At 61.0% G+C, this 51,302-nt stretch carries 32 protein-coding genes and 3 pseudogenes (1 of these 35 only partly in view); 19 read left to right on the top strand and 16 right to left on the bottom strand.

The genetic code is table 11. The features are described from left to right. Positions 1–66 precede the first annotated feature (66 nt). Positions 67–1,093, top strand: a pseudogene (locus ASG67_RS09885) (IS110 family transposase). A gap of 339 nt (positions 1,094–1,432) precedes the next feature. Here ASG67_RS09885 and ASG67_RS09880 read toward each other — a convergent pair. Next, a pseudogene (locus tag ASG67_RS09880) lies at positions 1,433–1,794 on the bottom strand (transposase); the annotation flags it as partial. Between the two features lie 1,064 nt (positions 1,795–2,858). On the opposite strand from ASG67_RS09880, the gene ASG67_RS09875 reads away from it, so the two are divergent. The 7 genes from ASG67_RS09875 to ASG67_RS09850 all read left to right on the top strand — a co-directional run bounded on the left by ASG67_RS09875 (position 2,859) and on the right by ASG67_RS09850 (position 13,597). Beyond that, entirely contained in the window at positions 2,859–3,314 is a 456-nt protein-coding gene (locus ASG67_RS09875; RefSeq protein ID WP_056529275.1) for a MarR family winged helix-turn-helix transcriptional regulator, read from the top strand. Then, a complete protein-coding gene (locus ASG67_RS09870) occupies positions 3,311–4,714 on the top strand; it encodes an efflux transporter outer membrane subunit (RefSeq protein WP_056528972.1) in 1,404 nt (467 codons plus the stop codon). The genes ASG67_RS09875 and ASG67_RS09870 overlap by 4 nt, the downstream gene beginning before the upstream one ends. Continuing rightward, on the top strand, positions 4,711–5,901 hold the full coding sequence (locus tag ASG67_RS09865) for an efflux RND transporter periplasmic adaptor subunit (RefSeq protein ID WP_056528969.1): 1,191 nt from the start codon (positions 4,711–4,713) through the stop codon (positions 5,899–5,901). Before ASG67_RS09870 ends, ASG67_RS09865 begins: the two co-directional genes overlap by 4 nt. After that, the gene (locus ASG67_RS09860; RefSeq protein ID WP_056528965.1) at positions 5,901–7,448 is read left to right on the top strand and encodes a DHA2 family efflux MFS transporter permease subunit; all 1,548 of its coding nucleotides are present in this window, start codon (positions 5,901–5,903) and stop codon (positions 7,446–7,448) included. The genes ASG67_RS09865 and ASG67_RS09860 overlap by 1 nt, the downstream gene beginning before the upstream one ends. Before the next feature lie 130 nt (positions 7,449–7,578). Further along, positions 7,579–8,268, top strand: a complete 690-nt coding sequence (locus ASG67_RS18300) for an alpha/beta hydrolase family esterase (RefSeq protein WP_235535140.1) — start codon at positions 7,579–7,581, stop codon at positions 8,266–8,268. A 499-nt stretch (positions 8,269–8,767) separates the two neighbouring features. Continuing rightward, positions 8,768–11,647 carry a TonB-dependent receptor gene (locus ASG67_RS09855; RefSeq protein ID WP_056528962.1) on the top strand — a complete coding sequence of 960 codons (2,880 nt, stop codon included), beginning with the start codon at positions 8,768–8,770 and terminating at the stop codon, positions 11,645–11,647. A gap of 339 nt (positions 11,648–11,986) precedes the next feature. Next, complete coding sequence (locus ASG67_RS09850; RefSeq protein ID WP_162244340.1) at positions 11,987–13,597, top strand: glycoside hydrolase family 36 protein; 1,611 nt, start codon at positions 11,987–11,989, stop codon at positions 13,595–13,597. A gap of 635 nt (positions 13,598–14,232) precedes the next feature. On the opposite strand, the gene ASG67_RS09845 is transcribed toward ASG67_RS09850, so the two are convergent. From ASG67_RS09845 to ASG67_RS09835, 3 genes are all read right to left on the bottom strand, one after another. Then, the gene (locus ASG67_RS09845; RefSeq protein ID WP_156460726.1) at positions 14,233–14,577 is read right to left on the bottom strand and encodes a hypothetical protein; all 345 of its coding nucleotides are present in this window, start codon (positions 14,575–14,577) and stop codon (positions 14,233–14,235) included. Positions 14,578–14,956: 379 nt separating this feature from the next. Further along, the gene (locus ASG67_RS09840; protein WP_235535139.1) at positions 14,957–17,962 is read right to left on the bottom strand and encodes a TonB-dependent receptor; all 3,006 of its coding nucleotides are present in this window, start codon (positions 17,960–17,962) and stop codon (positions 14,957–14,959) included. Between the two features lie 424 nt (positions 17,963–18,386). Next, positions 18,387–21,089, bottom strand: coding sequence for a TonB-dependent receptor (locus ASG67_RS09835; protein ID WP_162244339.1), 2,703 nt, complete (start codon positions 21,087–21,089; stop codon positions 18,387–18,389). A gap of 113 nt (positions 21,090–21,202) precedes the next feature. Here ASG67_RS09835 and ASG67_RS09830 point away from each other — a divergent pair, with 113 nt between their 5' ends. Genes ASG67_RS09830 through ASG67_RS09820 form a run of 3 tightly spaced genes read left to right on the top strand, consistent with a single transcriptional unit; the run spans position 21,203 to position 24,482 of the window. Beyond that, complete coding sequence (locus tag ASG67_RS09830) at positions 21,203–22,105, top strand: DUF6528 family protein (protein ID WP_056528950.1); 903 nt, start codon at positions 21,203–21,205, stop codon at positions 22,103–22,105. A gap of 23 nt (positions 22,106–22,128) precedes the next feature. After that, positions 22,129–23,286 (top strand): hypothetical protein, encoded by a 1,158-nt coding sequence (locus ASG67_RS09825; RefSeq protein WP_156460725.1) that lies wholly within the window; start codon positions 22,129–22,131, stop codon positions 23,284–23,286. Beyond that, entirely contained in the window at positions 23,283–24,482 is a 1,200-nt protein-coding gene (locus ASG67_RS09820; RefSeq protein WP_056528944.1) for an ROK family transcriptional regulator, read from the top strand. Before ASG67_RS09825 ends, ASG67_RS09820 begins: the two co-directional genes overlap by 4 nt. A 195-nt stretch (positions 24,483–24,677) precedes the next feature. Here ASG67_RS09820 and ASG67_RS09815 read toward each other — a convergent pair whose 3' ends face one another. The 4 genes from ASG67_RS09815 to ASG67_RS18845 form a co-directional block, all read right to left on the bottom strand. Further along, positions 24,678–25,568 carry an exonuclease domain-containing protein gene (locus ASG67_RS09815; RefSeq protein WP_235535138.1) on the bottom strand — a complete coding sequence of 297 codons (891 nt, stop codon included), beginning with the start codon at positions 25,566–25,568 and terminating at the stop codon, positions 24,678–24,680. A 72-nt stretch (positions 25,569–25,640) separates the two neighbouring features. Continuing rightward, positions 25,641–26,597: an alpha/beta hydrolase gene (locus ASG67_RS09810; RefSeq protein ID WP_235535137.1), complete on the bottom strand. Its 957-nt coding sequence runs from the start codon at positions 26,595–26,597 to the stop codon at positions 25,641–25,643. 139 nt (positions 26,598–26,736) lie between these two features. Then, the gene (locus ASG67_RS09805) at positions 26,737–27,786 is read right to left on the bottom strand and encodes a DMT family transporter (protein ID WP_200940756.1); all 1,050 of its coding nucleotides are present in this window, start codon (positions 27,784–27,786) and stop codon (positions 26,737–26,739) included. Between the two features lie 432 nt (positions 27,787–28,218). After that, positions 28,219–28,452, bottom strand: coding sequence for a hypothetical protein (locus tag ASG67_RS18845; protein ID WP_156460724.1), 234 nt, complete (start codon positions 28,450–28,452; stop codon positions 28,219–28,221). A 238-nt stretch (positions 28,453–28,690) separates the two neighbouring features. Between ASG67_RS18845 and ASG67_RS09800 the strand changes: the two genes are divergently transcribed. Next, positions 28,691–31,153, top strand: a complete 2,463-nt coding sequence (locus tag ASG67_RS09800) for a TonB-dependent receptor (RefSeq protein WP_056528941.1) — start codon at positions 28,691–28,693, stop codon at positions 31,151–31,153. A gap of 1 nt (position 31,154) precedes the next feature. Next, the gene (locus ASG67_RS09795; RefSeq protein WP_056528939.1) at positions 31,155–32,267 is read left to right on the top strand and encodes a glycerophosphodiester phosphodiesterase; all 1,113 of its coding nucleotides are present in this window, start codon (positions 31,155–31,157) and stop codon (positions 32,265–32,267) included. Between the two features lie 336 nt (positions 32,268–32,603). Here the strand turns inward: ASG67_RS09795 and rpsU are convergent, their stop codons facing one another. After that, the gene (gene rpsU, locus ASG67_RS09790; RefSeq protein WP_056528936.1) at positions 32,604–32,804 is read right to left on the bottom strand and encodes a 30S ribosomal protein S21; all 201 of its coding nucleotides are present in this window, start codon (positions 32,802–32,804) and stop codon (positions 32,604–32,606) included. Positions 32,805–33,179: 375 nt separating this feature from the next. Between rpsU and ASG67_RS09785 the strand changes: the two genes are divergently transcribed. From ASG67_RS09785 to ASG67_RS09775, 3 genes are all read left to right on the top strand, one after another. Continuing rightward, positions 33,180–34,151 (top strand): cation diffusion facilitator family transporter, encoded by a 972-nt coding sequence (locus ASG67_RS09785; protein ID WP_056528932.1) that lies wholly within the window; start codon positions 33,180–33,182, stop codon positions 34,149–34,151. Positions 34,152–34,228: 77 nt separating this feature from the next. Continuing rightward, positions 34,229–35,182, top strand: coding sequence for a 2-hydroxyacid dehydrogenase (locus ASG67_RS09780; protein ID WP_056528929.1), 954 nt, complete (start codon positions 34,229–34,231; stop codon positions 35,180–35,182). A 44-nt stretch (positions 35,183–35,226) separates the two neighbouring features. Then, a complete protein-coding gene (locus ASG67_RS09775; protein ID WP_082543429.1) occupies positions 35,227–36,264 on the top strand; it encodes an alpha/beta fold hydrolase in 1,038 nt (345 codons plus the stop codon). Here the strand turns inward: ASG67_RS09775 and ASG67_RS09770 are convergent. Both ASG67_RS09770 and ASG67_RS09765 read right to left on the bottom strand, forming a co-directional pair. After that, positions 36,263–37,291: pseudogene (locus tag ASG67_RS09770) on the bottom strand (family 43 glycosylhydrolase); the annotation flags it as partial. The gene ASG67_RS09775 and the pseudogene ASG67_RS09770 overlap by 2 nt on opposite strands. A gap of 56 nt (positions 37,292–37,347) precedes the next feature. After that, the gene (locus ASG67_RS09765; protein WP_200940755.1) at positions 37,348–38,763 is read right to left on the bottom strand and encodes a PAS domain S-box protein; all 1,416 of its coding nucleotides are present in this window, start codon (positions 38,761–38,763) and stop codon (positions 37,348–37,350) included. Positions 38,764–38,995: 232 nt separating this feature from the next. Between ASG67_RS09765 and ASG67_RS09760 the strand changes: the two genes are divergently transcribed. Next, positions 38,996–39,265, top strand: coding sequence for a GlsB/YeaQ/YmgE family stress response membrane protein (locus ASG67_RS09760; protein ID WP_056528920.1), 270 nt, complete (start codon positions 38,996–38,998; stop codon positions 39,263–39,265). Between the two features lie 44 nt (positions 39,266–39,309). Here the strand turns inward: ASG67_RS09760 and ASG67_RS09755 are convergent, their stop codons facing one another. The 3 genes from ASG67_RS09755 to ASG67_RS09745 all read right to left on the bottom strand — a co-directional run bounded on the left by ASG67_RS09755 (position 39,310) and on the right by ASG67_RS09745 (position 45,404). Further along, positions 39,310–41,748 (bottom strand): DUF3772 domain-containing protein, encoded by a 2,439-nt coding sequence (locus tag ASG67_RS09755; RefSeq protein ID WP_235535136.1) that lies wholly within the window; start codon positions 41,746–41,748, stop codon positions 39,310–39,312. A 67-nt stretch (positions 41,749–41,815) separates the two neighbouring features. Then, entirely contained in the window at positions 41,816–43,315 is a 1,500-nt protein-coding gene (locus tag ASG67_RS09750; protein ID WP_056528917.1) for a S10 family peptidase, read from the bottom strand. A gap of 7 nt (positions 43,316–43,322) precedes the next feature. After that, positions 43,323–45,404, bottom strand: a complete 2,082-nt coding sequence (locus ASG67_RS09745; protein ID WP_056528914.1) for an alpha/beta hydrolase family protein — start codon at positions 45,402–45,404, stop codon at positions 43,323–43,325. A 151-nt stretch (positions 45,405–45,555) separates the two neighbouring features. Between ASG67_RS09745 and ASG67_RS09740 the strand changes: the two genes are divergently transcribed. Continuing rightward, entirely contained in the window at positions 45,556–47,226 is a 1,671-nt protein-coding gene (locus tag ASG67_RS09740) for a DUF885 family protein (RefSeq protein WP_082543408.1), read from the top strand. Positions 47,227–47,426: 200 nt separating this feature from the next. After that, positions 47,427–50,321: a TonB-dependent receptor domain-containing protein gene (locus tag ASG67_RS09735; RefSeq protein ID WP_056528909.1), complete on the top strand. Its 2,895-nt coding sequence runs from the start codon at positions 47,427–47,429 to the stop codon at positions 50,319–50,321. Positions 50,322–50,359: 38 nt separating this feature from the next. Here the strand turns inward: ASG67_RS09735 and ASG67_RS09730 are convergent, their stop codons facing one another. Both ASG67_RS09730 and ASG67_RS09725 read right to left on the bottom strand, forming a co-directional pair. Next, positions 50,360–50,845, bottom strand: coding sequence for a cell wall hydrolase (locus ASG67_RS09730; protein WP_056528906.1), 486 nt, complete (start codon positions 50,843–50,845; stop codon positions 50,360–50,362). Between the two features lie 180 nt (positions 50,846–51,025). Next, positions 51,026–51,302, bottom strand: partial view of a methyltransferase domain-containing protein gene (locus ASG67_RS09725; RefSeq protein ID WP_056528902.1) — the final stretch only. 569 nt of this gene lie beyond the right edge of the window; the window shows 277 of its 846 coding nt (coding positions 570–846); its start codon lies beyond the right edge, outside the window — the gene reads right to left on this strand; its stop codon occupies positions 51,026–51,028.

Below are 51,302 nucleotides of genomic sequence, written 5' to 3'. Positions count from 1 at the left end.
GCTCGCCCCTTATCCGAATCGTTGTCATCCTACGACAGCAGGTCGTTTGAGGAAGGAGCGAAGGTCATGGACGTATCGGTTCTGGGAATTGATCTAGGGCAAGAACAGCTGCAGCGTGGTTGGGCTTGATGCAACCGGCAAGGTCGTCGTCCGCCGACGGATGCGCCGCGACACGGTCATCACATACGCCGCAGGCCTGCCGGCTTGCGTTGTGGCGATGGAGGCCTGCTGCGGAGCTCATCACATGGGACGGGCGCTGGCACGACAAGGCCATGCCGTTCGGCTGATGTCGCCGGAATATGTCCGTCCATACGTTAAGGCGCAGAAGAACGACGACCGCGACGCTGAGGCGATCGCGGAAGCGGCAACACGGCCGACCATGCGGTTCGTCGAGTTGAAAACCGAGGAACAACTCGACATGCAAACGCTGCATCGCATCCGTGACCAGCTTGTCGGTGATCGGACCTCGCTAATGAACCAGATCAGGAGTCTCCTTCTGGAGCGCGGCTACATCGTCCCGCAAGGGCGCGCAAAGCTTGCCGTCCGGCTGGGTGAGATGCTCGATGGTGACGAGCCAGTGCTGGGCTCTCGTATCCACCGGCTCGTCAGGGATATGCGTTTGCGCTGGATTGCCCTTGATGACCGGATCGCAGATCTCAATGCCGAGTTTACCGAGGCTGCCCGCTCGGATGAGCGAACGCGGCGCCTCCTGACTATTCCTGGCATCGGCGCGCTGAACGCGACGGCGCTGGTAGCTGCAGTTGGCGATGCTCGAACTTTCGGACGCGGCAGGGATCTTGCCGCCTGGCTTGGGCTCGTGCCCCGTCAAGCGACGACCGGGGGTAAACCGCGGTTGCTCGGCATCACCAAGCGCGGAAGCCGCTATCTGCGGAAAAACCTGATCCAGGGTGCCCGCGCATCACTGCCCACGATGAGCAAGAGCGACACACGACTTGGCGCCTGGCTGCGCGGCCTTTTGTCACGTTCCCATCACAACACCGTCGTGGTGGCGCTGGCAGCCAAGATGGCGCGCATCGTCTGGGCGCTGCTGCGTCATGAGCGCACCTACGATCCAGCCGCACAGGCGGCGTGAATGAGATCAGCCGATGCACCTTGCACCGGCTGGATGATGTCTGCGGGAGGTAAGTGAAAGATGGCCTGACAGTCGACCGGTGACCTGGAACCCTATGGCTTAAAATGGCACTCGATGCCGGCCCCTTTATGAGGACCAGGACGCGCGGATCTCCATCTTGGCCAACGACCTCGCGTCGAAAGGCCGGATACGTTTTCGCAGACTGCTCAGAATATTAGACACAAACCGCTTGCCGACGGGGCGAGCCATACGTTTNTTGGCCAACGACCTCGCGTCGAAAGGCCGGATACGTTTTCGCAGACTGCTCAGAATATTAGACACAAACCGCTTGCCGACGGGGCGAGCCATACGTTTAACCCGCAGGCTCGATGCCGTGCGGTGCGCCTTCAGGTAGAGCCTGCCCCGGCGAAGGCCGGGGTCGCGTCGATCATGACGGTCGTCAGCACGGCATTGCCCGCAGCTAGCCCCTCCATCATGCGCGTGAACACGCCTCGCTCGCYCCAGCGCTTCCACCGGTTATACAGCGTCTTGTGGGGACCATAGACGCTGGGCGCATCTCGCCAGCGCAGCCCGTTGCGGTTGACGAAGACGATGCCGCTCAGCACCCGCCCGTCATCCACCCGAGGCTTGCCATGGCTCTTTGGGAAGAACGGCCGCAGCCGCTCGATCTGCTCGTCCGTCAGCCAAAACAGGTCGCTCATCCCGGTCTCCTCACGGAGCCTGAATCAGATCGCGACGCTCACATCAATGGGTCCTGACCCTANCAGCCGCTCGATCTGCTCGTCCGTCAGCCAAAACAGGTCGCTCATCCCGGTCTCCTCACGGAGCCTGAATCAGATCGCGACGCTCACATCAATGGGTCCTGACCCTAGGATGCAGTGTTGGGTGCTTAGGCTCCTAAGCGTCCTTGAACCAGTCGGCATCACGGCCGTAGTCGCCGTTCAGCCACTGCGTCTTGAGCAGGTCGCCGAGCAATGTTATCGCGAGTGGGTAGTCGCTGAACGGCCCGGCGGTCATGACGAAGTCCAAGAGCAGCTCGCCTACATCACTACGGCGCGTGGCTCGATGTTCACCCCAACTTTCGTGCCAATGATCAGACGGACGAAATCTTCTTTGTAACCCGCAGGCTCTATGCCGCGGTGTGCCTTCGAACAAGTCGCGCTGACTATGGCAGTTCTTGGTTCGGCATCCGCGGATGCCAGCCCCTCCATCATGCGTGGGAAGACACGTCGTTCGCTCCATCGCTTCCGCTTGTCGGACAGCGCCTTGTGCGGACTAAGCACACGGGGCGCCACGCCAACGGAGCCCGTTCCCGTTTACGACAATGATGCCGCTCAGAACCCGTCGGTAGGCAACTTGAGGCTTGCCATGGCTCTTGGGAGAGCACGGTTGCAGACGCGCGGTCTACTCGTCCGGCAGCAAATAGAGGTGGCGCATCCGTCGTATCCTCGCAGAGCCTGAATAAGATTGCGCCCTGCAACTCAACAGGTGCCGAACCCTAGTCAGCACGGCACGCATTCGACGCCCGGGATATGGCAGTGCAAGCCGGACCGGGCACGGGCTAACGAGTGTATCTGCCAGACCCGTAGCACGGTCACTCACCTCGTTCTTACGTCTGGTCTATTTCGCGTGGCTTCGCTTTTCGAAAGCAAGAGCAGCAACGGTCAGAACGAACAGTCGAGGCGAGGGGCTGATCGCGGAGCGAACTAACAGAATGTGCAAAAACCATTTGCCTGCTCAGGCAATGGTTGCCAAGGCAACCACTATGGGATTTTACGACGACTCGGGGTTCTCACCGGATTGCTCGATCGGCTATCTTGTCCGTCGCACTCATCAACTGGGTAGTGCGCAACTTGAGAGCATCTTTGCGAATGAAGGGCTGACGGCGATGCAGTGGCAGGCGTTGGCCGCCATCTGGTACGGTCGCGGCAATACTGCGGCTGAATTGGCCCGAGACCTTGGACACGACAAGGGTGCGATGACGCGTCTGGTGGATGCGATGGAGCTGCAAGGCTGGATCACGCGCGAACGAACGGCGGGGGATCGTCGCTGCGTCAATCTTGCATTGACGTCTACGGGAGAAGCGGTGGCGCTCCGTTGCAAGCAGGAAGTGCTGGCGCGCTGGAACGATTGGCTGGCCGACTGGGACCCGCCGGAGGTGGCGACGATGATCGGGCTCTTGCAGAAATTGCGCGATACGTTGGCCAAGAAGGCCGCATGATGCGCGTCCTTCGCTTCGCTCCGTTCGTCGCGATGTTGCTCGCGGGGTGTGCAATCCCTGCAACGCGCCAGGCGATCACCCCAGTGGAGCCGGCTGCTCTTGGCCTGACCGGTGCGCCAGCACCGCTGATGGCGGCGGACTGGTGGCATGGTTTTGGCGATCCGCAACTCGACCGGCTGGTGGCCGACGCCACCAGCGGCAATCCTTCACTGTCTGCCGCGCTTGCGCGGGTGGCGCAGGCTCAGGCGGTGTTGTCGCAACGCCGCGCGGAAGACGGCCCCGATCTGACGTTCGATGGGCAGGGTCAAGTCAGCCGCCTCAGCGGCGAATACATCATCCCGCCGCCCTATGGCGGATCGGTTCGGTTTGTCGGCACGGCGCTTGCGAACCTGACCTGGAACCTTGACCTCTTCGGAAGGCAACACGCGGCCATCGCTGGCGCGCGGTCATCCGCCCGCGCTGCGGTGCTCGATCTTCAGGCGGCTCGGCTAGCATTGGCTGGATCGGTAGTGCAGACCTATCTCGATCTTGCTCGCGCAGAGGCGCAGGCGCGGATCGCGGTCGATACGATCGCCACTCGCTCGCGCTCGGTGAAATTGATCGACGCTCGTATCCGCAACCGGCTTGCCAGTAATCTGGACGCGCAGGGCGCAGCTACCCTGCTGGCTCAGGCGCGACAGGCGCTGATCAGGGCGCAAGCGGCGCAGGTGCTTGCGCGCAATGCGCTGGCAGCATTGGCGGGTAGGGGCGTTGACTATCCCGCTTCGATCGCACCGACCGGTCTCATGCTCGACGCAGCATTGCCGCTGCCGGTAACAGTGCCAGCCGATCTGCTGTCGCGCCGCGCCGATATTGCAGCCGCGCAGGCCCGGATCGAGGTGGCAGCGGCCGGGCGTCTGGTCGCGCGCCGCGCGTTCTATCCTAATATCAATCTGTCCGCCGCTGCAGGACTTCAGGCGATCGGACTAGGTAACCTCTTTTCGGCGGATGCCGGTAATGCTGCCGTCGGACCGGCGATCCATCTGCCGATCTTCGATAACGGTCGGCTCCGCGCCGATCTGGCCGGCGCCACTGCAGCCGTCGATCTGGCTACCGCTGATTATAACGATCGGGTGATCGGCTCTGTCCGACAAGCGGCGGATGCCATCGCCCGCATCGGTGCGCTGGAACAGGACCGCGTCCGCCAGCGCGAGGTCGTTAGAGGTTTTGCTGAAACCGGGCGGCTTAACGCAATCCGCGTATCCAGCGGTCTCGATAGCCGACTTGGCCTGATCGACAACGATGTCCGCCAACTGGCCGCTGCGCAGGACGACGCCAATCTGGCAGTGGATGCAGCGCAGGCTCGTGTGGCGCTCGTCCTCGCGCTCGGCGGTGGCTTCTCACAGGACACGACCCGATGACTGATACGTCCGCTCCCGCAACCCCGCCCGTTTCGGTGCATGGTCCTGCTGTCTTGCCGACATCGGGGAATCCGCGCGCTCGTCGCCGCGGCCTGATGCTGCTCGGTGTGGCGATCCTGATCGGTGCGATCATATGGTTCGTTTTCCACGTCTTGATGGCTAGTCCTGAAGAGGAAACCGATGACGCATATGTGGCTGGCGACGTGGTTGCTATCACCGCGCGCGACCCGGGAACGGTCCTGTCGATTCATGCAGACAATACGCAGTCGGTGAAGGCCGGGCAGTCGTTGATTGAACTCGACGCCGCTACCGCGGATGTCGGCCTCGCTTCCGCCGAGGCTGATCTGGCACGGGCGGTGCGCGCGACCCGTTCCGAGTTTTCCAAGGTCGATTCCGCCGGCGCCGAGATCGTTCAGGCCCAAACCCAGCTTGCCCGCGCCCGCAGCGATTACGCTCGCCGCCAAGGTGCCGCGGCTGAGGGGGCCGTGTCTGGCGAAGAACTGAGCCACGCCGCCGACGAGGTTCGCGTGGCCGTCGCGAACCTCGACCTAGCTCGTACCCGTCAGCAGCAATCCCGCACGGGAGTTCAAGGCACTACGATCGAAACCAATCCCGCCGTCCTCGCCGCGATCGCCGCCTATCGCCGTGCCGCAATTGTACGCGGGCATATGAATATCACCGCCCCGATCGACGGCGTCGTCGCGCAGCGTACCGTCCAGCTTGGTCAGCAGGTTGCAGCCGGTACGCCGTTGATGGCGGTAGTTCCGCTCGATCGCGTCTGGGTTGATGCTAACTTCCGTGAAACGCAGCTTCGGAACCTGCGCATCGGCCAGCGGGCGACGATCCACGCAGACATGTACGGCGACGATGTGCTGTTCCACGGCCGGGTGGCTGGTCTGGGGGCAGGGAGTGGTAACGCCTTCGCGCTGCTGCCGCCGCAGAATGCCAGCGGCAACTGGATCAAGATCACGCAGCGCGTGCCCGTCCGCATCGTGCTCGATCCGCGCGAACTGAAGGCGAACCCCCTGCGCGTTGGCCTATCGGTCGCCGCGACGGTGGACACCGCTGATACCTCTGGCCCGCGGGTCGGACAGCCGGCCCGCGCCGCCTATGCTGGCCTGAACACTGCCGCAAACGATCCCGCGGTCGAGGCACGCATCCGTCAGATACTCGCGACCAACCGCTGATGGCCGGTCCTCCCGCCGGTGGTGAAGCACCGCCGCTCCAGGGCGGGGCGCTGGCTCTCGTCGCCTTTGCTTTGGCGCTCGGCACCTTCATGCAGGTGCTGGATGGTACGATTGCCAACGTCTCGCTGCCGACGATCGCCGGCAATCTCGGCGTATCGAGCGACAATTCGACATGGATCGTCACCGCGTTCGCCGTCGCGAATGGTGTCGCCGTGCCGTTGACCGGCTGGTTGATGGGCCGGTTCGGCGTGGTGCGGACGTTTTGCACCTCCGTTTTTCTGTTCACGATCGCGTCGCTCCTGTGCGGCATTGCCTGGAATCTGCCGTCACTGATCGGCTTCCGCATTCTTCAGGGCGCCGTGTCCGGACCGATGATCCCCGGCAGCCAGGCATTGCTGATCGCGATCTTCCCACCCGAAAAGCGCGGAACCGCGCTCGGCATTTGGTCGATGACGACGCTGGTCGCCCCAATCATGGGGCCAATCCTTGGCGGGTATATCAGCGATAATTATCATTGGAGCTGGATTTTCCTCATCAACGTGCCGTTCGGCCTGTTTTGTGCGGCCACCTGTTGGAGAGGGCTGAAATCGCGAGAGACGCCGACCCGTAAGCTGCCGATCGATCAGGTCGGCCTGATCGCCCTCGTGGTGTGGGTCGGGGCGCTGCAGATCGTTCTCGATCTCGGCAAGAATGACGACTGGTTTGCGTCCGACCGCATTGTCGTCGCCAGCGTCTTCGCCGCAATTGGATTCGTATTCTGGCTGATCTGGGAGCTTACCGACGCCAATCCGGCGGTAAACCTGTCGCTGTTCAAGAGCCGGAACTTTGCGATTGGTACGATCGCCTTTTGCCTTGGCTATGCGGTGTTCTTCGCCAACACGCTGCTGCTCCCGTTATGGTTGCAGACACAGATGGGCTACACCGCGACGTGGGCGGGCCTGGTCGCCGCACCGTCCGGAGCCGTGGCCGTGCTGCTGACCCCGTTCGTAGCTAAGTTCAGTGGACGGGTCGATGCGCGGATCATGGCGACGATCGCATTCGCGGCGTTTGGTCTGTCCTACTATCTTCGTTCCGGCTACACGACGGGGGCCAGTTTCCGGGATCTGATGCTGCCCTTATTGGTGCAGGGGATCGCAATGAGTACGTTCTTTCTGGCGATGCTCACCATCTCGCTGGATCGCATCCCGGCAGAGCGTCTGCCATCCGCCACGGGCATATCCAACTTTGCGCGCATCACCGCCGGCAGTTTCGCTGCGTCGCTTATCACGACGGCGTGGGATCGCCGTGAGGCTCTGCATCAAAGCCGGCTGTCTGACGCGGTCGGGAACGGCACGCCCTATCAAATGGCGTCTGGGGCGATCGGGAGGTTGGGGCTGACCGATGTACAGTCAGCGGCGGTCGTGACGCGGCAGATGGTGGGACAAGCATATCTGCTCGCATCAACCGACCTGTTTCGGCTCTCAGCCTGGCTGTGCCTCATCATGGTCGTGGTCGTGTGGTTCACCCGGCGGGCGTCACCGCCACAGGGGCCGGTTGCCGCGGACTGACGTGCGAAGCGTCAGCGACGTGGATTTCGGCAATTCATGGCGTCTAAAATGCAAAAGGACTTTGAGCGCCCGCTTGACGCCATCACAATAGCGGTAGGCGCCACCACATTCGCGCTCTAGCTTTGCAGGCATGGCTCTTTTCCGCATCTTCGCGCTGATTGCATGTTTGTTCTCCAGCGCTGGCATGGCCGAATGCCGCATGGGTGCGCTTGACGCTCTTCCCGAGCGCGCAGAAATACATCTGCCGGTTACGCCTTTCCCGTTTCCCATGCCGCTGGTTATTCTGTTGCACGGCAGCACAAGCAGCGGCGTTGAGATGCTGCGCGATAGCCAGCTTGCCGATCTAGCCAATCGACACGGGTTCGTCGTTGCCGCTCCAGATGGTGGCATCACAGCGGGGCGTGGCTATGTCTGGAATATTCCCGGTGTGCAGACCGTTACCGGCGCGCTGCCCCCGAAAGGCGCGCGGAACGATGTCGCCTATCTCACTGGTTTTCTCGACCGTCTGGTCGCGACCGGATGTGTCGACGACAAGCGCATATATGCGACAGGACTGTCGGGTGGCGGGCGGATGGTCTCTTGGCTAGGGTGCGTCGCTTCGCGCCGCTTTGCCGCCATCGCGCCGGTTGTTGGATTGCGGGCCGGGCGTCCGCTGATGTCTGATCCTAAGCGAGCAGACCCGGCCACCTGCAAAGCTCGGGCTCCGCTGCCCGTGCTGGCTTTCTCTGGCGACGCCGATACTACCAATCCCATTGAGGGGGCGGGGCGCCGTATTGGCAATATTCGCAGACGGTGGCCTTGCAGCGCTGGGCGGCGTTGAACGGCTGCGTTGAGCCATATACTCGAAATATCGACGCAAGACTTTACGAACAGGGCTACGCGCATTGCCGTGGCGGTGTGACCGTCGCCGCGCGTGTCTTGCGCGGGGGGCCACATAGTTGGTCGGTCGTCGACAACGAGGTGATGTGGTCGTTTTTTTCGCAGAACCGGCGCTGAAAGGGCGCGCTAGGACCCGGTGATGTCGGGTTTCTGCGGCCTACGTGATGTGATCGCTTGGCTCGGGCGAACACAAAAGCGCATCGCGCACGCTGCGCGCCAGCAGCCGAATGTTAATTGGAATTGTATTTGTTGCACAGAAATTTCAGGGAACGATCCATCCTGCAATGGATTGCAATAAAATCTGGACAGATACCGTAACCGCTCGTAACCTCCCCTTGTCATGTCGGAAAACCGATCGGGCCTAAGTGCGAAGCGTCGGCAGTCGTCGTCGTTAACAAGCTAGGCTGATGGCGCGAGGATCGTAACAGGAGGGGATCTTGATGAAATTTTCGGTGAAAATTTGCTTGCTGACGACGGCGCTTGCCGGTGCGTCGCCCTTGATGGCACAGACCGAAACGACACCGACTGCGGGCGCGGTTCAGGGCACAGCCGGGCTGCCACCCCAGGAGCCAACATCGACCGCCGCAGAGCCAGGCCAGCCCGACCTGACCGGGCAGAACGCCACAACAGACGAAGCTGACATCGTCGTCACCGGTATTCGCGGCAGCCTCACATCGTCGGCACGAACGAAGCGTGACGCCAACCTGATCGTCGATAGCATTTCCGCAGAGGACGTCGGCAAATTTCCCGATGCCAACATCGCCGAATCCCTCCAGCGCATCACCGGCGTCGCGATCGACCGTTCGGGTGGCGAAGGCCAGTTCATCACGGTTCGCGGCTTGGGGCCGGAATTCAATACGGTACTGGTCAATGGCCGCGTGATGGCGACCGACAACCCCGGTCGAGAATTCTCGTTCGACGTCCTGTCATCCAACATGATCCAGCGCACCGACGTCTATAAGTCGAGCGTGCCGGAACTGCAGGAAGGTGGCATCGGCGCCACCGTCAATATCGTCACGGCTCGGCCGCTCGATGGCCGCAGCGGCTTCCACCTCGCTGCATCCGCCGGCGCAATCTACGACAAGCTGCGCGACAAGTTCAGCCCCGACCTGTCGGCCGTTACATCGCTAACCAACGATGCGAAGACGATCGGCATTGTGCTGTCGGGTTCATACACAAACCGCAAAAGCCAGCTCGATTACACCCAGACGGATGGCTGGCTGTACGGACAACAGAACGTCGTCAACGGTAATGCGAATTCGGTCGGCCTGACCCCGGCTGCGATCACGCAGACGTCGGCATTAGTTAACGTCCCGCAGAATTTGGCATTCGTGCGGCAACGCGACCGGCGGGAACGGATCAATGTGGCCGGCGCCGTGCAGGCGAAGCTGACCGATACGCTGTTGCTCACGGTGGATGGCATCTATTCGAAGTTCAATGTCTACACCAACCGCAACATCTTCGCGAATTTTTACTCCGCTCCTTATATCGGCCTGACTGTTGACGGTACGGGCACAGCGACAGGCTTCAACCGTCCGGGTACGCAGTTCTTGGCAAATAATCCCGCGCTGGCATCTAGCGTGTCGCTTTCGCAAAACGACAACATCGTCAATTTGAACGATCGGTTGACGCAGACGTATCAGTTCGGTGGCAACCTGAAGTGGAACCCGACCGACGACGCAGAAATCCGCTTCGATGCGTCAACTACGCGCGCAAAGCAGCGCAATCCGACCAATTTTGTGGTGGTCGGTTCGCTCGCTCAGTCCAGTCCACGGTTTGACTTGAACCCGGGCGACGATGTGCCGACCGCATCCAATTTCGGCAATATCACCGATCCAAGCCTGATGCGGGCGCACTACACCGGAGCCGAGGACAATCGCGTTCGCGACAAGGGATCGGAATTCCATCTCGACAGCGATTTCAAGATCCGGGACAGCATTCTGCAGGGAGTGAAGGTCGGATTTTCCTATTCGGAGCGCAACAAGTTGCGGCGCTTCCAGAACAACTCAGACGGCGGCTGCGCCTATTGCGGCTATGACATCCCGATGGATACGTCTTTGCTCAGCCCGTTTCAGCTGAATGACTTCTTGTCGGGGGCATCCGGCGCCCAGAATGCGCCGTCCGCCTTTATCACATACGATCCGAAGGCGGTCATTGCCTTCCTGTCCAATCCCACGAACTTGGCGCGTGCGCGGCAGGGGCGGACAGCAGCGCAGCAGGCAGCGGAAGCGGCCCGGTTGCTGGCATTGCCGGGCGGTCCGTTCGGCACGCGTGAAGATCTTGGCGCGCGGTCGGACGTCGAAGAGAAACTGCTCGCAGGTTACATCGCGATGCAGTTCGGTGGCGAGAATTGGAGCGGTAACGCCGGTGTGCGCGTGATCCGTACGCAGACCGTGTCACGCGGCTTCAATCAGCCGGTCACCAGCATCACGACGACACCGGGCGACGACACGCTGCAATATACGTACGGCCAGGTAACGCCGATCTCGGTCAGCAACAGTTATGTTAATGCGCTACCCTCGGCGAACGTCCGGTTTAATCTAACGCAGAAACTCCTCGCCCGCGCGGCGTTCTCGCAGATGATCACGCGACCAACACTGACCGATTTGGGGGTCAATAATAGCTTTGGTGGCCGTGTGTCGGTGCCGCTGTCGTCGGGAGGGAATCCAGCGCTCGCACCGTTCAAGTCGAATAACTACGATGTTTCGCTGGAATGGTATCTGAATTCGGTCAGCTATATCAGCGTGGGCGGCTTCTATAAGACGCTTAGCGATTTCCTGGAATTGCAAACCGTGCCGGTCCAAAGGTTCGGTCGGACGTTCCAGGATACGCGTACGCGCAACGGCCAGACGGGATACATCCGTGGTATCGAAGTAGGTGGTCAGTATGCGCTCGACTGGCTGCCAGGTTTCGCATCCGGTTTCGGCGTCGCGGGCAACTATACCTATGTCGAAAGCAAGGCCAAGCGTGACGTTTCACTGATTGATTATGATTGCGGCTATAACGGCCTGTCGCCGCATTCGGCCAATGGCAGCGTGTTCTATGAAAAATTCGGTATCTCTGCGCGCACTTCTTACAACTGGCGGTCGGACTATTTGCGGGCCTGCCGGTCGGATCAGTCGCGGCCGCGTAACCGTTCGGCTTATGGGCAGCTCGATTTCAATGTCGGGTATGATGTGACGCCAAACTTCCAGGTCTACGTTCAGGGCGTCAACGTGCTCAATCGTCGTATCCACGAATGGTCGGCGATCGAAGAGCGCTTCCTGCTGCTGCAGGAAACCGGTGCTCGTTACAATGTCGGCGTCCGGGCCAAGTTCTGATCTACAGATGCCGCCAGTCAGAGTGGCGGCATCATTCCTTCGGCAAGGAAGATGGCAATGCGGCGCACGTCGAGCATCAAACGCTGCCTAGCGGTTATCTTGCTATCCACGTCGGGGGTTACGCTCGCCTCGGCATCCTCGGCATCCCCGGCGCCGCAAGTGGCGGCAGCGGCTGATGCCCGGATAGGTACCGCGACAGTTGCCGATATTCCCGTCACGCTTCACGGCGATCTCGCCGGTTTCCGAATGAGAACGGCGATCCGCAGACTTGAGGACGGTGTCGAGGTTCTCACGATCAGCCTGTCCCGCAATTCACCGGCCCCTCCGCCGACCATCACGGTGCGTTGGTCCCTGCCGTCGGTCGACATGGCTGGCATGTGGACGCCGTCAGCATCGGCGGGGCGAGAGATAACCGCCGATTTCGATGCGGCCGTGGTGCCAGCCAGCCTTACGGGTAACGCTCCTGTCCTGACACTCTTCGGTCGCGGCGAGCAGAATCGGCTAACGATCGCGGTGTCGGACGCCTTGAATCCGCTGACACTGGCAGCCAAGCTGCGCGAGGAGGACGTTCGCGTTTACGGCACTGCGCGGATTATGGCTGAGCGTCATGACCCGGTTGCGACCTATAGCGTCGACCTTCGTTTCGATCGTCGGCCATTGCCGTTCTACGACAGTCTGCGAGACGTGGGCCAATGGTGGTCTCGCCAGAAAGGCTATCAGCCCACGCTCATTCCCGCCGACGCCCGCGAACCGCTGGATTCGAGCTGGTACAGCTATCATCAGGACGTACCCGATACGTTGATGAAGGCCGAGGCGGACGCCGCGCGGGATCTCGGATTCAAAGTGCTGATCGTCGATGACGGTTGGCAAACGAACGATGGCAATCGCGGATATGCCTATGCCGGCGACTGGAAACCGGTTCGGTTGCGCAACATGCGCGGCTTCACCGACTACCTGCATGGTCGTGGGATGAAGGGTATGCTCTGGTTTTCGGTCCCGCTCGTTGGCGACCGGTCGGAAGCGTATGCGCGGTTCAAAGGCAAGTTCCTGCGTCACTGGGCCGAGCAATCGACGAACGTGCTTGATCCCCGATATCCCGAGGTTCGCGCCTATCTGGTGGAGACATTCCGCCGCGCAGTGGCCGAATGGGGATGGGATGGGCTGAAGCTCGATTTTATCGACATGCTCAAGAGCGACGACGCCACGGTGCTCACCGCCGCGGATGGCCGCGATTATGCATCGGTGTACGATGCCGTGGATCGACTGATGACCGACATCATGCATACATTGCGATCGGCCCGGCGCGACGTGCTGATTGAGTTTCGGCAACCTTATACGGGTCCGCTGATCCGCAAATACGGCAATATGTTGCGTGCCTCTGATGCGCCGAACACGTCGATCCTCAATCGACAGCGTATCGTCGATCTGCGCCTGTTGGCGGGATCGACGCCGGTCCACGCCGACCCGATCGTCTGGAACGCGGACGATCCCGTCGAACAGGCAGCGGTGCAGCTTTGGGATACGATGTTCGGTGTCCCGCAGGTATCTATGCGTCTCGCCGAGGTCGACGAAGACCATGCGATGATGCTCAAAAACTATCTGGACTATTGGCGCGCCAATCGCGGCGTGCTGATGGACGGCCGTTTCGCGCCCGAAGGCATCCGGGGCAACTATGATCTGATCCGCGCCACCGGACCGACCAAGCAGATCGTGGGACTTTACGCGCCGCGACTGGTCGACGTTGATTCTACGATGCCCATCGTCGAGATCGTCAATGCAACTGCGTCACCCCGGGTGCTAGTCAACATCGTCGGGCCGACGGCAAGCTATCGTATGATAAAGACCAACGCGGTCGGTCAATCATTACCACCGCAGACGATCCGTTTGGGTGCTGGCCCCCACATGCTGGACGTCCCCGTTTTGGGTCGGGTGTCGCTGACACGACACTAACTCCGCGGTCTGCAGGACACGGCAGTTCGCCAAGCACATCTGCCACTGGGTCAGGCGGTAACGCCGGCGGCTAAACTTGTCGTGATCGGCGCGACATTGGTTAGCGGTCTTCCAAGGCATGCTCGAACCAGCCTATGTCGGTGCGTACCAGCGGAGTTGGCATATCTGGTAGTCGGTGCCTTAGATATATAGCAGCGAAAGCAGCGGCTAAGGCCGTTATGATCGATACGATCTACCCGAACCTATCCCGCACGGCATTGAGCATGCTGGTTATGAAAGGGGCCTTGGACGACTGATCGGCAGTGCCAAATTTTAAGGCTTCGCTTGAGATTGTCGATGGGCTGCATGTCGTTAGCGAGGCGGACGGGCGGCCATTGAGCTTCTTCAGCGCCACTTAGTAGGCCAGCCGTCAGACTGGCGCCACGGCCTTGCCCGACGGACGGCCCGAAGGTGCAGTGGTTGTTGGTGATCGCGTTAAGGCGGAAGCGAAGCTTCGCATCCGGAAATCGCCCCCTAGACATGGTCCGGTCAGGTTATCGCGGACAGATCAATATCTGATCGTCTCACGGCCAACATAGCTTTGCCGAGAGCCAATATATCATTCGATCCAATCGCTCTGCTGTGCTGGCAATTGTTTAGGAGATTAGTAGTGGTCCCTGCCAGCCTGATTGATATAATGCTGAGACCTTTGAAAAGCTCGTTTCGCGGAAATCGGGCTGCCAGTCAGCATATCGCGGCATCCCGATCACAACATCGTAAGCTGTGAGATCGGCAACGCCACTAAAGTCGGCTTCGGCAAAGGTCATGATCGCATCGATCCCCAGCATGACGGCCCACTTTTTCAAGCACCTGCGGTGTGGGCCGTAGCCGATTACCGTAAGATGGTCGCCCAGTTTCCCGGCTAGGGCAAATGCCCGAATGGCGATTATGAAGGCTTTGCGATCTGAAACCATTCCCAGCGCTAGATAGCTGATCGGCAAATCTTCGCATCGTGCAGTTGGCCGGTCAAGGCAGTGGATTTGTATGACCTGCGACGGATAGGAGCATGGGATAGTCGGGTTAGACTACCCCGTTGATTCGGCAGTTGTTGATATTGCTCTGCGCGCAACGGTCGGTTGCGAAGGCGGTAATAACCGCTTCACGATGGCCCAAAGACGACGATGCGGGAAGAGTCCCGTCATCGGCACCCCTGCGCTTTTGCCTTGCTCGTCATCATAACAGGACGACGTCGCCGGAAGGCGACGCCACAGTCGATCAAGTCGGAGATTTATGCTGAGTTCAGGGCAGCGGATGGGAGGCAGGCGGGTCGTCGCCAGCCGAACAACACCCCGCCACGCTTCGGATCACTATGAGGGAGCCTCAAAACTTGCCTCTCACGCCAAATGAGATGGTCGTGCCGTTGAAAAACGAGTTGTCGCGTCGAGATTTGCCGTTACCGCTGGGCTGATCCGGGTTGTCGTAATACGTGTACACATTCGTATTCGTTAGATTGAGCGCATCGACTCGGAATTCGACATAGTCATTGAGCCGGAAACTAACCGTTCCATCAAGAAAGCCCTGCGGCGCCGTATAGGGGATTTGGTCATTGCCAGTGTTGACGTTGGATTGACCCGTCTTGGCACGGTAATTGTACGATCCGCGGATCGAGAGCGGTCCTTTCTCGTAGAAACCGGTAATACTGTACGAATAATCGGGCACCGTCTGGATCGACGTCCGCTTGCCCGACGCCAGCGAGACGAAATCGGCGCCCTGTTGGTCGATCAGCGTGAAGCTGCTGGTTACGCCCAGCCCATCGAAAGGTTTGGGCAGGAAAGTGAAGTTCTGTTGATACGCGACCTCCAGCCCCTTCAGCTTCAGCTGATTCTGGTTGATGATGATCGTACGGCGGATTTGGAAATCCGCCGGGATCACCCCGTTTGGGAAGCCCAACGATATTGCGTTGAAGACGCTCGCGGGAACGCCGAGCGAGCCGAAGGAGACGAAGTCTTGCACCGCAAATGGCTGATCGGTGATATCCTTTTTGAATACGCCTACGCTCAGCAGCGCACCTGGCGCAAAATACCATTCCGCAACCGCATCATACTGTGAAGCGAGCTGAGGCCGCAGATCGGGATTGCCGACGGTCACGTCTGCGTTGAACGGATTCGGGATCAGCGTGCTGCCGGCGATCGTCGACAGCGCATTCCGCGTTATCGTCTGGCCCGCCGACGCGCGCAGCGTGATGTTCTGGCGCACATCGAAGGCGAGGCTGGCTGACGGCAGCCAGTTGTCATACCCGCCGCGCCGGTTGGCTGGGTCGAAACCGCCGCGTCCATTAGCCACGAAGTTATCGACGACTGTCTTGGTATCTGAATAGCGCAATCCGGCATTGCCGCGTAGTTCGCTGCCCAACAGCGGCATCTTGAAATCGACCTCAAAGAATCCGGTCGATACCTGTTCTTCGGCCCGGAATGCGCCGTTCAGCTGTATCGGCGCTGCAATGTTTGATCCGTGCGCGTCAAGCGTGCCTTCGACAAAGCTGCGCGGGAACGTGGCGAACTGTGAAGGGAAACCGGAGTTGCCGCCATTGCGGAGCGGCCCAATAGGGATCGTCGAATTCATGTTCGCGAAGACGTCGATCGTGCGGAACGTCCCGCCGCCCGGCAGTGCCCGGCTGGCTGCAATATTACTGCCGTCGCGCCGCTGGATTTCCTTGACCGTCGAAACATAGCTGCCACCCAATCGAAGAGTGAACAACCGATCGTCTTCGTCAACCAGTCGCCAGTCGGCGAGCGCGCGAGCGGTTCGCTGTTTGTCGATCTCGTCGTCGCGGGTGAACCCCAACGTCGGTACCGTATAGTTTCGCGGGTTGGTGGGATCGGTCGTGGATGTGATTGTCGGGTAGGTGACGTTGCCGGTCGGATCGAACGTCGTCGTGGCGCCATATATGTTGCTCGCGATCCGGTTCCCTTCCTTATAGGCACGGCTGTCGCTCAGGTTGCCCTGCGCGGAAACCTTAAGCCGGTTGGTCACGTCATAAGCGGCGCGAACGATGCCGTATCGGAACTTGGTCTCGCTGGTTCGGTAGAGGCTTTCGGTTACGATATTGGTGTTGCCGAACGTGCCGTAGAGGTTGTTGTACTCGTCGAGCTGCACGCCTAGTGGGATGATGCCAGAATTGGTGCCGCGCCCCGGCAGGTCGGTCGTCGTCGCGGTCGTGCGGCTGTTACGCACCGCCACACCCCAAGTATATTCGTTGCCGATATCCTTCAGGTGCGAATAGATACCATCGACGCTGACGTCGAGGCGATCGCTCTTATACTGAAGCGAACCAACGAGTCCCAAGCGCTCGCGGTCGTTGTCCGACGCGAACACTCGGTAGAAACGTGGCAGAAGGCCGTTGTTGACCTGAGCAGCGGTCAGCCCGCCTAGATTGGCGCGCGGATTATTGGTATCCAACTGAAACTCGAACGGTCCGACCGGTGGCCGGGTTTGCCCTGCCGGCGTGCGGTACCCGCCCGATCCGATCACTGACGAGTTGTAGCCGCCGGTCGACTGAAACCCCGAGCGTTCGTTCACCGTGCGCGAATAGGCGACACCGAGCAGCGCGCCGAAGTTGCCGACCGTGTCGCTCAGTAGCAGCGAGCCACGCGGCCCCCACTGCTTCGACTGGGTATTGTAATTTGCCTGCGCTGTGTAACGGATCACGCGCCCCTTGCTGTCGAATGGTCGCGGCGTTTGGAGATCGACATTGCCGCCGATGCCACCTTCTTCCAGATTGGCGAGCGGGGTTTTGTAAACATCTACACGCCCGAACAGTTCGGAGGGGAACACATCGTAATTGAAGTTGCGTGACGATCCACCTGCGTCAAGCGAGGAGGTGGTACGCACCGGTGCCATGTTTATCGTGGTGACGGTAAAGTCCGACCCCAGCCCGCGGATGCTGATCCGTTGTCCTTCGTTCGACGCACCGTCGCGGCTCAGGATTACACCTGGGATGCGTTGCAGTGAATCGGCTACGTTCGCCTCGGGGAACTTGCCGATATCCTCGGCGACGATCGAATCGCGGACACCGACCGCTTCGCGTTTCAGTTCCAGGCCTTCCGCCAGACTGCGCCGAAAACCGGTGACGACGATGTCTTCTCCAGCCTCCTCGGTCGTAGGTCCAGACGAAGAACCGGTGGCTGTCGGCACATCCGTCTGCGGGGCGCGGGTGGCGGCGCTGTCGGGTGTCGTGCTCGGCGGCACCGCTCCTTGCGGCGACGATGTCGTCGGCTGCTCCGTCGTCGACTGGCTTGTGGCCGACTGCGCCGCAGCAGCCGTGCCCGTCAGCATGAACACCATCACGCCTGACGCGACCGCGCCTTTCAGGATCGACTTTTTCACAACATCCCCTCTCGTCCGCCATTTGTCTGGCCTGAATATGTTGTCATACATCTTATCATTCGAGTCAAGAAGATGCTCGAAGCAGAGACGCTGTATTTTACCGTCCTATTCGGCTCATCCTATTGGTCTTAATTGTATAGGTGCTCTGCGGGTTGACCTCCTGCTGTCGCAGATGCGGAGCGAATGCCACGTACAAAAAGCGACCCCCGAGTTCGAGACGATGCTGGATATTCTCGTGATCTGGTTCGATAACGCGTTGGTGTCGCTGGCAAATCGACCAAAGCTTAGCTCTCTAATGGGGTAATATATTAACGTCCCGGTGCCGGCGGCAAAGTTGGGTGTCGATCTTATCGCGCCGGACTGTTCGGTGAACGATGTGCCACCCGGCGGCAGGCTGTGTGCGTTCGTATCCAGCTGTGCGAAATCAACAACGCACCAGCGCGCCGATGTAGAAGGACCGGCCATTGTCAATCTCTTCACGTAGCAAACCGAAGCCGGGACCGAACATCCGCTGCGGACGAAAGTTGGTCAGGTTCTTGCCCTGTGCGACGATCGTCCATTGCCGGTCCAGCTTCAACCGCAACTGCGCGTCGAACAGGTCGCTGGTGGCGTAGCGCCGGTCCTGCAGCGGGTCGCTGGTCGATACCGAATAGAGGATCGGCGACAGATGATTCCACGCACCCTGCACAGTGACGGGGCCGGCGGTGTAGAACAGCTTGGCATTGGCGACGGTGTTCGAACTTTCGAACAGGCCCGACAGACGACGACGGGTAACACCATCGGACAGCGCTACCTGTGGAGCAGTCGGATCAAGCAGCGTCAGATTGGCGGAAAATCCGAAGCCCGCGAGCGGACCGGGCAGGAAACGCATCCGTGCCACCACCGCATTCAACTCGACGCCGCGAACGCGCGATCCACTGGCATTGACCGGTCGGATGCGGGTGACCAATTGCGACACGCCCTCGAAGATCTCGGTTGTCTGGTTCCGGGTCGTGATGATCTCGTCCGCGATATCTTTTTGGAAGGCACCTGCTGAAAACAGGATGTCGCGGTTCACGTAATATTCCAGGCTGAGATCGTAATTGTCCGATCGGCGTGGGCGTAATTCGGGATTACCGCTGACGATCGAAACGCCACCGTCCGGGTTGTTTGCCGTCACGCCGATATTGACGGTCTCGCGTGCGGCAAGATCGTCGTAGTTAGGTCGGCCGAGCGTACGGCTGAAGGCCGCGCGGAAGCGCAGGCGATCGCTGATATCCCAATCCGCCTGAGCGGACGGAAGCCAGTCACGATAATGCTGGCCCTGCTGGCCATAGACATAGGTCCCGCTGCGCAGGCGGTTCGAACCGGTCGTGAGCGTCGTCCCTTCGTAGCGGATTCCGGCGGATAGCCTGACGTTATCCGTCGCATAGCGTGCCATCGCATAGGCGGCGACGACGTCTTCGGTGAGGTTATAATCGGATTGCAGGCTGCCGCCCGCGTTGGCGGTGTTGGCTGCGAAGCTTGGCCGGCTGGCGTCGAAAGCGGCGCGGGCCTTCGTCGGATCGACCAGCAATACCGTCTGGCCGCGACCATTATATGGTGCGTAGCTTTCACTCGCCAGGACCGATGCCAGCAGCAGCGCTGATGCGGTGGTATTGCGATAATTGTCGACCTGAAAATCATAGCGGCGGTCCAGAAACCGGGCATAAGCTTCGGTCGCGATACCAAAGCCGCGATCCTTCCCGTCCATGTTGACGTCGAGATTGATCCGCGCAGTCAGTGCCTCTTCGCGATTATCGTCGCTGTTGGTTCCATATTCGAACTGACGGTAATTTGCGGCATTGGCGACGAAGCTCGGATTGGCGAAGTCAAAATAGGGGAAGCTGCCGGCGGTGTAGCCGTAGCGATAGGCCAGGTTTGGCGTGTTGGGGATGCGATATGTGGCCAGCCGGGCAGCCTGACGATAGGTCGCGATCGCATAATTCAGACCAAAATCCAAACGCACGGCATCGCCCGGCGTCAGTTCGCCGTTGAAGTCGGCATACCGCATCCGACGGGTTTGATAGAAACTGGAAAGATCGGCCTGGGCATTGGCGTTGCTGACATTGCCGCTGGTCGCGGTGACATTGCTGAAATTGGTGTAGCGGTTGGTCGCCGTGGTGACCGCCGTGTTTGCGATGACGATGTTCGATTGCCGCTCCTCGTCGTTGATATGGCGGAAATCGGCCAGGGTCACCGCTGCCTTGAAGATCCGGTGATCGTCGAATTCCAGTTTACCGAACACGCCGTAACGCTGACGGACGTTGTCGTAATGCAGCCAGCGCCGGCGATCAGGCGCGGCGAAGGCGTTGGATACATCGCTGGCCGGAGAGAGCAGCCGCCCGCCGGTCGTGGGGTCAAAGTATAGATAATTGTCGGTTGCTGAGTTGAGCGACGCGGAATCTCGCCGGAAGTAGCTGCCCGACACGACCGCACCGAATTTGTGATCCGGACCGAAGGTGGTGGAGGCGACCAGTTCGGCCTGGCCCGAGGGTGCGCGATTACCGCGGGTTCGTTTGAAATCCCACTGCCCGATATCGAACCGGCCGCCAACGAATGGCTCGCCTTTACCATCGAAAGCACTGCGCGTGCGCAAGTTGGCGATGCCGCCGATGGCATTGCCGTTCATCGCCACAGTGACAGATTTGTACACCTCTACACGGGAGGCGAGCGACGAGGGGATGATATCGAGCGAAACGTTGCGCCGCCCGATCTCGTTCGCGGGCAACGTCACACCGTCGATCTGCACCAGATTGTAATCGGCGTTGAGGCCGCGGATCGACAGGAATTGCGCCTCGCCGCGCCCGTTGTTCTGGATGGTCGATACGCCCGGCACACGCTGCAACGCTTCGCCGAGCCCAAAGTCGGGCAGAGTGCCGATCTCGTCGGCACTGATGCTGTCGGAAATAACCGAAATCTGACGTTTCGCCTCGATCTCGCGCACAGCTTGAAGCCGCGCGCCGGTGACAACGATGTCCTGCCCATCGGCCGTTTTGGCGGTTTCGGGGACTGATTGCGTCGCGGGAACCGGAGCCAGCTGCGCCTGCAGCCCAGCGGGCAGGGCAGTGGAAAGCAGCAGCGCGCTGCGCCAGGTAACAGGTGTCATCATTTCCCCCCTAAAAGTCCTACATCAACCGTGCTGGATCATTTATGCACTTAAGGTGACATAGTTATGACGATGGTTTAGACGATTGGCAATCGTCACAGAAGGATCGGTAAATGTCGTTGTTTGTCAGCTTGATCGTTGCCGCCGTTGCTGTGCCAGTCGCGGTCGAACCGCAGGATCGCCTCTATGCCTGTGGTGACGATCAGGTTCGCGAATATCGAATCGATGGAACGCGCGCGGTAGAGGTATGGCGCTGGACCGCTACTGAGGCGCAAAACTTGCCGGTCGCGTACCGGACCAAACTTCTAAGCCATATCGATGATTGCAAGGCGGTCGATGGCGGTCGCGCGATCTTGGTTACCGCATCGACGGGGGGTGTCGTGCTGATTGAGCGTGCGACGGGCAAGGTGACGTTCCGTGCGACTGCGCCCATGGCACATTCGGCAGACCTGTTGCCGGGCGGCCTGATCGCGGTGGCGCTGTCGATCCAAAAGGACGGCGATCGACTGACGGTATATGATCGGCAGCGGAGCGAAATGCCTCTGCTTCATTTGCCTTTGCCGTCAGGACATGGTGCGGTTTGGGACGATGATCGATACCGGCTGTTCGTCCTGTCGCATGACTTGATCCAGGCGTTTCGCATTCCCGGTTCGCGGTCTGCGCCTGCGCTGATCGAAACCGCGCGCTGGTCGCTGCCGGGACGGCGGGACGGCCACGATCTGTCGCGGCGACCTGACGGCCGTTTTCTCGTTACTACCGACGACGGGGTATGGACGTTCGATCCCCAGGTTGGAGCATTCACAGCGTTCCCCGCCCTCAACCCGAAACTGCGCGTCAAGGCGGTTAGCATGACGAGCGGTAAACCGGACGGTATAGGGCGAAGGCGTCTTGCTTGGGTGCAGGCGGAGGAGAGTTGGTGGGCAACGGGCTTTACGATCGTGCGCGCCGATGGAAGCGACGCGGTACGCATACCAGTGGATGCCCTGCACCTGTACAAGGTACGTTGGATCAACTGACACGTGCCAACGGCATACTGGACATGCGGAACTGGCGGCGCGCGTGGATCGCCTACTTCATCGCCCATACCGGCAAGAGCCTGTTGTGGACGGCGAGTGATCTGCTGACATTGTATCTGCTGGTGTCCGTCTATGCTGTCGATCCGATCGTTGCGGGCGCCCTGTTCCTTGCGGGGCTCGCCGCAAACGCCACGGCCGATCTGGCAGTCGGCATCTGGTTGGGGCGGCATCCGCATCATGCCGCACGACTGGCGGGCGTAGCGCTGGCGCTTTCGGCTACGAGCTTTCCGGCGACCGTGCTGATGGCGCCGCACGGGCCTTGGGTGCTGCTCGCGGCGACGCTGATATTCCGCATTACCTATGCCGGCTGCGACGTGCCGCATAATGCGCTGCTTACCCGGCTCGGCTCCGATCCGGCGCGGGCCACGTGGCTGGCGCGGGGACGGACAATCGGCACCGCTCTTGCTTCGTTACTAGCAGCTTGGGGAGCGAACAGCGGTGCCAACGCGATAGCGCCGCCGTTGTACAGTATCGCGTTTGCGGCGCTGGTCGTCGGATCGGCGATGGTACCGTTGCTCGCGGCGTTTCCACTCGATCCCGAGCGACATAGGCGAGCGAGATCTGTCGGATTGCCGCTGCCGTTCCTTGCCGCCAGCGTGATCGGCATCGTCGCGCTTGGTGCACTGGCGAAGGCAGCATTGCATTTGCCCACCTTGACCGCGCCGGCCAGTGGTGCGACGATTCTTGCGTTGGTCATCGCCGGGCGCACCCTGTCGGCGCTCATTCCGATCCGCATCGGATCGATCCGCTCAGGGCTGCTGATCCTAGCCGGTGCCTATGGCGCCGCAGCGACACTGGCTGCCGGGTTCGCGTTCGGCAGCCCGTCGGCAATGCTAGTGCTGCTTGGCTTTGCGCTGGGTACGACCAACCTGATCGGCTGGGCGCTGCTGCCTGCGCTGGCGGACGGGCCACGTGGTTATGGCCTTTACACGATGGCATCGAAGCTGGCGTTGGGCACCGCCGGGCTGGCGCTGGCGGGCGGACTGGGAAGGGTGCCTGCCTTCACATCCGACGGTTTCGCAACCTTTACCTGGATGGTCGCGGTGTCATGCCTGGTCGCCGCGTTGCTTGCGGGGCTGCGCTTGACTTCATTGGCCGCGCGCGGCTTTCCATCGTCATGAACGGTATCACCGCAGGCGAGTTTCCGACGCAATTTCTGCGTGAAGACGGTCGGCGAACGGCCACCGCTAACGAGCGAGTGGTGATAGATCTACTGTCGCGGAACGGCTCGGCAAGCCGGGCAGACCTGGCACGCTGGACTGGTCTGGCGCCACATTCGATCACACGGCTGGTCGAGCCGTTATTGGCACGAGGGCTGCTCAGCGAAAGCGCGCCTGTTGTCGCCGGGCGCGGTAAGCCTGCCACCAAGATATCGCTGGTTGGTGACGCGGCGTTTTCGATCGGATTATCCGTAATGACCGACACCGTATCGCTCGTATTGCTCGACCTTGCCGGCAACATCACTAACGCCTGTTCCGAACAACTATCACATACGACATTGCCTACCGCATGTGCGCAAATGCGGCGAATGATGGAAAGTGCTATCATAAACGCTAAACGGGACCCATCGACTCTGATAGGCATCGGCGTGGGTGTCACGGGCTATTTCATCGGAGACGGCGCGAAGCTCAATCCACCACTGCTGTTGGATTCCTTTGCTCTCGTTCCCCTCGACACGCTCCTGGCGAACGCGTTTGGCCAGAAGGTTTGGATAGACAACGACGGTAACGTTGCGGCGATCGGCGAGGCGATGCTGGGACACGGGCGTGAGGTCCGCGATTTTGCCTATCTGTATTTTTCGGCAGGATTCGGGGGCGGCGTCATTTCCAACGGACAAGTGCTGCGCGGACGTCACGGAAACGCGGGTGAGTTCGCCTCGATCCTGCCGTTCGGTTGGAAGCAACCTAATCTGGAGGCGTTGCGACTAGGGTTCTCGGCTGCCGGGGTCGATTATCCCGATCTCCACGCGATGCTCGGTGAGTTCGATCCCGACCATGCGGCGGTCGATGCATGGCTTGACGCCAGCATGCCCTCGCTCGATCTGGTCGCCTCCTCCATTTCAGCGACTCTCGATCCGGAAGCGATTGTTTTGGGGGGGCGGTTGCCGCAGCAACTCGCGCAGCGAATGGTTGATCGGATCACCCTCACTAATCCAGAGCGGCGAGGTTATCATCGTCCTTGCGCGCGGATCGTCGCTTCGATGATCGATGGTGATGCGACCGCGATCGGCGCTGCCACTTTGCCGCTGAAGGCTGCCTTCTTCCCGGGTCTGGACAGTTCGAGCGGTAGTGGAGTTGGCGACGGAGATGGCTCGTAACGAGTTTATTGGCCGAATCTTTCGTCAATTTATGGTGCGACATGCACTCCGTTCGGTTTGTCGAGCTTTGAGATGGCGCAAAACATCGATACTGGATCTAAGTATGAACAATTCTAACAGTCCGATCTCTGTCCGGCGTTATCCAGTGCAGTGAACCGCATGTGAAATCGCCCGTCTGCACGGCGCTTCAGTAAATTAGACTATATCTTCAACGATTTGACGTTCGGATAATATCTTGATGTTACCGCCCGACTGTTGGATGCCCTGCGCTTTGCGATACTGGGCGTCGTAGCGGATGTAACCAAACGGCTCTTCGCCGACGACGACAAGTATCGTCGTGTTGCTGCCCACCGCTGCAACGACGCGACCGCCGCTCGCGGCGATGCGGTGAGCGAGCGGTCCGTTACGCGATTGGCCGAGGATTGCGACCCGTTCTCCCTTGAGCGGTCCAGTGGACGCCGGGGGCGGCGCTGGTCCCACACGCCGACCGGTCGTCGGCGCCATCCATTCTGCCAGAGACACACCCGTTTGCTCGATGGCCTTGACGACGATCATCCCCGCGGCGCGAGCATCGCTAAGCGCGTCGTGATGGTTCAATGGGATGCCGAGGTACCGCGAAACAACACTGAGCTTGTGATTGGCAAGCTCCGGCCAGACCTTTTTGGCAACCCGCACACTGTCGAGCCAAGTGGTGTCGACGGGCGCCCGATCATTAATTCGGCAGGCAGCGGCAAGGGCTCCCTTGTCGAAATAGGAATGCGCCACGGTGATCCGTCCGCCGAGATGGCCGTCGATGACGTCGTGCACGTCGGCGAAGCAGGGCATCCCTACGACATGCTCGGCAGAAATACCGTGAATACGCGTGTTGAAACCGCTGAAATGGTCACGCGGATCGATCAGCGTCTCATACTCGAACGTGACCAGACCGTTTCGGAAACCGACGATACCAATCTGGCATATACTGCTGACGCGCGAACACGACGTTTCGACGTCCACCACGACAAAGTCGGGGGCTTCAGGCCGCACGGATTGAGTATCCGTATCAGCCGCGATTTCTAAGGAATGACACGTGTCGGACCGGAACATAGGGGTTCCTACTGCGTGATCGGCGGCCTGTCTAAAATTCGTCGTCGAGCTTTCTCACCCTATCAGCCTGCTTCAATCAGCCGATGTTTTCTGGGCTGCGAGAGTGCGCTTGATCCAACGATCGAACACTTCCGGCCATTCTGCACCGGGCAGACCTGGCGCGAGATAGCTTGGGCCGAAGCCATGGCCACCCTCCTGCAGAAAATGAGCTTCGACCGGCACTTTTGCCTCACGTGCGGCGACCAGCATGTTCATCGGCTCGCTGAAAGGAACGATCGGATCGTCCAGGGCATGGACGATGAAGAGCGGCGGCGCATTGCCACGAAGCCGCCGGGCAGGATCGAACCTAGCCGCCGGCCCCGTGCCGACCCGCATCAGATCGCCAGACGTCACGGGATAGACAAGCCCTGCATACGCCGGTCGCGCACTGCCTTGATCAGCCGCGTCGACGCCCTTGTATACAGGATCGTCCCACGCTGTTGCGATCGACGCCGCCAGCAGGCCGCCCGCTGAAAATCCGACGACGCCCAGCGTCTCCGCCCTGATCCCGTAGCGACCGGCATTGGCGCGGATCAACCGCATGGCCCTTTGCGCATCCTGCAGCGGCACGTCTTGTGAATCGATCCACCCTTCACCGGGTAGTCGATAGCCAAGGACGAATACGGTGACACCAAACGGATTGAAGGTCTTGGCGACGTTGATGCCTTCGTTTTCGACGGAGATGAACTGGTAACCACCGCCGGGAATAGAGAGCAACGCACGGCCATCCGGATTGGCCGGTCGGAAAACGCCAACCACCGGCTGCGCAACGCCCCTGAGCCAGAGTTCTCGTCGGGGTGCGGTCCCATTCATCGTGAAATTGGGCTTCGGCAGGATTTTCGGCGCGTTCGGCGGTCGATCGGGCCACAGCGCAACATACTCGGCAGGCGGCCATTGCGTTGTCGCGGCCTGTGCCAGGGCCGGCCCCACGGCTGAAGCAGCCGCAAGACTGAAGGCCCCGCCCAGTATCGCGCGTCGATCCAGCATCATGTCGCACCCTCCTCCATCTCGCTTGGCGGGGTCAACATATGATCGCCGTCAGCATTACATGTAGCATAGCCGGACCGTCGTGATCTTCCCATCCTGAAGATTGAGGGCGAAGGACGCCGTCATCGCCGCCGATCCAATTCTAGTCGAGGGAAAGCCCGTGTATTGCGTCCGCTGCGGAGGATGGTGCGACGGTAAGCTCACCCCGCACAACGATGATACTGCCGACGACGATCCCCAGGCCGCCGATCAGGACTGGCAGACCGACTGGGTCCTCAAATAGCGTGATACCGATCAACGCTCCGATCAGCGGCTCGATATTGATGAAAATGCCCGCGCTGGCACTGTCGACCCGCGCGGCACCATATTGCCATGCGACCGTCGCAACGAAGGTCGACAACAATCCCTGGCCGACAATTCCCAACCAAGCGACAGCGCTCAGATTGACAGGTGGTAATCCGCGCATCGCTACTGCCACCGGCGCGACCGTTATCGTCGCCACGATCAGCATGACGGACGGTACGGCCAGGGCGGAACGTACGGTCGGGGCACGCTTGGACACCATCAGCCAAGCAAGAAACACCAGCAGCGACAAAAGCGACAGCGCGATGCCCGCGGCGCTGCCCGCGCCACCGGGTTTACCTGCAATCAATGCGGCACCAATCGTGGCGGCCGCAACGCCGATCCAAGACGTGCGTGTCACTTCCTCTCCGGTCAGGCGCGCCGCTAATGCCACAAGTGCGGGCATCGCGCCGACCAGCAGCGCCGCCAACGTTACGGTTACGCCCGCCAGCCCTTCGAACTGGATTAGAAATGCTATGCCGTACAGAGCACCCGCCCCTAATACCGCGGGCGACCGGAACAGTGCTCTAGCCTCTGCACTGCCGAAGGCAAAAGGGATCGAGGCCATGCTCGCCACGGCGAAACGCAGCAGCACCATATGGGCTGGCATGACCTCGCGAAGGACCAGCTTGCCGAACGGAAAGCCTAGTCCCCAGAATAAGCCGGCAAGGGTAAGTGCCAGAAAGGCCAAGCGTCGCATCCTGGCGCCATGCATTGCAAGCGGGTCAAATGCTACAGGGATTGGGTACTGCATCATTCCATACAGGACGATCATTCTCGTGGGGCCGAGACGACAACGGGTCGGCCTATCTGCTCTGACGAAATGGTCGGGGTCGATGATGACATTCATGGTGCGCCAACGTTATCTAAGACCGGATGAGCAGTTTACCGATTGAATTGGTTCTAAAACACCGCCGGCGCTTCGACGGTAGGTAGCTTCACGCCGAGGAGACGAGCGGTAGATGGGGCGACCGCATACATATCGACGACTTTGAGATTGCGTCCCTTGGAAATGTTTGGTCCCGATACAATCAAGGTCGAACGCATTGCTGGATGCGAAGGCACGTAGCCGTGCATTCTCTTGTACACGGAAGCCCGAGCAATCGGCGCCGAGGGATCGCGGCCGGTTTGGTCTCCGGGTTCCATCGCAACGGAGAAGCTGGAACTCGGCGCGCCGCGCTGACACTTAATGGCAGCCGGATCGAGAACCGCCGCGGCATAATACAGTGAGCTTTTCGCCATCGTAGCGAGAATCACGTCAACATTGGCGAATAGAGCGGGATCACCAAGCCAAAGCCAGCACCACGGTTTTTATCTGACAGGTCTGACCGGTACCGAGGACAACGATGTCGTCGCGCGCGTCGTCCGCTGCCGGATCGGTCGACGCCGAAATGTCAGGTGTGGTTGCAGATATATCCAACACCGCAGTAGCATCACGGTCTGCCTCTCGTGCGGCTGCGCTGTGCGCCATCAATGCGAGTGGCGCCGCACCGGCAAGCCAATTACGTGTAATCATCGCTATTTCCGCTTGGGCTTCGTTGGCCCGTCGGTCGGGGGCGGTGACCGACAGTTCTTACCGCTCGGCGACGATCTCGCGCCGCATTTATGACGATGTCGATCGTACCATGGCGCTCTTGTCGCCGCTGTAAGCTCGGTGCCCGTCGGCCGTTCATCGATCTGACGCGGATATGTAACGGCAATGAAGCGAAGCGGTCCCACAGCCGAGGTCGGCCAGCGAGCCGAAGGGGACTATCATGACTATACGTTCGATTTTGCTCGGCACGGGTGCTGTAGCCGCCCTTTGTTGTGCGCAAGCCGGTACCGCGCAAAGTGCGCCGCAGAACATTGCCGCGATCGCCGACGACACATCGACGGGTGGTTTGGCTGCGCCAGGCGATGAAACTGACCCCGATGCGGACGGCGAGATCATCGTCCGGGGTGCCGCGACCCGGTCGGTCACGCAGCTGTCGGGCGCCGAAATTCAAAAGGTACTGCCCGGCATCAGCCCGCTCAAAGCGATACAGACGCTACCCGGCGTCACGTTCCTTACCGCCGATCCGTGGGGGAACAATGAACAGAATATCTCGCTGTTTGTGCACGGTTTCAATGCCCAGCAGCTCGGCTACACGTTGGACGGCGTACCGCTCGGTGATCAGCAATACGGCAATTATAACGGTCTGAGCCCGCAGCGAGCGATCATCTCCGAAGATGTCGGCCGGGTGGTTCTTTCTTCCGGCGCCGGCGATCTCGGCACCGCTTCGACGAGCAACCTAGGCGGCACGATCGACACCTTCTCCAGTGATCCACGGCCCACGTTCGGAATCAGCGCTGAACAGGTCGTTGGAAGCTATCAGGCCACGCGCAGCTATCTGCGGCTCGACAGCGGCGATCTGGGCGATGGCACCCGGCTGTTCGTATCTGGCCTCCGCCAGCGGGCGCGGGCGTGGGATTTCGAGGGATATCAGAAGGGCTGGCAGGGCAACGCCAAGCTCGTCCGCGAGGATGGCACCGGCCGACTGACCGCCTACTTCGCCTATTCCGACAAGGCCGAACCGAACGAGGACGCGACCGTCGTCTCGACCACGCAGACTTATCAGCCCTATATCCGGCCGTTCCTGTATCCCAACTTCTCGCAGGCGCGGGCTTATTATGCCAATCAGCGTCCTTATAACGGCGCGCCGACCTATGCGGCGGCGGGAGCAAATTACAGCAATTATTACAGTGATGCGCAGCGGACCGACTATTTGGGCTACGTCAAATATGATTGGAATGTAGCGACCGGTTTGACGTGGTCGAACCAAGCCTATTTTCACCATAATGACGGGGTAGGGGTAGTCGCCGGTCCGATCACCGTTGCTGGGCTGCCGTTGCTGTTCTCCTTCTATTATCCCGGAGCGACCGGCAGCAGCCCGACATCGACCGTCAATCTGGCGCGGCTTTCGACGATCTTTGGTGGTTCGGGGTTGGCAACGCGGACGACGGAGTATCGCATCGACCGGGTTGGCGGCATCTCTACGTTGCGGCTGGAACTCGGCGATCATAAGATAGAGCTTGGTGGCTGGTACGAGCATCAGAGTTCGTCGGCGTATCGCCGCTGGTACGCGCTCGACGTGAATGCCCCGTCCTCGCCCTATACGCGGCCGGGCGATCTCGCCGATCCGCTAATCACCCAATATGGCAGCGAAATCCGCGTTGACGAGATTCAGGCGCATATTCAGGACGCGTGGCGGATCGTTCCCCGGTTCACGATCCAGGCCGGCTTCAAGAGCACGTTCCAGCGGGCCAGCCAGCAGGTGCCGGTACAACCGATCCCCGGTTCGTTCACCGGTTCGCGCGAACTGCCCGTCGGGCGCCTGAACACCAGTAAATGGTTCCTGCCACAGGCGGGTGCGCTGTGGGACGTCACCGATCACGAGCAGGTTTTCGTCAACGCCCAGCGCAACATCCGCCAGTTCCAGACCAGTGCCGCTGCCGGCCTGTCGCCCTTCGCACTTGGCAGCCAGACGCTGTTCGACTTCTTCCGCACCAACACGAAGCCGGAAACGAGTTTGACCTATGAAGGCGGTATCCGCACCCGCCGCACGCTGGCGCTAGGGCCGTTGACCGGGTTCGATGGGCAGATCAGCTATTACCATGTCGATTTCAGCAATCGGCTGCTGGCGATCAGCCCGACGACGACGATCACCGCGATCGTCAGTGGCGCACCGATCATCGCGAACGTCGGCAGCGTCACGACGGACGGCATCGACGTAGCCGGCACGTTCCGTTTCGGTGAACTCTTCTCGCTTTACGACGCGGTATCCTACAACAACTCGCGCTATGACGATAACTATACCGTGGGCGCGGCACAGACAGTCGTCCCGACTGCTGGTCGAAAGGTGCCGGGATCGCCCGATTGGTTGAACAAGACCGTGGCGACACTCCATGGTGAGGGCGTGGAATTGCAGGTGATCGGGGATTACATTGGTCGACGCTACGCGACCTACACCAATGATCTGAAGGTTGACGGCTATTTCACCCTGTCCGGCCGTCTGGGGTTTGACATGCCGGTGGGCGAGGCGGGTATCGCAAAGAAACTATCTGTCAGTCTGAACGTCACCAACATCACCAACAAGAAAGCGGCCTCGACGATCAGCGTCGGTGCGGCATCCGGGACCTATAACTTCTTCCCGCTCGCGCCACGTCAGGTGTTTGCCACCATCAGTGCAGGATTCTGAGATGTTGCAGACCCGACGGGCAGCGATGGGGGTGGCAGCGGCAGTCGCGGTGGCCGTGCTCACCGAACGTCGCGTCGGGGCGGCGGCCCCGACGCCGCTCGTTTTCGCTCATCGCGGTGCCTCCGCATTACGGCCGGAACACACGCTTGGCGCCTACGCAAAGGCGATCGCGGATGGCGCCGACTTTGTCGAGCCAGACCTTGTCATCACGCGGGACGGGGTTCTCGTGGCCCGTCACGAGAACAATATCGCTGAAACCACCGATGTTGCCGCGCATCCGCAATTTGCCGCGCGCCGCCGGCAAAAGACGATCGACGGCGAAGCGCAGACCGGCTGGTTCACTGAAGATTTCACGCTGGCTGAATTGAAAACGCTTCGCGCCAGGGAACGTCTCGGTGCCGTTCGGCCGGAAAGCCGCAGTTATGACGGATCGTTTCAGATCGTGTCATTTGACGAGATCATCGATTTCGTCGCTGCGGAGGCAGCGGCGCGGGGACGCACGGTAGGACTGGTTCCCGAATTGAAGCATTCAACCTATTTCGCGGGCATCGGCCTGCCTGTCGAGGATCGCTTCCTCGCTGCGCTTGCCGCGCACGACTACACTCGTCGCGCGCCGATTTCGGTTCAGTCGTTCGAAACCACAAATTTGCGCTATTTGCACACGAAGATCGTCAAAAGTGGAAACATCTCGTTGATGCAATTGATCGGCGCGCCGGAAGCCCAGCCTGCCGATGTCGCGGTGGCGGGCGGCGGCCTGACCTATCGAGACATGACAAAGTCGCAGGGACTGCGCGATGTTGCGGGCTATGCCGACGTCATTGGGCCGAACACCCGCGCGATCATCCCCTTAGGCGTCGATGACATGCTCGGTGCCCCGACCAGTCTGGTCAGCGATGCCCATGCCGTGGGATTGCTTGTACGCCCCTGGACATTCCGACCAGAAAACCGTTTTCTCGCAGCCAATTTCCGCAACAAAAACGGCTCTGACGCCCGTAATCCCGAAGGCTCCGTTGCAGAGATGCGCCGCTACCTGAAAACTGGCATCGATGGTTTCTTCACCGACGACCCTGCTCTCGGGCGAGTCGCCGTCAGCCGATCGTTCGACGCGCGATAATCTTGGGCAGGTTTCAAGCAGGGAGCACGGCACACCGACCATACCTACGACAGCAAAGTCCCAGGATACAGGAGATTTAGCGGATCGGTCCCGGGTCGCGGCGCTTAAGATATAGGCGCGCCGGTTGCGAGCATCCGCACCAGCAAATACCCAATCGGCTTCAAAAAGAAGCCTTCGACCACCCCGATTGCCGATCCGTGCGTGCAAGGCATCACAACGGATCAGCGTCGTCGTAGGGTAGGGGTGGCAATGCCGCTTATCCACTTCGTACCTCCTTGTGTCGCCGCGAAGAAGGGCGCCCAAGGTGATGCGAGAGACGAAGCTGGCTGGAGCGACTTACTTGTCGCGTTCGGCGCGCTTCCGATCGGCCTTGCGCGCGCGACTGATAGCGGCTGCGTGCTGACGCGCCCGCTTCTCCGAAGGCTTCTCGTAATGCCGACGCAGCTTCATTTCACGATAGACGCCTTCTCGCTGCAGCTTCTTCTTGAGCGCGCGGAGGGCCTGATCGACATTGTTGTCACGGACGATGATTTGCATATCGACTTAACTCTCGGGTGTGTTGAGCGGCCTCGCGGCCGCCGTTATCGCTGAAACCCCTGTACCGAGGTATGGCCAGTAATCAAGATTTACCCCGCCGTTTAGGCCGGGCCGTAGGGACCAGGAGGCCGACCTACGTCACTTTTCGGCATCGATTTCTCGTGTTCGTTGCCATTTAATGTCCTCCAGACGCTTGGAAGGCGAGGTCTGATATCTCGCCCATACCGATTGGACAGGCGAAGCGATGGGGCGGGCGATGATCCAAAAGAATGTTTTCGATTCTATCGATTCTATCTGTGATCGCTTAGGGCGGAGATATCACATCGTAGCCGTCCTGAGGTCGGATACCTTGAGTTCAATGGAGATAGGGCAGACATGGCGGGCGCCACCATCGGTAAGACCATCCGATCCAATATCGTGCTGTTCGGTGCGCTTTTTGCCAATGTCGGGATAGCGATCGCTAAGTTCGTTGCGGCTGGACTGACCGGTTCTTCATCGATGCTGAGCGAAGGGTTTCACTCGCTGGTCGACAGCGGCAACCAGATCTTGCTGCTCTATGGGCAGCGGCGAGCCAAACGACCGGCGGATATCCAACATCCTTTCGGCTATGGCCGGGAACTGTATTTCTGGGCTTTCGTCGTCGCTATCCTTGTCTTCGCACTCGGCGCGGGCATTTCGTTCTATGAGGGATGGCTGCATATCCAATCCCCAGAACCCTTGCGCGATCCGACTGTCAACTACATGGTTCTGGGCATCGCGTTCCTGCTGGAAGGCAGTTCCTGGGCGATCGCGGTACGGGAGTTTTCGCAGACCAAGGGCAAGATTGGCTGGTGGGATGCTGTGAAGGCCTCAAAAGACCCGGCCAGCTTTATCGTCCTTTTCGAAGATTCTGCGGCGTTGGCCGGGCTTCTGGTCGCGGCGCTCGGCATCTGGGTGAGCCATCATTGGTCGGAACCCCGGATCGACGGTGTTGCGTCCCTAGTCATCGGTGTGATCCTCGCCGCCGTGGCAGGGTTGCTGGCCCGTGAAGCCAAGGGCCTGCTCATCGGAGAGAGGGCCAACCCGGATGTGGTTGAGCGGGTCCGGTCGGTGGTTGCGGCCAGCGATGGCATTACGGCGGTCAATCACGTCAGGACCATTCACACGGCGCCTGAGTCGGTGTTCGTCGCGATCAGCGCCGACTTTGCCGATCACCTGACCATGGGAGAGGGTGAGGCGTTGATCGGGAAGATCGAAACCGCCCTGCGCGATGAATTTCCTGAGATATCATCGGTTTATGTCCGGCCCGAAAAGGTGACAGATTCCGCCGGTCGGGGCAGCCAGCTAAGCGCGACGTCTAGCGGATGATCCCTCGGTCCAGCGAAATCGACACAGAGCTTTCGCAAAAAGCCGAATAATCTTTCAGTATATGATAGCAGGCTGTCATGCCGAAAATTGACATCCTGATGCCTGCGCCGATGTCGCCTGAAGTGATCTCTGCGCTCGACGATCATTTCATACTCCACCGTTTGTGGAAGCAGCCTGATGCCAGCAAATTTCTGAACAAGACCGGGCCGCATATACGGGGACTGGCGGTCAGTACGCTGGCCGGCCGGATCGATCATGCGCTATTCGATCGACTTCCTGCGTTGGAGATCGTCGCCAATTTCGGCGTTGGTTACGACAATGTCGATGCGCGAGGCGCGGCGTCGCGCGGGATCATGGTCACCAACACGCCGGGCGTCCTTGATGACGAGGTGGCCGACCTGACCCTCGGTCTATTGCTGGCGACGATCCGGCGCATCCCGCAGGCCGAACGATATCTGCGGGACGGGCTATGGCCGACGGGTAGCTTCCCGCTTTCTCCGACGCTGCGCGGGCGTCGGGTCGGTATTCTCGGGCTGGGCGCAATCGGCAAAGCGGTGGCGCGACGGCTCGACGGGTTCGGCGTGGAGATTGCCTATCATGGCCGCGCCAGACAGGCTGATGTTGCTTACGATTATTATGAAACTCCGGTTGCGCTGGCGAAGGCGTGCGATGTCCTAATCGCCATCGTACCCGGCGGCGCGGCGACGAGGCATTTAGTCAATGCCGACATCCTGACGGCGCTTGGGTCTGATGGTGTACTCATTAATGTTGCGCGCGGGAGTGTCGTCGACGAAATGGCACTCTTCGCCGCGCTGCGATCCGGCACAATCCTGGGGGCCGGACTCGATGTGTTCGAGAACGAGCCAAACGTGCCTGCGGCATTGCTGGATCTGCCGAACGTCGTGGTCTTGCCGCATATCGGTTCGGCGTCGGTGAAGACGCGGGCGGCGATGGGGCAATTGGTTGTCGACAACCTTCTCGCCTGGTTCGATGGCGGGAAGCCAGTAACCCCGGTCCCCGAAACGACATAGCGGTTCGGGCGGATACGGGGCAACGTGTGGATCGTTTCTGGTCGATGATACGCTGGAAGACTGCGGCCGCGGCCGTTTCGATCGCCTTGTCACCAACAGTTGCCGTCGCACAGGCGGTACCGCTCGGAGCCAATCTGGAGCGTTTCGATTATGGTGCGTTGGTCCACTGGTTCGCGACAAGCTCGCAAGGTCAGCAGGTCAAAATGGCCTATCTCGATTGGCGCCCGACGGGCGTGGCGAACGGTAAGACAATCGTCCTGTTTCACGGCAAGAATTTCTGCGCGGCGACATGGCTCGATACGGCTAAGGCATTGGCTGCTCAGGGTTTCCGGGTCATCGCGCCTGACCAGATCGGCTTCTGCAAATCATCGAAGCCCACAGGATACCAGTACAGCTTTCACACGATGGCGGAACTGACGCGCGCTCTGCTCGACCAAGTCGGTGTCGGCAGAGTTATCCTTGTGGGCCATTCTACCGGCGGTATTCTCGCCGCACGCTTCGCCCTGCTTCATCCCGATCGTGTTGTAAGGCTGGCGCTGGTCAATCCGTTGGGCCTGAACGACACCTTGGCTGAAGGCGTGCCCTACACCGATCTCGGCAAGCTGCGGGCGGAGGAGGCGAAGACCGATGCCACGTCGATCAAGGCGTACCAGCTACGCAATTATTATCACGGGGAATGGCGTCCGGCCTATGATCGCTGGGTCGCGATGCTCGCAGGGCAATATGCCGGTCCCAACGGGGATATCGTCCGCGATGCGCAGGCCCGACTGTCGGATATGATCCAGACCCAGCCGGTCGCCGCCGATCTGCCGCTCCTTTCCATGCCGGTCACGCTCATTATCGGCCAACGCGACCTAACCGCGTTCCGGGCCAACAGCGCTCCACCCGATCGGCGCGATCAGGTGCGGACAGTGCCGCAAGCAGCGGAAGATGTCGTGAAGCAAATCCCCGATGCGCAACTCATCCGGCTCAACAACCTCGGTCACGCGCCACAGGTCGAATCCCCATCCCAATTCATGGAGGCCTTGCGAATGGCCATCGGCAAATCAGGCTGTACGAACTCGCGGGGCATCGTCAGGTGAGCGGGCCGTTCGCCACTGGCGGGTCGAAGACGGGCGTGCCATCGGCGCGATAGACGATCTGTTGGACACGGGTGTGGCGGTTCGGGTCGAGCAAGGGGTCGCCCTGAATCGTCTCGTAGTCGCGCGCGTGAAAAACCAGCATGTCGCGGCCGCGTTCATCCACCGTGAAGCTGTTGTGGCCAGGACCATACACTTTGTGGGCGGCCGATGTGGTCATCACCGGGTGTTGGCTTTTGGTCCAGACGGCCGGGTCCATGATGTTTGCATCGTCACGTGCCGTGAGCATCCCCAGACAATAACGCGCATCGGTTGCGCTGGCTGAGTAGGTCATAAACAGCCGTCCGTTGCGGGCCAGCAGGGCCGGCGCCTCATTCACCTTGTAACCGCGCACCTCCCAATCCAGCGTGGGCACCGACAGTCGGGCTGGCTTTGCGGCCAGCGTTAACGGGGTGGCGAGGGGAGCCAGATAGAGGTTGGAGTTCGTCTCGATCCCCGGCTCGCGTTGCGCCCAGGCAAGATACCGCGTGCCACGATGGACGAAACTGGTGGAATCGAGATTGAAGCTGTCCCACGGCGTTTCCAGTTGGCCCAGCACCGACCATTTCCCCGCCATGGGATCGGGTCCATCGCAGACGACGGCGTAGGTTCGGATGCGGAACACGTCGGCACCGCCGCCGCTGGGCCCCGCCGCAAAATACATGATCCAGCGACCATCGATCAGGTGCAGTTCCGGCGCCCAGATGTACCCCGACATTGGCCCGCTCGACTGGTGCCGCCACAGCACCGCTTCCTTTGCAGTCGACAGCCCGGCGATCGTTCGCGACCGGCGCAGCACGAGCCGATCATATTCCGGCACCGACCCGGTCAGGTAATACCATCCATCGATGTGGCGAAACACCTGCGCATCGGCGCGCTGGCGCACCAGCGGATTGACGATCGGCAGCGAGGCTTTCTGCTGGGCCAACAGCGGTGCGGCGGCGCTGACCGCGGCACCCGCCAGAAATAAACGACGTGATGGATGAATCATAGGGATTATTCTGAGCATCGGATGGTCGTTTGGCAACACTAGCGGTTTGCAGCGTATCAACCGCCCACGCCGCGTTCGCGCGCCCAGACCACCGCGGCGCTGCGACGGTTGACACCAATCTTCGAATAAAGCCGCGCGACGTGATTGCGCACCGTGTTGCGTGACAGGCCGAGGCGCTCTGCCATCGCGGCGTCGTCGAAATCCTGACAAATCAGCTCCAGCACCTCGCGCTCGCGCTTGCTAAGATCGGCCGCCGGAGCATCGACGGCGGCGCCCGGCCGGGGATTTCGCAGGGTAGCGAGCTTGTCCATGATCGAGCGGCTGAGCCAGTTGGCGTCCTTCATCACCGCCTCGATTGCCTCGACGAGGTCCAGCTCGCCGCGCCGCCGTGTGGAAATGTCCTGATAGAGCCACAGCACGCACGCTGCACCATCCACGCTAATCCGCTCGGCGGACACCAGACAATCGACGCTTTCACCGCTTTTATGAAGAAGGCGGACGTCATGACCACGAAACCCGCCATGATCTTGGATTTCCTTTTCCAACCCCTGGCGCTGTGATGCGTCGTTCCACAGCTGAAGATCGTCGGCGATGCGCCCACCGATCGCGGGGGCTGAATAGCCCGTCAGCGATTGGAAGGCCTCGTTCGCCCTCACAATGCGGTTGTCGTCTCCGTCCGTCACCACCATTGCGACCGGCGCCATTTCGAAAACGGAAGAGAAATGGCGCTCGCTTGATCGTAGCGCTTGCTCCGCGCGTCGTCTGGGTTCCAGATCGGCGAAGGTGAACAGCAGACAGTCTTCGTTAGCGACCTCGATCGGCTGCCCGGCAAGCAAGACTAGCGTCTTATCGCCGCCGGCCAGCGGCAATTCCGCCTCCAGCTGTGGCACCGTTTTGCCATCCGCGATACATTCCCTGACAAACGGCTTGCGCTGAATCTCCGCGAAAAAATCCAGATCGAACAATGTCTTGCCGATAATCTGTTCACGTGCATAGCCCGACAAATCAAGGAAGCCTTGATTGACTAACACGTAACGCTGGTCGGCGACACGAATGATGAGGGCCGGTGCGGGATTGGCATGGAACATCGCTTCGAACCGGTCTTCTGCATCAAACCGTTCGGATACATCGCTGATCACCAGTCCCAGACAATCTGGCTCGCCCCCGTCTTCGTCCATCACAATGTCACGCACCTGATGCACCCAACATGGCTCGTTGGCACCGACCGGCGTGACTTCGATGATCAGATCGGGAAAGCTCTCGCCAGCCAGCAGACGCACCAGCGGGTATTCACGCCGAGGCAGTTGACGGCGATCACGATAGCGGAGCTTGTAGCGCGTGGCATAATCGTCGGCCGTCTCGCCCAAATCCGCCACCGCTGTCACGCCGTGCATCCGCAGGGCGGCGGGATTGGCGCTCAGGATGACGCCCGTCGGGTCCATCAGGATCACACCCTCCAGCAACCCCGCCATCAATTGCTCCAGATGGTGCAAAGTCGGCGCGTGTAGCGGCTGTCTGTATCGGTTTGTCATGTGGGTCCAGCGCGGGACGACCGTTCGTAGTTCCACAGTCAGAACTACGAAAATACCAAATGACTGGGTGCGTGAGTACCCATGACGGGATCGTCGATTGTCTTCGGCGCTGAACGGAATGGCGTGGTCGGTTGTTGAACCCCCGGAACGAAATTTTTTCAGGAGCTAGTTCATGAACCTCATCATTCTTCTCGTCGTCGGCGGCCTCATCGGCTGGGTCGCCAGCATGATCATGCGGACAGACGCACAACAGGGTGTCCTCCTCAACATCGTCGTCGGTATCGTTGGCGCGCTATTGGCCGGTTTCATCATCACGCCGCTGATCGGTGGCGCATCGATTATGGACGGGGCGCTCAATATCCAGTCGATTCTGGTTTCGCTGGCTGGTGCCGTCATCCTGCTTGCGATCGTCAACTTGGTACGTCGCGGCACGGTTCGCTGATCGATATGGAGGCGAGACCATCAAGGTCTCGCCTCGTCGCACTGCTATTGATCGAACGGTTTTTTCGCATCTGCATCGATCGGCAATATCTGTAGTTGCTGGGGCACGGTGCCGACGTCGATATGCTCTTCGGCCAGTCGCTGAAGGATTGCGATCAACGCGGCACTTCTGGCGGGATAGGCGGTGCGGGCGCTGGACGTATGGGCAAAGCAATTGAACAGTATGCGGCCGTCAGCGATGTTGTCGATGAACGCGACCGCGGCGGGATTGTCCAGGATCGCCGGTTCCGCCGCGAAGATGTCGAGGACAATGCGTCTGATACGGTCTGGCTCTATGCTGATCGGCACCGAGAACTGGATCTGCAACCGGCCGAGTGCATTGGCCATCGTCTTGTTCAGGACGGATTTGGTGATCAGTTCGGAATTGGGCACGATCAGGGTTGAATGATCGGCAAGCTCGATCTCCGTCGATCGCACACTGATGCGCTTCACATCGCCTTCTTCGGTCCCGATACGGACAAGGTCGCCGATCTTGACCGGCCGTTCGGCGAGCAGGATCAGCCCAGACACGAAATTCTGGGTAATTGCCTGCAACCCAAAGCCGATGCCGACCGACAGGGCGGACAGCATCAGCGCAATCCGCTCCATCCCGATGCCGAGCGACGCTATACCCCAGAGCACGGCCAGAATGATGGTGATGTAGCGGGCGATCAGCGCGAAGGAATTGCGACCGCTGATATCCATGGTGGTCGTCGGCAGATATCGATCATTCAACCACCGCAGAAACAGTCGCGCCAGCGTGAGGCCGACGAGCAGCACGGCTAGGGCGCGAAAAATGACACCCGGCGAAATACTCACGTCGCCGATCGTGATGCCGTTGGCGACGGCGCCGAACCGTTCGACCGTGCTGTCCACCCCCGAACCGAATGGGGTCAGCAGCATCACAACGGCAACGATAGCCAGACCCAGCCGCATCACGCCGGACAGCAACACGCCGAACTGGTCGATCGCGCCCGGTCGGATTCCCACACCGCGCGCCAGTACATGGCCGGGGCGACTTTCGGCCGAAAAGACGGTGGTGACGACGTCGTCGACCACCGTTAAAAGTAGGTAGAAAGTGCCGACGACGATCGCGAGCCACTCGATCACGATACGGGTCAGGAACAGGCTGAAATTGGTGTAGCCCGCCAACAGCGCCCCAACGCCCGCCAACGTGACTAGCCATGCCAACAGCGTCACGATCCCGACGCTGGCGCGACCTGCACCGGTGCCAGTGTTCGCTGTTTTCTGATCCTCCGGGCGTGCGTCGTCGGCGATCCGCGCTTGTGTCCGCAGCCGACCGAGCGTGAATAGCAGCCCACCGATCGCCAGTAGGCGGATCGCCGCGAGCGCGGCATCGGCGTCCGTTACCGCGACCGAGCTTAGGCGGATTGTCTCGATGGCAGCGGACAGGAAAATGTCGACTGAGGTCAGAATGGCCAGCACCCAGGCCCAGGGCAGAAGTGCGCGCGCGACATCGTCACCGATCGGCAACAGCCGCCATGATCCTTGGCTGCGCATCAACAGCGCAGCACCCAGTGCGCCGATGAAGGCGCCCATGCCGACCGCAAAGACGAACGCTGAAAGGATCGGCTCGGCGGTAGCTGCTGTCAGGCCCGACCAGCGCAGTCCCTGAACGAGCGCCGTGGCAGCGAGCGTCGGCAGGGCGGTGCCGGTGATCAGCCGCCACATCGCATAGCCGGAACGACGGACCCGGTGCCCCGGCGCCGCGCCGATGGCATAACGCCGCCCTGTCTCCCGCAAGGCGATCCGGCCCGGCCAGCCCAGCGCCAGCGCAACGATCGCGCTGACGACGGCGATCCACCAATGACCCTTTGCCAGCCCATAACGGAGTTCTTGGATGATCTGTTCGAGAAATCGCCCGAATCGAGCGACATCATGCGGCACGGCGTCGATCATTGCTGCCCAGAAACCCGGTGTCAGCGGCGACGCGTTGCGTGTCACCCAGCTTCGCCCCAGTTCCGCGGCTTGATCCGCGGCGATCCGGTCCGCCAGCTGCTGCGCCTCGACGATCAGCAACTTGCCCCGGCGGATGGCGCTGTCGATCGTGTTGCGCCGTTGGGCCAGCAGCTTGCGCTGTGCGGCGATGTCGGGTGCGTCGACGATGCCCGGCGCGACCGGCCCGATCTCGGTGATCTTCGCATCGACCAGCGCCATCTGCGCATCCAGTACATCGTCGGACTTGGTCGCGGTGGCGCGCGCTGCAGACAGGCGGTCGGTCAGTGCGGCGCGATCTTCCCGCGTACTGGCCTTATCGGCGGCTTTCTCCACCGCCCGGACCTCATTGGATGCCCCGACGAGTTCGACGACTGCCTTGGCGACGACATCGTCACCCTGGGCAATTGCCGGGCTGACGATGGATATGATCGTGAACAGAACCGCTGCGTAGCGCGTGATGAGCCGTGATGGTCGTGAGATGGACAAGGATCGCTCCGGACAGCCGAACCGCCTCCTTAGCGCTCTCGCTCACGAAAACCCAAGCTGCGCCCGCTCACCGATATAGCTGTTCCGCATCCGCCTTGAACCGGGCACCACTATCGTTCCGGCTGTAAAACATGTGGCCACCGGCATAAACCCGGAGCTGTACGCGCTCCGCCTGCCCGAACGCCGGCATCTGATCGACGATCAGGCGGGAAGCGAAGAAGGGGCAGGACAGATCGTCCCAGCCATGGACAATCAACACCCGCATCTTCGGATCGTTGGCGATCGCCTTGCGCAGATCGGTCACCGGCGTGTCGGCAGGCTTGCCGCGATCCCAGGCGCGGTTAACCGCATAGGACAGGGCATTATACCGCGCATCCGTTTTCCAGCCGACCTCGCGCGTCACGAAATCGACCATGGCACTGGTCGTCGGCGCGATCAGTGCATCGAGGATGGGATCGTTGGACTGCTGCTGTGCCGACCAGGGAAACGGATCGAAAGCCGTTACGTTGGAGTCGTACACGCTGCCGATGGTCCCATCGGATCGGTGAATCTCGCGGAGATACGTGCCGGTATCGATGCGCCCGCCCAGGCGACGCACCAGCGCGGGGTCCAGTCCGGTCAATTCCGTCACGCGTGACACGATACGCCCCGTCGCCTCCGGGTCGGAGCGACCCCGCAATAGATCACGGGCGAAGTCGCCGCGCGTATACGCCTCCACGTCCGCCATAGCCGCAGGCGTCAACCGCCCCTGTCGCTCTAGATTGGCCGCCGCCATCGAGGGCAGGGCGGTCATCCACGGCAATGGCGACAGCGCCGTCGCGTCATCCCCGGATGCAGGATCGAGATAGGGTGAGACCATGATGAGGCCGTTCACGCCCACGCCGATCTGCGACTGTAGTTCATAGGCGATGCGCGGCGCGCGGTATCCGCCATAGCTTTCGCCCATCACATATTTTGGCGAACGCAGACGCCCTTCCTTGACCAGCCAGTCATAAACGACCTTGGACAAATAACGAATGTCGGGATCGTTGGCATAGAACGACTTCTTGGTTTCGGCTTCATCGACCAGGCTGCGGCTGAACCCCGTGCCGATCGGATCGATAAAGACGAGGTCGGTGAAATCGAGCCAGCTGTTCGGATTATCCCGCGCGATCGGAGCATCCGACGGCGCGTCGCCCTGCGCGCCGAACTGTACGCGCTTCGGTCCGACGGCTCCGAGATTGAGGTACACCGATGCCGCGCCCGGCCCGCCGTTGAACGCGAAGGTAACGGGTCGGCCGGGATCACGGCCAGGCACGGTATAGGCCGTATAGGTGACCTGCCCGATCTCCTTGCCCTTGTCGTCGCGCACCGGAATTGTGCCGACCGTCGCGTTGTAAGTGATCGCCCGGCCACCGATCCGCGCGGTCTGGGTGATCGACTTGTCGGCCGGCAGCGGCGGCAATTTGAGCGCATCCTCCGTTTTCTTCTCGACCGTGGTCGTGGTCTTGTCGGCTTGGGCATAAGCGGCGCCGCCGCTGAGGACGAGCGTGGCGGCGAGCAGACGGGCGGTGATCGACAAAGACATGTCCTTGTTACTGGGCGGCGGTTGCAGGGGCGGGGGCGGCGGTGTTCGTACGATATCGGTCGAACCAGGCGATGATCGCCGATGCCTTGGCGGCCGATTGTGACGGGCGTGACGTGAAGCCGCCATGGCTGGCGCCAGGCACCTTCACGAGTGCGGTCGGCACGCCGCGGATCTGGAGCGCAGCATAATATTGCTCAGATTCGCTAACCGGCGTGCGGTAATCGTCGCTACCGACCACGACGAGCGTGGGCGTCTTCACATTGCCGACCAGACTGAGCGGTGATCGGTTCCAGTAGCTCATCGGATCTTCCCAAGGCAGTTTGGTGAACCAATAGCGCGAGGTGAACAGCGTGTTGTCCATCGTCAGCGCCTCACTGACCCAATTGATGACCGGTTTCTGTGTTGCGGCGGCCTTGAACCGGTCCGTCTTGCCGACAATCCACGCGGTCAGCACGCCACCGCCCGACCCGCCCGTGACGAACAGATTGCTGGGATCGGCCGTACCATCGACAATCGCGGCATCGACTGCGGCAATCAGGTCGTCATAGTCGGCCGATGGATAGGCCTTGTCGATCAGGTTGGCAAAATCTGCGCCGTAGGAGGTCGATCCGCGCGGATTGGTCCACAACACTGCATAACCGGCCGCAGCGTAGAGTTGCACGTCGGTCGAAAAGCTCGGGCCATAGGCGCTGTTGGGGCCACCATGAATTTCCAGGATCATCGACACGCGCCGCCCGGCTACCCTGTTGGCTGGCGTCGCCAGCCAGGCGTCGATCGGCCGGCCATCGGGTGCCGTAACGGCGATCTTGCGAACGGTCGCCAGCGACTTGGCACTGGCCATCACGGCGTTCAATTGCGTCAGTCGGCGTGCTTTGCCGGCGTTCCACACCCAAACATCCGCTGGCGCGTTCGCGTCGCCGCCGGTGTACGCGATGACACCGCCGTTTGAGACAGAGAATTCGCCGCCCGTGTAGGGCCGATCGAGCGCATCGCCCTCGACATTGTCGATCAGCGGTGTCGTTCGGCCATCGACGGCGATCCGCGCGATCCGACGCTGCCCGTGGTCATCATAGCTGGCGTACAGGCTGCGGCCGTCCGCCGCCCACACAGCATCGTCGATCGCGCGGTCCAGTGACGCGGTGAGCGATCGCGGCGCGGCCGCGGTGCGATCTCCGACATAAAGCTGCGTATTTTCGTAACTGCGACGTTTGTCGTCGAAGCCCAGCCACGCGATCCTCGTCCCATCCGGCGATACGCGCGGCTGGCCATCCGGGCCATCGCGCGACGTCAATGTCCGCATCGCGCCGCTGACGACGTCGACCGAGATGATGTCGGAATTCATCACCTGCCGTTCGGCATCCGGCCCCCGGATGGCGGCGAAGACGATCTCGCGGCCATCGGGCGTCCATGACAGGGGACCGCCATCGTCGAAGGCGCCAAACGTCAGTTGCCGCGCCGCGCCACCGTCCGCCGCGATAACGAACAAATGGTCGCGACCGGGTTTCACATAACCTGGGCCGTCATTGCGATAATTGACGCGATCGATGACGGTCAGCGGCTGGGCCCATTTCGCACCCTCGGGTTTGGGCGGGGCCTTGCCCAGCGTCGACGCCTCGCCCGCGACGGTCGCGATATAGGCGAGCCGCGTTCCATCCGGCGACCAGGCGAGCGACTGCGGAGCGCCGGGAAAACTGGTTACGCGTGCACTGGCGCCTGTCGCGATCCAGCGTACGAACAACTGCGAACCGCCGCCATCGCCGTCACTCGCCACATAGGCGATTCGGGTGCCGGCGGGTGACCAGCGGGGACTGGACCCTTGGGCGGTAAACGGTGACTGTCGCCCTGTCGCCACGTCGATCAGCCATAATGACGACTGCATCCGATCGGTCATCACGTCGCCGGTGCGACGGACGTACACGATCGTGCGGCCGTCCGGACTGATCTGTGGATCGGCGGCGATCGACAGGCCGAACAGATCCGCACCGCCGAACTGGCGGGTCGGAACCTCCGCCGGTGCGGCGTGGGTCGGTTGCTGCGCGGCGGCGGGTGCCGTGGTGGTCAGAAGCAGTAGGGCGATGGTGAGGCGCAAGGGACGCTCCTAAATGGATAGTGGAACAATGCCTGATTGCGTTTCCGGTGCAACTCCGATGTTGCTTAGGTTCGTCGGGGCTGCCGTCACCCAGCACATTTGACATCCGTTTTGATGTGTTAGTATACTGTATAAATTAAGGGGAAGGTGGATGACGCGTCGTTGGTTTTCCATGTTGGCCATCGCCTTCGCCACCGCGCCGATCGGGGTGCCGGTGTCGGCGCAAACGGAAATGACAACGGCTCCGTCAGTCCAGCTGCGACAGCTATTTGCGGAATGGCGGCAGTTCGTGGAGCCATCCGACATCCGGGTGCCCGATTACAGTAAAGCCGCCATTGCCCGACGCTCAGCCGCGCTGAAACAGTGGCAGCACCGACTTGCCCGCCTCGACCGGCGCGGGTGGAGCAAGGCCGATCTGATCGACGCGCACCTGATCGAAGCGGAGATGAACGGATTCGACTTCAATCTGCGGGTACTTCGTCCGTGGGCGCGTGATCCCGGCTTCTACGCCAATGTCTGGGCGGAGCAGAGCGATGTACCTGGGCACGAAGGGCCGAATGCCCCGGTGATCGATCTATTCCGGTTTGACTATCCCCTATCGAGCAAGGACGCGGCGCGGCTGGGCACGATGCTACACACCGTGCCGCCAATGCTGGAACAGGCGCGAGGAACACTGAACGACGGCAATGCCCGTGACCTTTGGTTGTATGCGGGGCGCGCGCTTCACGAGCAGAGCGAAAATCTGGCAAAGCTCGAAGCTGGCATGTTGGCGATGCGGACTCTGGAGGGATCGAAAACCGCGACGCTCGCCGGGCCAGATGGTACTGCACTACGCCCCGCCGTGCGTGCCGCGCGAGAGGCGACCGACCGGTTCGCCGCTTGGGTGGCGGCACAAGCCCCCCGCAAGACCGGCCCTTCGGGTATCGGCAAGGCCGATTACGACTGGGCGATGCGCCACGTCCATCTGCTCCCCTATGACTGGCAGGCGCAGGTGTCGTTGTTGCAGCGCGAACTGGACCGTGTCCAAACCTCGTTGCGTCTGGAAGAGGTGCGGAACCGCGCCTTGCCACCGCTCGATCCGGTTGATGACCCGGCCGCCTATCGCCGACTGTCGGCCGAGCGGGCGCGGCGCTTTTCCGATTTTCTGGTCCGTACCGGAATCGTGTCCGATCGTCCCTATTATCGGGCGGCCATGGCGGCGCAGACCTTACCCTATACACCGCCGGATCAACGTAACTTCTTTTCGTTGGTGACCGCGCGCGATCCGTTGCCGCTGTACAGCCACTTCTATCACTGGATTGACCTCGCGCGCCTGAAGCACGAGCCAAACGCCGATCCGATCCGACAGGGACCCCTCTTGTTCAACATCTGGATGGAGCGGTCGGAGGGCTTCGCGACGGCGATGGAGGAGATCACCATGCAGACTGGGCTGTACGATGATCTACCCCGCGGGCGGGAACTGGTCTGGATCATGCTCGCCAATCGCGCGGCGCGGGGGCTTGCGTCGCTTTATGTCCAGGCCAACCAGATGACGCTGGCCGAGGCTGGCGCGTTTCACGAACGATGGACACCGCGCGGCTGGGCGCAGGCGAAGAGCGATCTCGTCGGTTTCGAACAGTTGCTGTATCTACGCCAGCCAGGGTACGGCAGCAGCTATGTGACCGGCAAATTGCAGTTCGACCACCTGCTCGCCCGATTGTCCGATCGCGCGCAGCTGGAAAGGCGGCCGTTCGATGCCGCCGAAACCCTGAACGCCATGACCCGCCCCGGCATCATTCCCGTCGCACTGATTGAGGAGGAGATGATGGACACGCCGCGATGAGGCCCAAGCAGCAGGCGGGCCGGCTCCACTGCTCCGCATGGCGGATTCTCGGGCATTACACCGTATAGCCGTCCGTGATCCGCTGGTTCAGGAATGAACCATAAACTTACCATCGAGAGTTTCGATGACAGGTGTCGCCACGATGCGACACCGCATCCGCAGGCAGGAACAAGGAGCGACTGATAAAAAGGGGAACACCAATGCGATCATTGACCATCATGGCGCAACGTCGCCTACTATTTGCGAGCGCGGCAGCGTTCAGCCTTGCCATTGCAACTAGCGCCGTGGCGCAAGTTGCCGAGGCATCTGTCGCCGGCACGGACAGCAACAGCGCCTCCGCGCCCGGCGAGGACATCGTCGTCACCGGCTCGCGTATCCGCCGCGATCCGCTGGCACAGGCGGCGCCCCTGACCACCGTCGACAGCGCAGACATCGCGCGCACCGGCCTGTCGTCGATCGCGGACGTGTTGCAACGCCTGCCCGGCAGCGCCGGCGGCCTCAATTCCCGGTTCAACCGCAGCGGCAACAACGGCAATCCGCCCGACGGTGGCGGCGTAGGCGCGGGCTCGGCGGAGATCGACTTGCGCTATCTGGGCAGCCGCCGCACATTGGTGCTGCTCGATGGCCAGCGTTATATCAACGGCTCGTCGGCCAGCGGCGTCCCCGGTGCCGTGGATATCAACTCGATTCCTGACAGCATGGTCGAACGGATCGAGGTGCTGCGCGATGGTGCCTCGACAATCTACGGTTCCGACGCGATCGCCGGCGTCGTCAACATCATCACCAAGAAACGCCAGAACGGCTTCGTCGCCAGTGCCCAGGTCGGCGCCTATGACGAAGGCGACGGCGTCACCCAGAACTATCAGTTGAGCTGGGGACATCGTGACGACGATGCCGGCGTCTCGTTCGTAGCGGGCGCGAATTACATCAAACAGGGCAGTGTTTTCGCCGGTGATCGCCCGTATTACAGCTTCCCCAATCCGGGTGAGACCGCCTGCACGTCCAGCTGCAGCTCCGCGACACCCAACGGCCGTTTCATCGTCAACAACCCGCTGACGGGTGAGTCGTTGAACCTGACGCTGCGGTCGAATCCGCTGACGCGCCCACGCTTCGTTCCGATCGATCCCACCGGCGCAAACGGAGACTTCAAGTCGTTCACCACCGCCGACCGGTACAACTTCCGCCCGGTCAACTATCTGCTGACGCCGAACGAACGGATCGGTGCGTTCATCAATTTCTCGGGCGATCTGGGCGACAACGTCAAATTCAGCACGAAGGTGATCTACAACCGCCGCACATCGGACAATCAGGCGGCGCCGCTGCCCCTGTTCGTGGGTCCCGACGCCGGCAACGGCAACCTGCTCGATACGATCTCGATCGATCGTACGAATCCGTTCAACCCGTTCGGCGTTACGCTCAGCACCGGCGCAAATGGCGTGCCCGCCAACTACGCGTTCATCGGCCGTCGCTTCGTCGAAAACGGCCCGCGCCATTATTCGCAGCGGGTCAGCACGATGTACGTTAGCTCGACGCTGGAGGGGCAGATCCCGATCGGCAACGGCACGTGGTACTGGGATGCCACCGCAATCCACGCCGAGACCGAAGCGAAGCAGAAGATGCAGGGCAACGTCAACGCGGCCAATCTGGCCGTCGCGCTGGGGCCGGTATCGGCCTGCACCGGCGCGTGCGTGCCGTTCAACATCTTTGGCGGTGCGGGATCGATCACGCAGGCGATGATCGATTACGTGACGTTTGACCAGCGTGACCGCAGTGACCAGTCGCTGACCGACGCGACGTTCAACATTACCGGTAACCTACTGAGCCTGCCAGCGGGTCCGTTGGGTCTGGCGGTCGGATACGAGTTCCGGCGTCAGGCTGGGTCGTTCACACCAGATCCGATCGTATCGGCGGGCTTGGGTTCGGACATTCCGGCCCAGCCAACGGCGGGCAGTATCAACGCGCACGAAGTCTATGGCGAACTCAGCATCCCCCTGTTGAAGGACATACCGTTCTTCCGACTGCTCGAAGGGTCGTTCGCTGCCCGCTATTCCGATTATTCGACCAGCGGCAGCAAGACGACGATGAAGGCGGGTATCAGCTGGAAGCCGATCGATGATCTGCGTTTGCGCGGTACTTGGGCACAAGGTTTCCGGGCACCGAGCATCGGCGAACTCTTCGGCACGCCGTCGCGCTTCGATGGCGAAGTCATCGACCCGTGCTCCGGTTTCAACAGCAATGGTGCGTCTGCGACGGTACGCCAGAATTGCGTCACGCAGGGTGTGCCGGCGAACGGCAGCTATGTGCAGAACGGCCTGCAGTTGCCGATTCTGACCGGCGGCAATCGCGCGCTGAAATCCGAGACATCGGAAAGCTGGATCGTCGGCGGTGTCTATAGCCCCGGCTGGGCGCGCGGCGGCATCGTCGGCAACTTGAGCCTTGAGGCAGATTACTACACGATCAAGGTCGATGACGCGATCTCGTCGATCGGCGCCGACGTGCTGCTCGCCAATTGCACGGGATCGAACGATCCGGTCGCGTGCAGCGCGATCACCCGTTCCGCCACCGGCCAGATCACCCAGATCCGCGGCTTGTTGCAGAACATTGCGAGCATCAAGAGCGAGGGGATCGACGCGATCCTGACCTATCGTAGTCCATCGATCGGCACGGGCACGATCGGCCTGACCTGGGCCAACAACTATCTGCTGGAATATTCGACCACCTTACCGACCGCGACCGGCAGCCAGAAGCTGGAGCGGCAGGGGACCGAGCGTGGCGATCAGGCCTATCCGCGCTTCAAATCGAACTCCACGCTGGACTGGAGCAGCGAGAATTTCCTCGCTTCCATCACCGGTCGTTTCATAAGCAAGGTGATCGAGCCGGCCTATGACAACAACGAGATAAAGGCGACGATCTATCTCGATGCGCAGGTCGGCTGGAACCTGCCCTTTGCAGAGCGACGTTTCATGCTGACCCTTGGCGTCAACAACGTACTGGGTAAGCGTGCGCCCGACTGCCTGAGCTGCGGTGGCTTCGATCCGACGACGTACGACCTGCCCGATCAGTTCGGGTATGTACGCCTCGGCGCAAAATTCTGATGATCGGGGGCGGGGGTTCGATCCGCCGCCCCTTTGGTTCACCGTCGGACGTAAAAGAGATGGGTACGGACCTGCGCCACCTTGACCAGAGAGTCGCGCCAGTACGGCACCATCCAGTCGGTGTGATAATGCGTGGCGCGCCCGACGTCTGGAAAGACATAGCCTGACAATGCGCGGCGGGCGGCGCGCCTTGCCTTCGCCCAACCGACATGCACCGTGCGCCGCTGGATCGATCCGTCGCAGGTGAAAGAGAACTGGCAACCGGTACCACGGGTGTAGCCTTGATAAACGACGCCGCAGATCGTCTTTGGAAAGCCCCGCGCCCTGACCCGGTTCAGGATCACCTGGATCACCGCCTTCTGTCCGCGCGTATCGCTGCCCGCCTCATATAAGGCAGCGGTCGCCAGACATTCGGTCGCCTGTTCGCGGGACGCGACGCCACCGGAAAAGCGATAGCCGGGCGCGATCGAACGTCGCCGTTCGTCCAGCGGCACCGCCGCGTTCGACGCACGCGCCTGCGCCATCGTCAATGGCGGCCTTGGCGGAACCGATCGCCTGGGGTCGATCACCCCCAAGATTATCACGATAGTCCCGACGATGCCGAGCAACAGCAGCCAGCGCTTCGCCGCGGCGTTTCGCGCCGCTCTACGCCTTTTATTCCGTAGCGGCGCCCCGGATTTTACACGTCGCTGCGCCACCACCAGCTATCTCAGGGGATCGCGCCGGGCGAGGGCCTGGGCGAGCGAGCTTTTGCCGCTGCCACGCTTGGCGGGTTGCGGCTGCGACGCGTCCGGCGCCCAGCCGGTCAGGAAGATGACATCGATCCGCTCACGGGTGCGGCCGTCGGGGCCTGCGGCCTCGGCGAAGGCCGCTGCTGCGCGGGACAGGGCACCGGGTGACAGCGAATGCCGATCGGTCAGGATGTTGGTGCCGGCCATCCCCCGCAAATCTTCCAACAATCGGCCGATATCGGGATATCCG

Origin of the sequence: Sphingomonas sp. Leaf339 (assembly GCF_001426195.1) — a bacterium.
GTDB lineage: Bacteria > Pseudomonadota > Alphaproteobacteria > Sphingomonadales > Sphingomonadaceae > Sphingomonas.
Note: the sequence above shows the minus strand (reverse complement) of the source record. Positions and strands in the feature narration are given on the sequence as shown.

Bases quoted from the DNA above. Each gene is read 5' to 3' on its own strand.
- ASG67_RS18300 (WP_235535140.1), top strand. From the start codon at position 7,579: ATGGCTCTTTTCCGCATCTTCGCGCTGATTGCATGTTTGTTCTCCAGC.
- ASG67_RS09830 (WP_056528950.1), top strand. From the start codon at position 21,203: ATGTCGTTGTTTGTCAGCTTGATCGTTGCCGCCGTTGCTGTGCCAGTC.
- ASG67_RS09750 (WP_056528917.1), bottom strand. From the start codon at position 43,315: ATGTCTTTGTCGATCACCGCCCGTCTGCTCGCCGCCACGCTCGTCCTC.
- ASG67_RS18845 (WP_156460724.1), bottom strand. From the start codon at position 28,452: ATGATTACACGTAATTGGCTTGCCGGTGCGGCGCCACTCGCATTGATG.
- ASG67_RS09740 (WP_082543408.1), top strand. From the start codon at position 45,556: ATGACGCGTCGTTGGTTTTCCATGTTGGCCATCGCCTTCGCCACCGCG.
- ASG67_RS09765 (WP_200940755.1), bottom strand. From the start codon at position 38,763: ATGGCGGGGTTGCTGGAGGGTGTGATCCTGATGGACCCGACGGGCGTC.
- ASG67_RS09760 (WP_056528920.1), top strand. From the start codon at position 38,996: ATGAACCTCATCATTCTTCTCGTCGTCGGCGGCCTCATCGGCTGGGTC.
- ASG67_RS09825 (WP_156460725.1), top strand. From the start codon at position 22,129: ATGCGGAACTGGCGGCGCGCGTGGATCGCCTACTTCATCGCCCATACC.
- ASG67_RS09835 (WP_162244339.1), bottom strand. From the start codon at position 21,089: ATGACACCTGTTACCTGGCGCAGCGCGCTGCTGCTTTCCACTGCCCTG.
- ASG67_RS09795 (WP_056528939.1), top strand. From the start codon at position 31,155: ATGTTGCAGACCCGACGGGCAGCGATGGGGGTGGCAGCGGCAGTCGCG.
- rpsU (WP_056528936.1), bottom strand. From the start codon at position 32,804: ATGCAAATCATCGTCCGTGACAACAATGTCGATCAGGCCCTCCGCGCG.
- ASG67_RS09805 (WP_200940756.1), bottom strand. From the start codon at position 27,786: ATGAATGTCATCATCGACCCCGACCATTTCGTCAGAGCAGATAGGCCG.
- ASG67_RS09820 (WP_056528944.1), top strand. From the start codon at position 23,283: ATGAACGGTATCACCGCAGGCGAGTTTCCGACGCAATTTCTGCGTGAA.
- ASG67_RS09815 (WP_235535138.1), bottom strand. From the start codon at position 25,568: ATGTTCCGGTCCGACACGTGTCATTCCTTAGAAATCGCGGCTGATACG.
- ASG67_RS09855 (WP_056528962.1), top strand. From the start codon at position 8,768: ATGAAATTTTCGGTGAAAATTTGCTTGCTGACGACGGCGCTTGCCGGT.
- ASG67_RS09865 (WP_056528969.1), top strand. From the start codon at position 4,711: ATGACTGATACGTCCGCTCCCGCAACCCCGCCCGTTTCGGTGCATGGT.
- ASG67_RS09860 (WP_056528965.1), top strand. From the start codon at position 5,901: ATGGCCGGTCCTCCCGCCGGTGGTGAAGCACCGCCGCTCCAGGGCGGG.
- ASG67_RS09730 (WP_056528906.1), bottom strand. From the start codon at position 50,845: ATGGCGCAGGCGCGTGCGTCGAACGCGGCGGTGCCGCTGGACGAACGG.
- ASG67_RS09875 (WP_056529275.1), top strand. From the start codon at position 2,859: ATGGGATTTTACGACGACTCGGGGTTCTCACCGGATTGCTCGATCGGC.
- ASG67_RS09870 (WP_056528972.1), top strand. From the start codon at position 3,311: ATGATGCGCGTCCTTCGCTTCGCTCCGTTCGTCGCGATGTTGCTCGCG.
- ASG67_RS09785 (WP_056528932.1), top strand. From the start codon at position 33,180: ATGGCGGGCGCCACCATCGGTAAGACCATCCGATCCAATATCGTGCTG.
- ASG67_RS09800 (WP_056528941.1), top strand. From the start codon at position 28,691: ATGACTATACGTTCGATTTTGCTCGGCACGGGTGCTGTAGCCGCCCTT.
- ASG67_RS09780 (WP_056528929.1), top strand. From the start codon at position 34,229: ATGCCGAAAATTGACATCCTGATGCCTGCGCCGATGTCGCCTGAAGTG.
- ASG67_RS09775 (WP_082543429.1), top strand. From the start codon at position 35,227: ATGATACGCTGGAAGACTGCGGCCGCGGCCGTTTCGATCGCCTTGTCA.
- ASG67_RS09735 (WP_056528909.1), top strand. From the start codon at position 47,427: ATGCGATCATTGACCATCATGGCGCAACGTCGCCTACTATTTGCGAGC.
- ASG67_RS09810 (WP_235535137.1), bottom strand. From the start codon at position 26,597: ATGATGCTGGATCGACGCGCGATACTGGGCGGGGCCTTCAGTCTTGCG.